Origin of the sequence: Pseudoalteromonas sp. SR44-5, assembly GCF_014163675.1 — a bacterium.
GTDB classification, from domain to species: Bacteria; Pseudomonadota; Gammaproteobacteria; order Enterobacterales; family Alteromonadaceae; genus Pseudoalteromonas; species Pseudoalteromonas rhizosphaerae.
This window is the reverse complement of record NZ_JACJDT010000037.1, coordinates 1-45,983: the sequence shown is the minus strand read 5'-3', so window position 1 is coordinate 45,983 and position 45,983 is coordinate 1. Positions and strand designations below refer to the sequence as shown.

Annotated in this window: 39 protein-coding genes and 2 pseudogenes; 21 read left to right on the top strand and 20 right to left on the bottom strand. The window is 37.3% G+C overall.

Annotation, left to right across the window (positions count from 1 at the left end; translation table 11 throughout):
- Window positions 1–250: 250 nt before the first annotated feature.
- A complete protein-coding gene (locus H5154_RS16935) occupies window positions 251–838 on the bottom strand; it encodes a hypothetical protein (protein ID WP_149982743.1) in 588 nt (195 codons plus the stop codon).
- Window positions 839–1,145: 307 nt separating this feature from the next.
- On the opposite strand from H5154_RS16935, the gene H5154_RS16930 reads away from it, so the two are divergent.
- Window positions 1,146–3,326, top strand: a complete 2,181-nt coding sequence (locus H5154_RS16930) for a response regulator (protein ID WP_182719047.1) — start codon at window positions 1,146–1,148, stop codon at window positions 3,324–3,326.
- A gap of 72 nt (window positions 3,327–3,398) precedes the next feature.
- Here H5154_RS16930 and H5154_RS16925 read toward each other — a convergent pair whose 3' ends face one another.
- From H5154_RS16925 to H5154_RS16915, 3 genes are read right to left on the bottom strand one after another with little or no spacing between them, the layout of a single operon-like run.
- Window positions 3,399–3,518, bottom strand: coding sequence for a DUF2474 domain-containing protein (locus H5154_RS16925; protein WP_149982745.1), 120 nt, complete (start codon window positions 3,516–3,518; stop codon window positions 3,399–3,401).
- A 47-nt stretch (window positions 3,519–3,565) separates the two neighbouring features.
- Window positions 3,566–4,573 (bottom strand): cytochrome d ubiquinol oxidase subunit II, encoded by a 1,008-nt coding sequence (gene cydB / locus H5154_RS16920; protein ID WP_182719049.1) that lies wholly within the window; start codon window positions 4,571–4,573, stop codon window positions 3,566–3,568.
- A gap of 11 nt (window positions 4,574–4,584) precedes the next feature.
- Window positions 4,585–5,985 carry a cytochrome ubiquinol oxidase subunit I gene (locus H5154_RS16915; RefSeq protein ID WP_182719046.1) on the bottom strand — a complete coding sequence of 467 codons (1,401 nt, stop codon included), beginning with the start codon at window positions 5,983–5,985 and terminating at the stop codon, window positions 4,585–4,587.
- A 132-nt stretch (window positions 5,986–6,117) separates the two neighbouring features.
- Between H5154_RS16915 and H5154_RS16910 the strand changes: the two genes are divergently transcribed.
- A complete protein-coding gene (locus H5154_RS16910) occupies window positions 6,118–7,557 on the top strand; it encodes a PLP-dependent aminotransferase family protein (RefSeq protein WP_182719045.1) in 1,440 nt (479 codons plus the stop codon).
- A 116-nt stretch (window positions 7,558–7,673) separates the two neighbouring features.
- A complete protein-coding gene (locus tag H5154_RS16905) occupies window positions 7,674–7,982 on the top strand; it encodes a hypothetical protein (protein WP_149982748.1) in 309 nt (102 codons plus the stop codon).
- 133 nt (window positions 7,983–8,115) lie between these two features.
- Here the strand turns inward: H5154_RS16905 and H5154_RS16900 are convergent, their stop codons facing one another.
- Both H5154_RS16900 and H5154_RS16895 read right to left on the bottom strand, forming a co-directional pair.
- Window positions 8,116–8,718, bottom strand: a complete 603-nt coding sequence (locus H5154_RS16900) for an ACP phosphodiesterase (RefSeq protein WP_182719044.1) — start codon at window positions 8,716–8,718, stop codon at window positions 8,116–8,118.
- Between the two features lie 39 nt (window positions 8,719–8,757).
- Window positions 8,758–8,850: pseudogene (locus H5154_RS16895) on the bottom strand (winged helix-turn-helix transcriptional regulator); the annotation flags it as partial.
- Window positions 8,851–9,211: 361 nt separating this feature from the next.
- On the opposite strand from H5154_RS16895, the gene H5154_RS16890 reads away from it, so the two are divergent.
- Window positions 9,212–10,822, top strand: coding sequence for a phosphoethanolamine transferase (locus H5154_RS16890; RefSeq protein WP_182719042.1), 1,611 nt, complete (start codon window positions 9,212–9,214; stop codon window positions 10,820–10,822).
- A gap of 123 nt (window positions 10,823–10,945) precedes the next feature.
- On the opposite strand, the gene H5154_RS16885 is transcribed toward H5154_RS16890, so the two are convergent.
- The gene (locus tag H5154_RS16885; protein ID WP_259398540.1) at window positions 10,946–12,085 is read right to left on the bottom strand and encodes an AraC family transcriptional regulator; all 1,140 of its coding nucleotides are present in this window, start codon (window positions 12,083–12,085) and stop codon (window positions 10,946–10,948) included.
- Window positions 12,086–12,310: 225 nt separating this feature from the next.
- Between H5154_RS16885 and H5154_RS16880 the strand changes: the two genes are divergently transcribed.
- Window positions 12,311–13,120, top strand: a complete 810-nt coding sequence (locus H5154_RS16880; protein ID WP_182719041.1) for a DUF2306 domain-containing protein — start codon at window positions 12,311–12,313, stop codon at window positions 13,118–13,120.
- Window positions 13,121–13,169: 49 nt separating this feature from the next.
- On the opposite strand, the gene H5154_RS16875 is transcribed toward H5154_RS16880, so the two are convergent.
- On the bottom strand, window positions 13,170–14,201 hold the full coding sequence (locus H5154_RS16875) for a metal-dependent hydrolase (RefSeq protein ID WP_182719040.1): 1,032 nt from the start codon (window positions 14,199–14,201) through the stop codon (window positions 13,170–13,172).
- Between the two features lie 307 nt (window positions 14,202–14,508).
- Complete coding sequence (locus H5154_RS16870) at window positions 14,509–15,873, bottom strand: cellulase family glycosylhydrolase (protein WP_182719039.1); 1,365 nt, start codon at window positions 15,871–15,873, stop codon at window positions 14,509–14,511.
- A gap of 470 nt (window positions 15,874–16,343) precedes the next feature.
- Between H5154_RS16870 and H5154_RS16865 the strand changes: the two genes are divergently transcribed.
- From H5154_RS16865 to H5154_RS16855, 3 genes are all read left to right on the top strand, one after another.
- Window positions 16,344–18,065: a DUF885 family protein gene (locus tag H5154_RS16865; RefSeq protein WP_182719038.1), complete on the top strand. Its 1,722-nt coding sequence runs from the start codon at window positions 16,344–16,346 to the stop codon at window positions 18,063–18,065.
- Between the two features lie 386 nt (window positions 18,066–18,451).
- The gene (locus H5154_RS16860) at window positions 18,452–18,832 is read left to right on the top strand and encodes a hypothetical protein (protein WP_182719037.1); all 381 of its coding nucleotides are present in this window, start codon (window positions 18,452–18,454) and stop codon (window positions 18,830–18,832) included.
- A 127-nt stretch (window positions 18,833–18,959) separates the two neighbouring features.
- Window positions 18,960–20,579, top strand: a complete 1,620-nt coding sequence (locus tag H5154_RS16855; protein ID WP_182719036.1) for a DUF6892 domain-containing protein — start codon at window positions 18,960–18,962, stop codon at window positions 20,577–20,579.
- Window positions 20,580–21,157: 578 nt separating this feature from the next.
- Here the strand turns inward: H5154_RS16855 and H5154_RS16850 are convergent.
- Together H5154_RS16850 and H5154_RS16845 are read right to left on the bottom strand one after the other, a co-directional pair.
- Window positions 21,158–22,243, bottom strand: a complete 1,086-nt coding sequence (locus tag H5154_RS16850) for a DUF4785 domain-containing protein (RefSeq protein WP_182719035.1) — start codon at window positions 22,241–22,243, stop codon at window positions 21,158–21,160.
- A gap of 10 nt (window positions 22,244–22,253) precedes the next feature.
- Window positions 22,254–23,120, bottom strand: coding sequence for a hypothetical protein (locus H5154_RS16845; RefSeq protein ID WP_182719034.1), 867 nt, complete (start codon window positions 23,118–23,120; stop codon window positions 22,254–22,256).
- A 496-nt stretch (window positions 23,121–23,616) separates the two neighbouring features.
- Here H5154_RS16845 and H5154_RS16840 point away from each other — a divergent pair, with 496 nt between their 5' ends.
- Window positions 23,617–25,818, top strand: coding sequence for an AAA family ATPase (locus tag H5154_RS16840; RefSeq protein WP_182719033.1), 2,202 nt, complete (start codon window positions 23,617–23,619; stop codon window positions 25,816–25,818).
- Window positions 25,819–26,574: 756 nt separating this feature from the next.
- On the opposite strand, the gene H5154_RS16835 is transcribed toward H5154_RS16840, so the two are convergent.
- Window positions 26,575–28,683 carry a TonB-dependent siderophore receptor gene (locus H5154_RS16835; RefSeq protein ID WP_182719032.1) on the bottom strand — a complete coding sequence of 703 codons (2,109 nt, stop codon included), beginning with the start codon at window positions 28,681–28,683 and terminating at the stop codon, window positions 26,575–26,577.
- Window positions 28,684–28,923: 240 nt separating this feature from the next.
- On the opposite strand from H5154_RS16835, the gene H5154_RS16830 reads away from it, so the two are divergent.
- From H5154_RS16830 to H5154_RS16795, 8 genes are all read left to right on the top strand, one after another.
- Complete coding sequence (locus H5154_RS16830) at window positions 28,924–29,280, top strand: ankyrin repeat domain-containing protein (RefSeq protein WP_182719031.1); 357 nt, start codon at window positions 28,924–28,926, stop codon at window positions 29,278–29,280.
- A gap of 454 nt (window positions 29,281–29,734) precedes the next feature.
- Complete coding sequence (locus H5154_RS16825; RefSeq protein WP_182719030.1) at window positions 29,735–29,992, top strand: ankyrin repeat domain-containing protein; 258 nt, start codon at window positions 29,735–29,737, stop codon at window positions 29,990–29,992.
- Entirely contained in the window at window positions 29,993–30,913 is a 921-nt protein-coding gene (locus tag H5154_RS16820; protein WP_182719029.1) for an ankyrin repeat domain-containing protein, read from the top strand. It begins immediately after the preceding gene.
- Complete coding sequence (locus H5154_RS16815; protein ID WP_182719028.1) at window positions 30,906–31,418, top strand: hypothetical protein; 513 nt, start codon at window positions 30,906–30,908, stop codon at window positions 31,416–31,418. The genes H5154_RS16820 and H5154_RS16815 overlap by 8 nt, the downstream gene beginning before the upstream one ends.
- Before the next feature lie 14 nt (window positions 31,419–31,432).
- Complete coding sequence (locus H5154_RS16810; RefSeq protein ID WP_182719027.1) at window positions 31,433–32,725, top strand: ankyrin repeat domain-containing protein; 1,293 nt, start codon at window positions 31,433–31,435, stop codon at window positions 32,723–32,725.
- Between the two features lie 66 nt (window positions 32,726–32,791).
- Window positions 32,792–33,142 carry a hypothetical protein gene (locus H5154_RS16805; protein ID WP_182719026.1) on the top strand — a complete coding sequence of 117 codons (351 nt, stop codon included), beginning with the start codon at window positions 32,792–32,794 and terminating at the stop codon, window positions 33,140–33,142.
- Between the two features lie 32 nt (window positions 33,143–33,174).
- The gene (locus H5154_RS16800) at window positions 33,175–33,738 is read left to right on the top strand and encodes a hypothetical protein (RefSeq protein WP_182719025.1); all 564 of its coding nucleotides are present in this window, start codon (window positions 33,175–33,177) and stop codon (window positions 33,736–33,738) included.
- A gap of 69 nt (window positions 33,739–33,807) precedes the next feature.
- Window positions 33,808–34,311, top strand: a complete 504-nt coding sequence (locus H5154_RS16795; protein ID WP_182719024.1) for an endonuclease V — start codon at window positions 33,808–33,810, stop codon at window positions 34,309–34,311.
- Window positions 34,312–34,429: 118 nt separating this feature from the next.
- Here H5154_RS16795 and H5154_RS16790 read toward each other — a convergent pair.
- Window positions 34,430–34,739 (bottom strand): annotated as a pseudogene (locus tag H5154_RS16790) (IS4 family transposase); the annotation flags it as partial.
- A 130-nt stretch (window positions 34,740–34,869) separates the two neighbouring features.
- Between H5154_RS16790 and H5154_RS16785 the strand changes: the two are divergent.
- Window positions 34,870–35,931, top strand: a complete 1,062-nt coding sequence (locus H5154_RS16785; RefSeq protein ID WP_182719023.1) for an SMI1/KNR4 family protein — start codon at window positions 34,870–34,872, stop codon at window positions 35,929–35,931.
- Between the two features lie 394 nt (window positions 35,932–36,325).
- Here the strand turns inward: H5154_RS16785 and H5154_RS16780 are convergent, their stop codons facing one another.
- Genes H5154_RS16780 through H5154_RS16770 form a run of 3 tightly spaced genes read right to left on the bottom strand, consistent with a single transcriptional unit; the run spans window position 36,326 to window position 40,869 of the window.
- On the bottom strand, window positions 36,326–37,072 hold the full coding sequence (locus H5154_RS16780) for a DUF1266 domain-containing protein (RefSeq protein ID WP_182719022.1): 747 nt from the start codon (window positions 37,070–37,072) through the stop codon (window positions 36,326–36,328).
- Complete coding sequence (locus H5154_RS16775) at window positions 37,062–39,164, bottom strand: tetratricopeptide repeat protein (protein WP_182719021.1); 2,103 nt, start codon at window positions 39,162–39,164, stop codon at window positions 37,062–37,064. The genes H5154_RS16780 and H5154_RS16775 overlap by 11 nt, the downstream gene beginning before the upstream one ends.
- 43 nt (window positions 39,165–39,207) lie before the next feature.
- Window positions 39,208–40,869 (bottom strand): Hsp70 family protein, encoded by a 1,662-nt coding sequence (locus H5154_RS16770; RefSeq protein WP_182719020.1) that lies wholly within the window; start codon window positions 40,867–40,869, stop codon window positions 39,208–39,210.
- 414 nt (window positions 40,870–41,283) lie between these two features.
- On the opposite strand from H5154_RS16770, the gene H5154_RS16765 reads away from it, so the two are divergent.
- Entirely contained in the window at window positions 41,284–42,294 is a 1,011-nt protein-coding gene (locus tag H5154_RS16765; protein ID WP_182719019.1) for an SMI1/KNR4 family protein, read from the top strand.
- Between the two features lie 73 nt (window positions 42,295–42,367).
- On the opposite strand, the gene H5154_RS16760 is transcribed toward H5154_RS16765, so the two are convergent.
- From H5154_RS16760 to H5154_RS16755, 3 genes are all read right to left on the bottom strand, one after another.
- Window positions 42,368–43,048, bottom strand: a complete 681-nt coding sequence (locus H5154_RS16760) for a DNA-processing protein DprA (protein ID WP_220491398.1) — start codon at window positions 43,046–43,048, stop codon at window positions 42,368–42,370.
- Between the two features lie 3 nt (window positions 43,049–43,051).
- The gene (locus tag H5154_RS23445) at window positions 43,052–43,357 is read right to left on the bottom strand and encodes a hypothetical protein (protein ID WP_220493417.1); all 306 of its coding nucleotides are present in this window, start codon (window positions 43,355–43,357) and stop codon (window positions 43,052–43,054) included.
- A 130-nt stretch (window positions 43,358–43,487) separates the two neighbouring features.
- On the bottom strand, window positions 43,488–43,886 hold the full coding sequence (locus H5154_RS16755; protein WP_182719018.1) for a hypothetical protein: 399 nt from the start codon (window positions 43,884–43,886) through the stop codon (window positions 43,488–43,490).
- 243 nt (window positions 43,887–44,129) lie between these two features.
- On the opposite strand from H5154_RS16755, the gene H5154_RS16750 reads away from it, so the two are divergent.
- Together H5154_RS16750 and H5154_RS16745 are read left to right on the top strand one after the other, a co-directional pair.
- Window positions 44,130–44,822 carry a hypothetical protein gene (locus tag H5154_RS16750; protein WP_182719017.1) on the top strand — a complete coding sequence of 231 codons (693 nt, stop codon included), beginning with the start codon at window positions 44,130–44,132 and terminating at the stop codon, window positions 44,820–44,822.
- A 106-nt stretch (window positions 44,823–44,928) separates the two neighbouring features.
- Window positions 44,929–45,207: a hypothetical protein gene (locus H5154_RS16745; protein WP_182785130.1), complete on the top strand. Its 279-nt coding sequence runs from the start codon at window positions 44,929–44,931 to the stop codon at window positions 45,205–45,207.
- Here H5154_RS16745 and H5154_RS16740 read toward each other — a convergent pair.
- Window positions 45,180–45,983: ISAs1 family transposase (locus H5154_RS16740; RefSeq protein WP_182719015.1), on the bottom strand; the 804-nt coding region annotated here is incomplete at its 5' end. The two genes, H5154_RS16745 and H5154_RS16740, sit on opposite strands and share 28 nt — an antisense overlap.

Sequence of the window (45,983 nt, the reverse complement as noted above, 5' to 3'; positions counted from 1 at the left end):
CGTGTTAAGTTACTGACCATTTATAGCGACAGATAAATACAGTGATAACAAGGCGTAAATTTTGACATGTAGTTGTTCTACTTGAAAAAATTATAACGCAGTTAGCGCTTTATTTAGCTCGCTAGAATGGTTAAATATTTAAGTCGATTGGTATTAATTAAGTTGCTAAGTTTAACCTAACAGCAACAAATACAAAAAAGGCTTAGAAGTGATTCTAAGCCTTATTATTAGGGACTAAGTTTTAATTATATTATTGATTATTGATTTCTATTTGCCCAATAGCAACAGAGCCGTGCTGCCATGTAGTGCGGCATTTCAAACTAAGAACAGCATCACTTTCAAAATTATTATCAAGAGCTGTTACATACGATACAAACTGCTTTGAGCTATTTGCAGTGTCAGCAATATCAATCCAGTCAAAGCCCTTTCCTGTAGCATACTTAAACCACTTCTCTTGCCCGCCATCACTTACTTTACGAACACGTGAAATTAAGCAGCCGCCGTTTGAGCTATTTAAACCTTCAGTAATGCCATGAACTTTAAGCTCAAAATTACCAATCGTGTCATTTAAAGGAATGCTACAGTTGAAATAACGCTCAGAGCGTGAAAATTGAGGATCAAAAGTAAAGTAGCCATTTTCTGTAGTACCAGTTTTTTCTAGAGTTACTTCTTTTAGTGCAGCTAGATCACCTATTGAAGCAGCTAGATTATTAACGGCTTGTGACTTATAAACTGTATCTTCAGAGCAATGAGAGGCACCATCAAATACAGCAGCTTGTGTAAGTGACGATATAGACGCTAAAGCAGTCGCTAAAGCAATATTCTTAATTTTTAACATATTCATATCCTTATATTTTTGTCCCTAATAAGATGGATAATATCACGCAATATAAAATAAACAACTCACATTGAATGTTTTATATTCGAGTTATTTATTCTAGTAAAACAACAAGGCTTTAATTGCACTCAATAGGTTTTATTTCGAGTCACTGAATAGATTAATTCTACAGCTAAAAGAGCTAGGCCTATAAAGCTCTATTGAAGAAATGCACAGATATTACCTTTTTCATGCGATTTTAATCTGAAAGTTGCTATTACCCTGAAATTAATCCTATATTTAGTGGACATAAATATTGAGCAATGCAATGAAAACAGCGCAAATCCCAGCAGACGAAGAGTCTAGACTAAAAGCCTTGTATGAGTATGAAATATTAGATACCAAAGCCGAACAAGTATTTGATGATTTAACTCAACTTGCTTCTGAAATTTGTGAAACGCCTATTTCACTCATTAGCTTAGTAGATCCGCAAAGACAGTGGTTTAAGTCAAAGTACGGTATTGATGTTGATGAAACTGAGAGAGAGATTGCATTTTGCTCCCATGCAATACTGCAAGACCACATTTTTGAAATACCGAACGCATTACTCGATGAGCGCTTTCATGATAACCCGCTAGTTGTTAATAATCCAAACATACGATTTTATGCAGGCGCCCCGTTAGTAACCCCAAAAGGAAATACTATAGGCACACTCTGTGTTATTAGCGATAAGCCCAAAAAGCTAAATCAAAACCAAATTAACGCTCTGACGATACTAGGTCGAGAAGTTATCACTCAACTTGAACTTAGATTAAACAACAGAAGATTAACATCAGCTCTAGAACAACAAAAAATACATAATGAAGAACTTGAAGTACTAAAAAAAGAAGCTGATAGTGCCAACACCTTAAAGGGCCAATTTCTAGCAAATATGACCCATGAACTTAGAACACCACTACACGGTATTTTAAATTTAGCTGAATTTGGCCTAGCTGAAGAAACGAGTTTAGAAAAAGATAACGCTTTGAAAAGTATTTTAAACTCAGCCAATATACTCTCAAGTATTGTGAATGACATTCTAGATTTTTCAAAAATTGAAGCTGGCAAACTAGATATCGAAAATATCAATTTTAATCTTAAAGAGGTTGTTAACGATCTCTTCAAGCCTCTCATTAAACAAGCATCAGCTAAAGGCATTAAACTTACTTTATATATTGATGAGAAGGTGGCAGCAACTTTAAAAGGTGATCCTGTAAGGATCTCACAAATTCTAAATAACTTGTGTTCAAACGCGATTAAATTTACAAACCAAGGGCAAGTAAATCTCAAAGTCAGCGTTCAAAGTAGTTCATTAATTGAACAGGATATTTTATTTGAAATTATTGATACAGGTATTGGTATCAGCGAAGCAGCACAACAAAACTTATTTCAAGATTTTCATCAAGCAGATGCATCTATATCAAGATGTTATGGGGGCACAGGGCTTGGCTTATCAATCTGTGCCAAGTTAAGTCAACTAATGAAAGGTAAAATCGGCTTTACAAGTAAAGAAGGCGAAGGCTCTATATTTACGTATCAACAGAGCTTTGAAACACATCATCTATTGTATGATTCATTAAAACAAAAGAAAGAAATAACTAATTTACAAGGGTGCACCATTCTAATCGCCGAAGATAATAAAATAAATCAACTCATCGTAAGTAAAATGCTACAAGCGCATAACGCCAATGTAGTAATCACAGAAAACGGTAAAGAGTGTGTTGATTACTTTAATACAAACCCTGTAGATTTGATTTTTATGGATATCCAAATGCCAGTAATGGATGGAGTACAAGCCACAAAAGCAATTCGGGCACAACAAGGAGATAAAACAACCCCAATTATAGCCTTGACAGCTAACACCTTGAAACAAAACATTGAACATTATTTAGACATTGGTATGGATGGTTATTTAGCTAAACCATTTGATAAAGATAAATTAAATAGCTTACTTAATATTTACAACCCTAATAACCTCAATCTAAAAAAGCTAGCGGTTAAAATTAGTGATCCTAATATTTCAAGCAAATATAAACTAAATCAGACATGCCAAGAGTTAAAAAAGCTAATTCCAAATGCAAATAGAGTTAGCCTTTGGTTACTAAACCACGAATATACTGCGATAAATTGTTTAATATGCCTTGATGAAAATGAGGTAGTAACAAATGACATGGTTTTAAAAGCTCAGGATTTTCCTGCATACTTTAATTATATTTTAGGTAACCAAGTACTTGATGCATCGGATGCAAGGAACAACGAAGTAACAAAGGACTTAAATAAATCCTATTTTGAACCATTCAATGTGTATTCCTTACTTGATTATATCTATTTTATAGATGACAAACCGTTAGGCGTAATTTGTTGTGAAAGTGTTGACTCAAAAGTGTCATGGGACTATGCAGACAAAGAAGCACTGATAAAGATAGCGGATGTAACAACTCTTTTTTTATCCAAGCAACTCAAGTCTTAATAAAAGTAATGAGAATATAAAAAAGGGGACTATTATTTGATAAAATAGTCCCCTGTAATTTAACTAACGTTATTACTTCATTCCTGCAAGAGTCATCAAAAAGCGGATCAAAAGAGACACTAAAAATAATGAAGCAACACTCAAGACCCAAATGATAATTAACCATTTAAATTGATGAAGATGCTTTTTCATATACCCTCCACAAAGCCTTCGCTAAATAGTGCAATAGCATTGAATAACTAATGATACCCCTCGGTATCAACAACTTTGCCACGAAATACATAATAAGACCAAAACGTATAAGCCAATATAAACGGCACGATGATAACAACACCAACCAAGGTGAATTTTAAACTTGATTCAGGCGCTGCAGCTTCATAAATAGACACACTTGGTGGAATAATGTTTGGCCAAAGGCTAATACATAAGCCTAAATATCCCATAAACAACATACACAGCGCATAAATAAATGGCCGATAGTGTTTACTTGAGTTTACTGAGCCCAGTAATAATAAAACAAAAATACCAGTAATAATTGGCAAAGGAGCAAGATATACAATATTTGACCAATTAAACCACATTGCTTTTACATCAGCGTTGATCAGTGGTGTATAAATGCTGATACCTAACATGCACAAGGCTAATAAAATAGTTAATGGCTTAATAAGTTTACGCATTTGTTTATACAAATTATGCTCTGTTTTAACCACTAACCAAGTGGCACCTAATAAGCCATAAGCAAACAGTAAACTACACCCTGTAAATAAGCTAAATGGTGTTAACCAGTCTAAAGATCCACCAGCAAACTCACCATTTTCAACAGGAAAACCAATAATAACAGCGCCCATTGCTACACCTTGAGCAAAGGTTGCCATAAACGAGCCTACAAAAAATAACTTATCCCATAATGGACGGTGAGACTCAGTCGCTTTAAAGCGAAATTCAAACGCAACACCTCGTAATATTAAGCCAAATAACATCACTAAAATAGGCCCATATAAGGCTGATAATATGACTGAGTAAGCCATAGGAAACGCAGCTAACAAGCCTGCCCCGCCAAGCACTAACCACGTTTCATTACCATCCCAAACTGGGGCAACGGAGTTAACCATGATATCTCTTTCATATTTATTTTTAACCAGCGGAAAAAGTAGGCCAATCCCTAAGTCAAAACCATCTAAAAACACATACATCATTAAACCAAAGCCAATAATGAGTGCCCAGATACTCGGTAAATCAAAATCCATCATGTAATCTCCTAAAGCTCAACACCATCGGCCGCTGATAGCGGACGAGCCGGACGTTTGTTTAAGTCATCTTTATTATCGTTGTCATACACTTGTTCAGGGCCCTTTTTGATAAGTGCTAACATATAACGCACACCGACCCCAAACACACAGACATATAAAACAACAAAAGTAAGTAATGAATAACTCATTGCCGTCATCGAATGAGCAGAGCTTGCATCAACCGTTCTTTGTAACCCATATACAACCCAAGGTTGTCGTCCCGCCTCTGTGACAAACCAGCCAGTTAGCATCGCAATCAATCCGGCGGGGCCCATTGCAACACAAAACCTTAAGAACCATTTTTTCTCGTATAATCGGCCTTTTTTACGTAACACTAACCCTGTTATGCCTAATAAAATCATCAATAACCCTAAGGCGACCATAATTCTAAAACTAAAAAATACAATAGGTACATAAGGGCGATCTTCAGGAGGTACAGATGTTAATGGTGCAATGGTGCCATCAAGACTATGCGTTAAAATTAAGCTAGCAAGATGAGGTATTTCTATAGCGTAATCATTGCGCTCTTCTTCCATATTTGGCCAACCGAATAAAACTAAGGGGACACCTTCGCCAGGTTCTGATTCATGCCAATGCCCTTCCATTGCTGCCACTTTCATTGGTTGATGCTCAAGTGTATTTAGGCCATGTTCGTCTCCTACAAAAGCTTGCAATGGTGCGATAATTAACAACATCCACATTGCCATCGACAACATTTTTTTTGCCGCTTGAGTGTGCGAGCCTTTTAATAAATGCCATGCACCAGATCCGCCTACCAACAAGGCTGTCGCTAAAAAAGCGGCTAAGCCCATATGGACTAAACGATAAGGAAATGAAGGATTAAATATTATCTCAAACCAGTCAACCGGAACCGCTCGGCCATCAATAATTTCATAGCCTTGAGGTGTTTGCATCCAGCTGTTAGAAGCCAAAATCCAAGTCATTGAAATCAACGTACCGATTGCCACTAAACAGGTGGATGTAAAGTGAAGCTTTTCGCCAACTTTATTCCAACCAAAAAGCATAACGCCAAGAAAGCCAGCTTCTAAGAAAAACGCAGTCATCACCTCATAACTGAGTAATGGCCCCGTAATAGCTCCAGCAAAATTAGAAAACTGACTCCAGTTAGTACCAAACTGATAAGCCATTACGATGCCGGATACCACTCCCATAGCAAAATTTACCGCAAACACTTTCATCCAAAAACGACAAAGCGTCATGTATATCGGCTTTCGCGTGTATAACCAAAGCCCTTCAAGTACCGCAAGGTAACTTGCCAAGCCAATTGTTATTGCTGGAAAAATAATATGAAAAGAGACTGTAAATGCAAACTGTATACGAGCTAAATCAATAGCAGTAAAATCTATCATAACGCCAACCTACTCCTAGTTAATTACAGAGCAAACATTAAACTTATCACCTATGGTATATATCTTTTTTTTACAGTACAGGCACAGAAAAATAATTTACAATGAGTACAGATTGTCACTACGAGCGAGAGCATGAAACAGTTCAAATATACAGAGCTTGAGGCTATCTTAAAAAAGAAAATTGACGCTAACAGCTTTACTCCAACAGGCAAGTTGCCCTCAGTGAGAGAGCTTTGCAAACTACAGGGCCTATCAAAAGCAACCGTATTACATTCGTTACATCGCTTGGAATCACAAGGACTTATTTATGCAAAACCTAAATCAGGTTACTTTGTAACGCAAATAAAGCCGCCTAAACGAGTGCTACCAAAACAAATCAAAACATCATCTACTCCACGCAATGTGTCAGTACCTGCGATTTTAAAAGACATTATGACGCGCAGTGCTGCCTTTGATATTTTACCAAGTGCTGGCGCGCAGGAAGATGCTACTCACTTAACCGTTCTTAATCGACATTTAAACAAAGCATTTCGTTCTTCTCAAAGTCAAAAAGCATTTTACTATAATAGTTCTGATGGTGATTTGCGTTTGAAGCACGCAATAATTAACCACTATGGTGGTTTAAACCAAAAACCTGATGAGCTTTGCATTACCAATGGCTGTCAGCACAGTTTATTTATTTCTCTTATGGCCACGTGTTCGCCAGGCGACACTGTCGCTGTTGAATCGCCAACTTTTTACGGGGTATTGCAAATATTAGAACAACTTAACCTAAAAATAATAGAAGTAGCATGCGATCCCGAGCACGGCATAAGCATTGACGATCTGACAAAAAAAATAGCCAAGTGGCCCATAAAAGCATGTGTCGTCTCACCTAATTACTCAACGCCAACAGGTGCATGTATGCCTCATAGAGCAAGAGAAGAGCTACTTAAATTGGCAGTGAAAAGTGATTTTTGTATTATCGAAGACGACATTTACGGCGATCTGGCTTTTCCTCCTTTTGTTAGTGAGTCTTTAAAAAGTCTCGACACCCAAGGACAAGTAATTTTGTGTAGTTCATTCTCAAAAAGCTTATCAAGAGATTTACGTATCGGATGGGTTTTTGGAGGAAAGTGGCATGATAAAATCACTCAACTTAAACTCGTTACGCAACTTTCTTCATGTGGGTCGATTCAACAAGGATTAGCCACTTTTATAGAAGATGGTCACTATCGTCGCTACCTAAATAAGCACGTATATGCAATTAAACAACAACAAGCAGAGCTGATTAATTTTTTACAAACCCATTGGCCTGAAGATATACGCTTTACACAAGCTAATGGCGGCATATCTATGTGGGTCGAGTTAGATGAGTCAATAGATACCCAAAAAAGTTACAATGAAATACTACAACAAGGTATCGTCATGACCCCGGGCTCACTTTTCTCAGCATCAGGGCAATATAAAAACTTTTTACGATTGAGTTATATTCACCCCCTCACTAAAGCAAGGGAAGTTGCGATAAAAAAACTATTCAGCACCCTCTTGGCAAAAAATAACACGCTTTATGCCTACGATAAGCTGCTTTAACATCAAATAATAAGGTGGTTTCGGCTAAAACGACTATCTAAGTTGTTGGCAGTCGACAAGCTCGGTTATAATCCGCTCATCTGGCTATATCTTTGGCCTCTAACAGGATTAAAACGATGAAAAAACTCTCTGCGGTGCAAATAAAACAACAAGCACTGGTACTTAAAGTTGCTGATGCAATTGAAGAGCAAGGCCGTAATGAACTCACTGGCATGCTGCAATGCTGGTTTGACGTGGAATATCACTTATTTCCAGGCTCTTTACTAATGTGTTTTCAGTTTGAGAATCAGCAGGCGTTAACAGCGGCAGAGCCTGACTTATTAAAGTGGCAAAAACGTTTAAGTGGTGCAATGCTTAAAAAAGGCGTTATTTTAAAAGACATGCGCAAGCATTTAGTTTTCACCCTAAAGGGGCCTGATGATTAAGTCAGATAGTAGCCATCAATCAAGCCGTTTTTAGTATGATGCGAGCTTTTTGTTGGTCAGAATTTATTCCATCAAAAGCTAATTATCAATATTGCATCATTTTAGGCTAGAACCTGACTTACATTTAAAAAGTTTACACACTAGCATCTTGAGCTCCTTCAAGACCTCGTTGCTTAACATGTTTAATCAATTCAGGGAAAAACGCTAAAAACATAGCATCTAATTCAGTGTAGTGTCTGGCTATATCAGCAGCAGCGCCAGAAAACGTATTAGTAAAGCGAATGCGCTTGGCAATATTATCAAGTGCAACCCCGACCCCTTCGACGGTTTCGTATTCTTTAAACCAATCATTCTGCGTCATATGTTTTACAACACTTTGCATTCTTGGCGGCATAACGGGTGTACGCTTACCCAAAAGCCTATAACTGATTTGCTTAAAGTCACTTAGCGGTTGATCGTTAAACCGTTGCCAATGCTGAATTAAAAAATGATCGAACACCACATCAATAGCGACACCCGCAAAGCGTTTACGCTGAGGCGAAAAATACTGTTTAGCTTCTTTCACTAAAGGGTGAGTATCTGTAAACTTGTCGACTAGATAGTGGTTATCTAGTGCATTTTTTACCGTGATTGGCAATTGCTTTACATGCCTATTGCCGCCAAAATCACCAAGCAAGTTGCCAAAGTGCGAGTCTGCTGTAGGCTGCGCTAAATAAAGATGAGCTAAGTAGTTCAAAGTAATATCTCTTTATATTTCATTATATTAAGAGCTTTCACTCACTTCTCCTAACAGGCGAGTTAAATCATTAAAGCGAACAAGCCCACCTTTTAGATGATAAATACTCGAGCCTTTCCACTTGCCGCCCATTAACTCTCCTAAAAATGTAACTAGGTTACTAAAAGTATACTAATTGATATTACCTTACAGGTAACTAATATATACCACATATTAACAAGCATTTTTAAGGAAAATACAATCAACACTGAACGCACAAATGCACGACAGCCGAATGCTAGTGTACTGATCTTGCAGGTGTAAAAAAATAAAGATCTTTTTCATAAATATCTTTATTTACTGAGAGTGAGCACATCATAAAGAAGCAATAAAAGGCATCAGACCAAAGAGGTATAAAACCTAATAGTTAAAATTCATACATTATTTCAAATACTCATGCCTTTGCATGTGATTTTTATTACAATGCCTGCAAACCTGAATAGTGGAACTGCACGTGCAACAATTTAAACATACCCTCTTAACGCTTTTGGCCCTATGGGCATTCGCACTGATGCCGGATGTCATTTATGGCTTGTTTAATCATAACTACTTGGCCGGTTATAACTTCAAAAGCATTATCATTACCTTACTGTTAATGGTCTTCATGCTGTTAAGCCGCACCCCTAAACTTAACAATATTGTTTTACTGATAATGGCTCTAATGCAGGCCTCTGAACTGATGTACTTCCAATACTTTGGCGGCTTTTACAGTGCTTTTGATATGGTGCTAATGATGGGTGAAATGCATGATGCACTAATTGGCTTTGCTGATGGTTTGAAATTTATGCTACCAGCGTTCTTTTTATCCATGGCATTTTATGGCTTAGCGTATTTCACCTATAACAAATACCATAAAACCAGTTTTACCGTACCTTATATCTCGGTGTTGTTTGTATTATTGCTCACGTTACCCTTTTTACAGTCTTTAGGTTCTAAGAGCTCTCAAAAATACCAGCCTAATATTGCGCACTCAGCTATGAAAAATGGCTTATACAGTGTGTCATTCTTTAGCGCTCGCCAGTTAAAAATGATTCTGGGATTACGTAAAGAAATGCCTAGCTATCAACCTTATCAATTGAGCAAAGGCGAACCTGCGGATGCAAATATTGTAATTTTAATGGGTGAAAGCCTGAGTTATTACAATATGGGTTTATATGGTTATCAAAGAGATACAACGCCAGATTTAATGCCGTATAAACAAGACCCTAATTTCTTTTATTTGCCTGCGATCTCAAGCGCTGTTTCAACACGAGTATCTCTTAGCTTATTTTTTAACACCGTATATGAGCCTAATAATGCAGTCCATATAAGTAAAATGGACACTGCTTTGTTTCGGTTAGCTAAGCGTCAAGGGTTTGAAACCCATTACATTACTACACAAAAAAATGCAGGAGGTTTAACCTATGCATTTTCACTTGGGGATATTGATACCTGGAAAGAAGATAAGCATCTAGATCAGTTCGATGGAGATTATGATGATCGTTTATTGCTCGAACTTAATTCCATGAATCTGGATTACAATAAGCCCCAATTTATTACGTTACATATGCGCAGCGCTCATGCACCTTATGTAGCTAATTACCCTAAAACTCAAGAAGTGTATCCTGTTGATGAGCAACCCTATAAAAAGTACATGCTGAATAGCTACGATAACTCAGTACTTTACACACAAAAGGTGATAGCTAACATTTATGAATTCTTTAAAGATTCAGGTAAACCAACATATATATTCTTCACGCCAGATCATGGTGAACTGACAGGGCAAGATGGTCGTTTTGGACATAACGCTGTCGATATGGATATCGCCCGGGTACCATTTATGTTTTACGGTGTTGATATTCCAAAAAATGAAATAACTCGAATTAAAAAAGAATTAGGTTGTATGCCTAACCATTATTTAATTAGTCTGCAAGTGGCTAAAGTATTGGGTTATGACATTAAAAACCCGAATGAAGAGCAAGGTAAGTATTACTTGAACGGCACCGATGTATTTGGCGAGGCAGGCTTTATGCAGTACGATTTAAAGCAAATACAAGATAAAACTTGTCCAGAATTTTCAAAGTAGCTCCTCAGTATTCAGCCGCTCTATGAGCGGCTTTTATGTTTATAGCACCTTATACTTTCAATTTAGTGTGGTTGATTCACATCTAATATTCTTGATTAACTATAAAAACAAACCTACAACTCACTAATCAACAAGTTCCCTACCCCTTATATTAGGATGATTGCTGCTTTGTTTTCGGTATTCATTAGGAATTTCACCCACAATACTTTTAAACACCCGGTTAAAAGTCGCTAAAGAAGAAAAGCCGCTTTCAAGCGCGATGCTTAAAATGCTCCAACCTTTAGCATCCTCACTTGCCAATAAAACTTGCGCATATTTAACACGATATTGATTAATAAACAGATTAAAGTTGGCTACTTTGTAGTGATAGCGAATAGCTCGGCTGATTTTATATTCAGGTACTTGTAATACTTGAGCAAAATCTGAAATTTTAAGATTTGTTTGCAAGAATAGCTGTTGCTTATTGATAAGTTGATCAATGCCATCGATTAATTCAGGGGCAACATCGATTTGTTCATGTTTATTGGTGTTTTCAGTTATCTCAATGTCATTAAAAATACTAACTGTATCGCCCTCATTTTTAATACCTTGGCTATTTTTATCTCTCGCTTGAAGAAACATTAATGTTTGCATCGCAAGCACAATTAGTAGTGCAGATGAGGTAATAATAATGGGATTATATAGCTCAATTTCAGTCTTACTAAACATTAGCTTAGGTAATACACTTGCATTAAACACAGCTAAAAACCAAGCGCTGGCAAAGAGCACTGATTGCATTTTTTGTGACACTGTTTTTTCACTGTAGCCTCTTATTGCCTCCCAAAAAGAGAGCACAAGTATGCTTGATGAAAGCAATATGGTTACTTCATTCACCCCTTGCTTTAAGCGCCACATTATATCACTGGTAGGTAACGGCTGAGGATCAAAACTCACTAAGTAATGCCATGTTTGGTTAAACATTATCAAGCCTGCAATAGTTGCAGCAAAAACGATATGCCTGCGAGAAATTGGCTTGTTTTCACGAAATAACGCTCTAGCAATCAACCATGAAACATTACATGTAGCGCAAGTAAATAGCCCTATTAGGTATTGATACCCTCCGACACTTGACGCACTGAGTTTTTGCGCCCCAACCATACAGAGCGAGCCACAAAATAGTGCAAACAAATAGTGAACTAGCTGCTTATCTTTTTTCAGTGCATTAAATAACATCAACCCCATGCACACAAAGACGAGAAGGTAATAAGGAGAATTATTTTGCATAACAGGTCGCTCTTAAAATGACGTTGTATAAACAACGTTGCTTTAACTTGGATAATACAAAGTAACTCTAGCGATGGCAAAAAGACTTTGTTAGTGAATGTGTCAGTAACTAATTAACTAACCGTAAAAATTATCCATATATCGTTGCTCAAGTTTCGAATTTGAGAAGTATTCGCCCTGAAAGTCTTTATATTTGGCTATTGAAACGATTTAATGGAAAAGTACATGTTAATGCAAAAAATGAAAACAACCCCAAATAGGCTGCTCGAAAACAGTAAAAAAATATGGTTTATTTGCTTACTAATGGCACAAGGTTGCTTTGTAATTTACCTTATTTTGGGGTATGCCCTGACTAGCGTTACTACAGGTTTATCTGGCTGGGTCCGCCTTAACAATACCGCCTATGTTGCGAGCGACCCCATCGGTAATTTAATCTATGCCACGCATGTGCTACTTGCCGTAGTAATGATAATCGGCGGGAGTTTGCAATTAATCCCCGCAATAAGAGCAAAATATACTAAGTTTCATCGCTATAACGGGCGCGTATTCGTACTGTTAGCTTGTACCATTTCAATCGCAGGAATGTACCTTATGATTGTTAGAGGCACAGTAGGCAACCTGCTAATGCATAGCCTGACAATGTTTAGTGGTGGTATGGTTATTTTATCGAGCATATTTGCAGTGCTGGCTGCTAGAGGGCGTAATATAAATTCACATCAAATATGGGCAATTCGTTTATACCTTGCAGCAAACGGCGTGCTATTTTTTAGGTTAATGATTTTTGCCTGGTTTTTAACGTTTGGCTCACTCGGGATTGATACTACAACGTTCACAGGCCCAACCGTGTTAGCTGTTAGCGTATGTTCTTATGTGATGCCATTGCTCATTGCTGAACTGGTTAGGTATGCGGGGAAAACATCTAATAAAATGATAACAATCGCCACCGCAGCTTTAATGATGTTGATATCCATTGTATTTTTAGTGGGCTTATTTGGTGTAGTGTTAGCAAATTGGTACCCAGCGATAGTTGGCTAATAGCCACATAATTATTAACAAAATAGAAGGCCTAACCCAGCAATCTATTTCAGGGAGATGTGGGCTCTTTTACGGTAGTTGCTAAATCGATATTTGGGTCAGTAATACGCGCAAAAATAAGCCCGAGCTTATCAAGTGGAAATCGGTTGCTGAGTTGTTGATAAGAACCTGGGATCAACTGCTGATCTTTTTGCTGTGCAACCACAAATGAGAATACATAATAACCTTCAAGGCCCATTCTTAAATCACTCATAATGACTTGCTCATCTTGTTGATACACCCCATAAAGGCCTTTAGTAAATGCTTGCAGTAGCTTGATCTGCCTTGCATCATCAAGCTTTGCTAGTAGCGTATTTTCGCTAGGGTAAAATTGCATATCAACGTTGTCTGCGTCATCAAACACAGAGGCATAAATCTCATAATGCCCTAACTCGGTAACGGCCACAGCCCGCCACAACAAGGTATTAAATGGCGTTGGTGTACTTTCAAAGTGCTTAAATATGATATTTTGGGTATTTAGTGCCTGATGAATTTTATCTTCGATATGCCATTTAGCCGCCAACCCCCAAGCTAAATAAAGCGAACTGACGATTAACGCAGCAGTATTTATACGCTGTGCGTAAGGCCACATCCGCGCCAAGCAAAGCGCTATACAAGAGAGTAACAATGGCAAAGTATACGCAGGATCAATAATAAATATGCTCGATATACCAAAGGGGTAAGTCGTCAGTGGCCACAGCAATTGTGTGCCATAAACGGTAAAACTATCAAGCAATGAGTGAGTACTTAAAATTAAAAATAGAGCGACAGACCAGCGCCTCAGCGATACACCTTTGGCCCAGTTCATTTTAAGTAAAAGCCATGCAAACAAGGGGCTTACTAACAGCTGTATAAGCAAAGAATGACTAAAACTGCGGTGATAGACAAAGTTTTCGACATTACCACCAAAATTAATGAGCACATCTAAATCAGGTAACGTGCCAAACGCCGCCCCAACTAATAACGACTTACGGCCCAGCTTATTACCTAATACTGTATAAGCAACTGCACTACCAAGCACAACCTGTGTGAGTGAATCCAATGAAAGCCTCTTTTCAAAATCAATTAAAGCATAGACTTATATTGTACTGTTGTAGGTCTTGTGTCGATCTCAATGAGTGATTAGTTTTCTGGAGAAGCTATAAGTTATGTGGATCCGCAAAAGAAAAATCCACCCCAGCTTATCAGCTAGATTTTTAAAACCGCCAATCCAATTACGATTGTATTTTAGTAAAGAGTCAACCCTGACGTCATGAATTCGAAGATTGTCTATAATCCTATTTCTATAAAAATCAATAAAATAGGTAAAGCGACTGCGCTCTACCTATTTATTTAAAAACAAGTATGACTTAGCTGCAACTTTTAACAAATGTCCATGAACTATCACTACCAGGCAGGCTATTTGTATACCAGTTCGCCTTATAAACATTGCCCTGATACTGAATTTGGTCGCCAGCTTCGTTATGTGTGTAAGGGCCTGCAGGATAATGCTTTCTAACCCAATTTGGATACGTTTTTACCTCAGTACAACTTGTTCCTGTTGTAACAGCACAACCCGAGGAATCGACATCAGTACCTTCTGGTGTATTGGGGCATTGATCTTGTACGTCAATTACGCCATCGCCATCTGAGTCTGTAGCCGCACACCCAATAGAATCTACGGGTGTATTCGGCAGTGTGTTAGGGCATTGATCTTGTGAATCAATTACACCATCTTCATCTGAGTCAAGCGGTGCATTATTCATATCCCAATTTAGTAGAATATCTTTTATCTTCTGCCCCGATGCACTTAGTGAATCCCAGCTACCACCAGGAAGAAAGGTTGATGCACCTTCATCTTTGTCATTTAAGGCCCAATTAGCGTGGCTAATAGTATTTGATTTAAGAAAAGCCATCCACGCGTCAGTTTCGTTGCTATTTACACCACCATTACCATCAGCATTGACTGCGCCCCATTCAGTTGCAAATAAAGCAATCCCATTATTTAAAGCCGTCTGCGCCTTATTTCTAAGTGACTCACCATGCGTACCTGCATAAAAATGTAAGGTATAAGCAATATTGTAGCGATCTATCGGGTCTTGTGAGGCAATATCAACATCTTGTGACCAAGTAGGCGTACCAACAATAATTAAATTATCAGGATCTATAGCTCTGATCTTATCAATAACGGTGTTGGCGTAAGGTTTTATATCGTTAGCCCACGATATCTGTAGTGGCTCGTTATAAATTTCATAAATAACGTTGTCGTAGTCGCCATATTTAGTGGCTGCTCGTTCAAAAAACCGGATCGCCATATCAGTGTCGGTATGCGCTTCGTGACTATGAAAATCAATAATGACATACATATCTTCTGCGATTGCTGCATCAACAACTGTATCAAGACGAGTAATATTACCGTCCCAATCGTCATTCAAACTGCCTGAGGTATTTTGTCCGTGACCGATCGCAGCACGAATGATATTAGCGCCAAATTCCTGTTTCGCATTGGCAACCGTTTGCGCGGTATAAAACTTTTCGCCGCCCCAACCTGTATTACTCCAAAATAAGCTTGAACCAGCAAAGCTCTTTGCCTCATCACCAGCTAATATTTGATTACCACTGACGGTTAACTTTTCAACCGCTGCATAACTTGTAGTGGAACAAGCGAGCAATAATGCCAGTGAAAGGCGCTTGGCTTTATATAGTGTTTTTTTAGGTGTACTTCCAATCGTCATAAAATCGTCCTTAAATTAGGTTACCCATCAGATGTAAACTGATATATCAATAATGTCATTAGCAAAAAACTAACAACACAAAGGTAGTACACTGAAATTATAATACAATAATAAAGAATGATTTACTTTATAAAATAATACTAGCGTAAAAGTAACTAAAAATGACCACTCATAGGCTGTCATCTGCAGGGGGGATACATTCAATAAAAAGCGTGAACGATATACACTTTAGTTGTCGCTAAATACCTTAACCGAAAGCGCTCCATTAATGTTTTAAATATCAATGAGTTGCTCCGTTTGCAACATACTTGCCAATTTTCTCTGTATTGCTGTTCAAGGTCAGCGCATTCATATCGTTAATTTGATACGCTTAACCTATAAAACAATAAATTTTATATAGCTTGGTACGCACTCAAAAAATCACTGCCTACCCTTTATAAAAAACTAACTCGCTAATTATGAGAAACAACATGTATAAAACAAATCTCTTGGCTCTTTCTTTAACTATGGTGTCATTGCCAAGTCTGGCTGATGACAATACCGATTTAAAAAATATTATTGACCAACACTGGCAACATGCAAAAAGCGAAAAAGTATTTTTTCGCACCGACCCCGATGGATGGAAACCCAATGGAAAGCTGGCTCGCTGGAGTGAGCAAGCCATAAGTAAGCGCCAAACTTATAACGACCAAGTGCTGCACAAATTAGCTGCCATTAACCCAAAATCACTCAGTAAAGAACAACTGATGAATTATCGGCTTTTTAAATACGAGCGCGAAACAGAGCAACAAAGTTACCAGTCACTTGATAAGTACTTTCCTATTAACTTTTTAAGCGGCTGGCATACATATTTTGCCGAGGCCCCTGCTAATATGGCGTTTTTAACTACCACCGATTACGACAATTTTTTGGTTAGTTTGAGCGACTACCCACGCTTTAACCAAGAAAACATCAACCTCATGAAAGAAGGCATACAACAAGGCTACACACACTATTGCGAGAGCTTTAAAAATTATCATAAAAGCATCAGTAAACATATCGAAAAAGAGCCACAAAACATTGCCTTGTATGAACCGTTTACACGTATGCCCAACACCTTTAGCCAACAACAAAAAGCAGCCTATCAAGAAAAAGCGAAAGCCCTAATTAGCAATAAAGTGGTTCCTGCTTATCAGCATTTTTATGATTTTTTTGTTGATGATTACATGCCAAATTGCAGAACAGATCCCGGTATTTCAAGCGTTAAAGGCGGGCTTGAATATTATAAGTATGCAGTAAGTTATTACACCACCACACAAGCTACGCCAGAAGAAATTCATGAGCTTGGTCTACAAGAAGTGGCGCGTATTAAAGCTGAAATGCAGGCTATTATTGATTCACTAAACTTTAAGGGTTCGTATGCTGATTTTCTGCAGTTTCTAGCAACTGCTCCACAGTTTTATGCAAAAGACAAACAAGATTTATTAGAAAAAGCCGCTTTCATTACACAAAAAATGTATGGCAAGTTGCCGACCTATTTTGGTCATTTACCACGTAATACGTTTGCTATTAAAGACTCTGCCAGTCGCGGCGCTTTTTATATGCCACCAGCAGATAACCGCTCTGCTGGCACTTACTTTTTAGCTTCAACCCCTTCGTTGCAACCTTTATATAATTTAGAAGCCTTGAGCCTACACGAAGCTATTCCAGGGCATCACTTACAAAATGCAATTGCAATGGAACTGGATGTGCCACCATTTCGGCGTACCTTAAGCCATTCAGCATTTGGAGAAGGTTGGGGCCTTTACGCAGAGCGTTTAGGAAAAGAGGCCGGTTTTTATCAAGATCCATACAGTGATTTTGGCCGATTAGGATATGAAATGTGGCGCGCAGTTAGGCTGGTTGTTGATACCGGCATTCATGCATTCGGCTGGAGTCGAGAGCGCGCAATTAACTACCTGAGCGAACATACTGCATTGCCACAAAGTGCCGTAGAAGATCAAATAGATCGTTATATCTCTTGGCCTGCACAAGCGCTTTCTTACAAAATGGGCGAGCTAAAAATACGTGAACTACGTGCAAAAGCTGAAAAAGAACTTGGCGCTGATTTTGACATTCGCAGCTTTCACGACACAGTTATAGGCCAGGGCTCGCTGCCAATTGCAGTACTTGAAGAAGTAATAAATGACTGGATAACGCAACAGCAAAAATAACACCCATTACATTAAATTAATAAGCTATTGCTGAGCTGATATTAGTTAAACAATAGCTTATTATAATCTGCAAGTGTGCTTGCTAGCTCCCCCATGCACAGTTCTAATTTATGCATCCATATAGTTGTATATGGGTTTAGTAAGTTATTGCTTTTATAAAGTTAATCAAAAACATAACACGGCCTGTATGTATGGTGTCTATTTATGGCATTACGGTTTAAAATCATCCACCCGATTACAATTGTATTTGCTTAATTCAGTAAAGAGTCAGCCCAATTTTGCTATCACTGTTGCTGCATTTTAGGTGCTGCATGAGTCATGAAACGCCTTGCTTAACCTTCCTATTAAATGCCATCTTTAATTGCAACCAAGGCCTCCGACGCATTATGACAACGATTTTTTTAAGTAAATCACAACAAGTCGCTCTGCAACAAGCACTTATCAGTAGTAAGCTGCTAAATAGTGATACTGCAAATAGTGATAACCCACCATCTCTTGAGCAACAAGCGTATAGTCATATCGCCGTCACGCTTTACCGCTTTAATTTACAAAAAATAAAATGGCCCTCTTTTTTAAAAACAGCAATAACCACGGCAACCGACAAATGCCCATGGTTAGCCAACGAACTTGTCAGATGCCAACAAGACTTCCAAGCCAAACCTAATGACGCTGTAATAAGTGAACAAAGTGCATTTATTAATGGTATTTTTAGCGAAGAACTCGCTTATATTGACGCCTTATTTGGAACAGAAGAGCAAGCTGAATAAAGTTTCAATATCAATACAGAAAAATACATATTTTAATTTCTATATTGCCACTTATTTCTAAAATAACTAACAATTACTTTTACTACCGAGATAAGTTATGATTATTTAATATCTAAACTATTTTTCTGTGAAATTAAAAACAGCCTTTTTATTTTTATTAATGAGTATCTATATGCCATTTTTTAAAACGTTTATTCCTGACTTGGATGAACTGGATTTAAATACACAAAAATTAAACAAGTCATTAAAAGATAAGATAAACCGTCAATGGAAAGACGTCTTTGATCAAACAACGCTTTTACAACTTTATTCATCACTAATTAAAGAATTAAGATTATTTCGTGAAGGTCAAAGCCAACCTGCGAAATTATATTATTTTTTACAGCTATTTAGTTCATCAGATTATAAAGTTATTTTTGACAAAAAATCTCATCATGCTTTACTTACGCACACAGAGTTATTAGAGAGTGAAATAGAGCAGCTGTTACTTGAGACCAACACTCAACTGATCCAAAACCCAACACCTGCAGAGGACGGTGATTTAAGGGAGATGGTGAGTGATTTAATTTCTTTATATTTTTGTCATCCTTCTTATCACAGTGAAGGATATGACGACTTAAAGCGTATTGGTGGCAACTTAGCATTTAAGTTTTTACGCACTTATCCTTACCAAGATACCAGTAACCTTCTAATCAGTTTATTACCATCAGCTTCAGACCCATTAGAGCAATATACACAATTAATTAATGACATTGTATGTAGCGAACAAAACGATGAAAATCGTGATTTACTACTCTATATTTTAGTTAGCGAAATGATTGGTTTTTATACCGAAAAAAGCGACTTGTTATACAAAAAATCAAAAGAGGTCTTAAAGATACTTTCAACTCATATTCCACATTGGAGTGAGGAGCAGCTTGATTACTTTATAACTCAAGGCATATTAAATGGCTATGGTATTTATCCAACTCCAAAAACTAAGATTGCCGAAATAAAGGGTTATATAAAAAAATTAAATGAAGGTAACTACAATGCTCAGGTTATCAAAAAACGAGTTAAAGAATATAACCAAGAAATAGCAAATATTGAAAATGACCCTATTGCCTTTATAAATGCGGGCTATAACAAGGCTGCTAAAATTTTAATGGTGAAAAATAATACCATTACATTTTTAGAGAATCTTTCAAAACTTACTCCAGACAGTAAAACAAAAGTACATCTTGATCAACTTATCGCACAGACTTTAGCCCTTAAAAACACACCCAAAGTATTTCCTATTAATAAAACGCCTAAGATCAAATTTAGCGACCTGCATTTTAAGTTACTTGTTATCGAAGAGCTGATGTATAAAAAAAATTTATTAACCCCTAAGTTTGACCTTACCCAGTTTATAGCCCAATACCACCTGCGAGAAATTGATAAAGAGCAAGAAGGGTATGAAGTTATACCTGAGGCACTGGCTTATTTTAAAGGGCTTGATATCTCTGAGGAATTGTTAGCGAAAGTCACTTCGTTGACACAAGATTGCGGTGTCGATGGCGGCGCAGATGTTTATGCTCAGATATGGCCTTTTTGGGATCCAGGCTGTGGAGATGAGGTGTTAAAGGTAAGCAATAAAGCATCAAAAGACTTGCCACTGCTGCCTAACTTACAACAAGTCATCGGTTTAGAGCACAGTAATCCATCAAAAAAATTAATTAGCAGCTTTAAAGAACGCCAGATCCAATTAACTGAACAGGATGTTTAACTATTAATAATGCTATTGATCACAGTAAATCGATAATTATATTTTTAGACATCAAATACAAAAGGCTTAGAAGTCATTCTAAGCCTTTTAATTATAGATTTATTTTACCTAACCCCAGATTTACCACCGGAACATCCTGATGACTACAAAACCCTGGACGGTAATGATAACGGTATTCGTGATGATTATGAGCGCTATGTATATGAAAAATTTGATTCACCTCAGCTCATCACCTTTAGTTTAGGCGCAGCTTCAACATTACAACTCGTTATTGATATTGAACAAGGGCGTATACCAAGCTTAGATATTGAGACCGGTAAGCAAATTATTTTAGATATGATTAACATCAGTTACTGTGTTCGATATTTACAAAATTCACACCTAATTTTAGAGAACCTTAAATTTTATACAATAGAAAAAGCTTACGCAAACCGAAAAAGCCAAAATAAAATTAGTGACTATATTGCTTGGGATGACGGTTTTCATCGCAGTGCTGATAGAGACTGTAACATCTTTAAGGAGTAAGAAATTCATAGGGTCAGGCTAAAGCTGACCCTATGAATTATCACTATAAAATCTTATTGGGTTGAGGCAAACTTTAACATTCTTGTTTGATCTGTTAATTCAATATTGATGAGCTCAAATGGGGCTTTGGCTGTTTTAGCGACAGAAAACGGCATCATGAAGTTACTATAGTTATCTATCTGCTTAGCAACTTCTACCGTAGCCAATTTTAACCTCTCCCCATTGCTGCCCTTTCCTGTCAACGTTGCACGAATAGCGAAGCGTCCAGCGTCGGTCACTTGCACCGGAACCTGTGCTTGATACTGGCTGTTCCCTAAATATGCAATTTTGGCAGTATCCATAGTAATGGTTTGCGAACTGTGTACAAAAGGCATTTTTATAGAGCGCTTTACCATTTGCCCATTTATTTTTGTTTCGACATTTGCCTCGAGTTCATAATACCCTTTCGCTGCACCAATGGTTTCAAGCGGATAAGCAAATACCGCCTCGCCGTTTTCATAACCTACAGCAAGTTGCTCGCCATCAGGAGCAAATAACGTTAGTCGCACATCGTTATCTTTAAAGCGCTTTTGCCCCATACTAAGCTGCATGGCCAAACGTTGTTGGTGCTGTTTTAATTTAAACTGGCTTTTGGCATGTAGCGCATTGCGCGAGCCTTTTTCAATGACGTGCACTAAATAGGTGTCATTGTCATTAAGAGCCTGGCTTGTTTTTAACATCGCCCTACCGTTAATTTGGCCTAACTTAAGCCCAACACTACCATCACTAAATCCCGCATTTTGCATTTGCTCACGCGCCGCTATGGCCTGCATTGGCAGCTGTTTAAAATTCGTATCGCGCACCGATAACTTATCTAATTGTAAACCATGAGGCTTAAACACTTCACCGCTATCAAAGCGCGCTTTCGGCGCGATACGAATAAAGTTATCAGCTTGATTAACAAATACTGGCACGCCGCGTTTTAACTCTTTTCCTGAAACATGCTGCCAATATTCGACACTATCTTTTTCAAGTGTTTGTAGTTGCGAAACAGGCGCAGACTGCACCTCGGGAAATTGATACACCGTTTGCTCATTCGCATTCACCGCAGTGCTTACAAACATCATCGCAGCACATAGTTTGGTTAATTTTTTAATCATTGTTTGGCTCCTAAATTCGATTTTTAAGCATGTCTGGCAGACCAAAGCAGTTACGGCGACTTTGCTGGTGGCTTAAAGGTTCACTACCTTCAGTTCGTGATTTATCTGTAAACCACACCACACCCGCTAACGATTGAGAGCTGCAATTTAAAAAGCCATCTGAACAGCTGTCTAACCAATTTTGCGTGACTTCAAGTGCCACTTGATTTTGATATCCGCCGCAGTAGCTATCGTTGTCCCAAACGGCTGATTCAACGTCACTACCTACAACGGTTTCAAAGCGAGAGGGTAAACTTGGCCGATTCGGTGTGCCGTTGAGCCACTCGGCATTATACGATGCCATCCAAGACACTTGCTGTTGTTTCACCGCATCACTACCATAGCCGAGTAACCAGCCCAAGCTTTGCTCAAAGGAATTCCCAGCAACCACCGCATCAGCAAGCGGCGTACCACCACTTGAAGGAGCCAGTGCAATTGTGCGCGTCACTTTATTAATAATATTAGGAAAACGGCCATCCCATGTCGGGTTAGACAAAATCCAACGCACAACATTGCCGCCGTTAGAATGAGTAATGAGTGTTAACTCAGTAATATTTTTATTGCTAATAAATGTGGTGAGTTGCTCGGCTAAGCAACCAACAGCGCCGTCAGCCCACATGTATTGCTCAAAATCACAATTAATAACCGTGTAGTTATTGGTATTAGGTAAACCTTGGCGTACCGTATCGACAAAGCTGCCCGTCCAATAATCATTATATGCATCAATTTGCTCGCCAGTGCCATGTACAAATGCGACTCCTTGCGCAGCAAAAGCGCCTTGACTCAAGCCCGCCGCCAGCGCTAAAGCCGGCATCAATAAGCGTGTTTTTATTTTCATGCGTGTTCCTGTTCTTTGTGTTTATATCTATCAGATTAGAGGTGTGACCTCCGATCAGAAAATAGACCAAAAAGGAACGAACGCAAGAAAACACATACATAAAATTAACTTTTGTGTGCTTTTTCACTACAAATTATTAGTTTTGTGGTCAAATTAAATGAAAGAGTCGCGATGGTGACCTTCTCAACAAAGCCACACACAGAAAGATAAAACAATAATGAAGATATAAGCTGGCTACCTTTTAGGAGAAGATCACAACAAAGAGGCAGAAAGAAAATTACAGCACGTTCATTTTTTATTCATAAATATAATTGAGTTTGTAGAAAGCATGTGTGATATTGAGGCTTAAAAATAAAAATTCTACAGAGATTTGAATATTTCACCATAGGATGAAGGTCACTCAAATAAAAAGTGAAGCTAATGCTTTCTTTGCGTTGCCTATAACTTAAAGCGATTTAACAAATCATTTAGCATCAAAATTTAAAGGATTTATAAAGTGATAACTTCAATAAAGCTTATGGATGTGGCTAGTTATTCCCCTACATCACCTGTGACTATTAATACAGATAATAAAAAAGTAAATTTATTTTATGGATTAAATGGCTCAGGTAAGTCTACGCTTGGCAATTTCTTACAATCGAGTGCCGATCCTATATATCAAAAGTGTGAGGTTCTACCAGCTAACGAAGATCATGAGATTCTTGTTTATAACCAGAAGTTTGTTCAACAAAATTTTTATGAAATCCCCCAACAAAAAGGCATTTTTACTTTAAGTGAAGTAAATAAAGAAGCTGAAGAAGCAATTGAAAATGCAGATCAAGCAATAAGAAAAATTATAGAGTTTCAAAATCAAATTCAGATAAAAGTAGATGGAAAGAAAAAAGAAATAACGAATGAAACAACTGCTTTAAAAGATACAGTTTGGAAAGCCAAATCAAAACACGATAGAACAGAACTCGAATTTTGTTTAGATAAGTTTAAAACAAAGGATAAATTTCTTCAAAAGATTGAGGGAAGTAGCTCACCTTGCGATTCAACTTTCAAAGAGCTTAAAAAAGAGGCTAAAGAATTAAATGAACAAAATGGTACGCCAAGGGAAAGTATTCAGACAATTTCTTTTATCGGTAATTATGTTGAAAAAGAACAGATTTTTGTAGCAAGAATTGTGGGGTCAAAAGATTCCTATTTAGCTGAATTAGTTGAAAAGTTAGGCAATTCAGATTGGGTACAATTTGGCATGCAATTCATTAAAGATAATGGACCATGCCCATTTTGCCAACAAGAGTTACAAACTGATTTTTCTACTTCGATTAGTCAACTATTCGATACAACCTATCAATCAAAACAAGAGGAAATTCTCAATTTAAAAAATGTGTATGAAAGCTCTATTTCGTCACTTGAGTTGAACTTAAATAGTGGTGCATTTGTAGCTGAGTATATTGCTGATAATTCAGAGTTAAGTACTGCAAAAGCGCTTCTTTTAACTTGTCTGAAAGACAACCTTAATTTGATCAGTGATAAATATAATAAACCTAGTGAAATTATAACGCTGTTAGATACTACTGAGCATATTGAACATTTGAATAACATTATTTTAAAAGTTCAATCTGAAGTGGTTGCTTTTAATGATAAAATTAAGAATAAAAAAATTCACTTAACTAACATAACGCAAAAATTTTGGTCACTGCTAAATTCAGAATACGCAGCATTAATTCAAGCTACCACAGAAAAAATAATAAATTTAAATCAGGATGTTGAAAATTTAAATGTCGATTATAAAAATAAAAATGCAGAAAAAAGAGAGCAAGAAAATATTATAATTGAGAACAGTAAAAAAATAACAAATATAGATCTTTCGATAAAAAATATTAATGAACAACTTAAAGAACTTGGTTTGCAAGGATTTCAGCTTGATAAAGTTACGGATGATTCACAACATTATAAGATAATACGTCAGGGAAAAGCTGAGGAAGATGTTTATAACTCTTTGAGTGAAGGTGAGAAAACCCTAATTAGCTTTTTGTATTTTCTGGAAAGCTGCACTGGTGCAACTGACCAAGAATCCACTGTAATTCTTAAGAGGCGCATAATTGTTATAGACGATCCCATTTCAAGTCTTTCACATAACTATGTTTATGATATTGCAACCTTAATTCATCACAAAGTATTGTTAGCAGATTTTAAACAAGTATTTATTCTCACTCATAATCTATTCTTCTTCCATGAATTACTGATGCTTAATGCTCCAAGTAATCGCCCAACCCCATATAAGTTACATCGAGTTACTAAATCAGATTATAGTCTGGTTAAAGATCTACAAAGAAATGAAATACAGAACGACTACCAAACATATTGGCAAATCATAAAAGACTGTATGGAAAATCATAATTACATAAATATGCTACCAAATGCCATGAGAAATATACTTGAACACTACTTCACCTTCATTCATAAAAAGGAAGCATTAAAGAAAGCCTTAGAAGAGTTAGGAAAATCTTCATCTGAGTTTAAGCCGTTATTTAGATATATAAATCGAGAGTCTCATTCAGACTCAATAAATATTAATGATTTTGAAGGCATTGATGTAGATAAATACATTGAAAAATTTAAACAGGTGTTTGAAAAAACAGGATATGATGAACATTATTATCAAATGATGGGGTTAGATAAGCCTGTAGCACCAATAGAGGTAGCATGATAGTGGGCTACCGTTGACGCTCATTAGTTTGGTAGTGAGCGAAGATGTTGACATACATCTTCCCACTTACCTAAACGAAAACGCTGATATTTTCTAACTAGAACAGTTTTCACTTTCATGCTAGTAACCTCGTATATCTACGACAGTGCTAACCACTGACAACTCCTGCAAAACTTTTTACAAGCGGTAAATAGATTGCATCATTGTGGTTAAGAATACGGTAGCCCATTAAAACTATATGACACTTTACAAGTAGTTACTAGCAGTATTTTAATATAGATAAAATAATACGCGAAATAAGTTCTGCATTTTACCAAGACCAAACACCCTTCACCCGTCATCAAGCCCTGACAATAAGCAATTGATGAGTAATATCGCGCATGGAGGCGCGATAAGGCGAAACTAGGCCATGGATGGTCGAACTGGGGAGCGTACAAGGATGTGAAAGTTGGCCTATCTTCGTCGTTTACGTTCACATCAATTAATTATTTAAAGGACTGAGCGTGATGCTCGGGTGGAAAACATTCGCGGCTAAAGCCAGCTCCTACGAGAGTCCAGAGAGGGGTCGGTGGCAGCCGTCCCTTGGTTGCCGCCAGCAAGCTAAACCTTGAATAAGGTTTTTAATGTAGGTCGCTGATTTATCCCGACAAAAGTTAAAAACAGAGTTAACGAGTTTAATAAAACACGATTAACCATACCTATACAACTTTTCAGGCTAAAGCCCGACCTACGGCTAAATAAGCTTTTTAAGATAAATTAAAAGCTATATTTTAAGCTCAGCTTATAATTTACCGGCTCACCGGGTTGAGTCCAAATTGCAGAGTAAGAGTTTGAGTAATATTCTTTATCCAGAACGTTATTCACGTTCAACTGGATACTCACATCATCATTAACGTTATAAGTTGCAAACAGGTTCACTAGCGTATACGAAGGTAAATAATATGTAGGATCAATCGTTTCACCTAAACGTTCACCTTCATACTGAACAGCTATACCAATAGTCGCATTTAAATCGATTAAGTCATTTAAATCTCTTTTAAGGCGCACATTTGCACTATGTTTAGGGATATTTAGTAATGGGCTACCTTTTGGCAGTTTTACCCACCAATCTGTATTAACCGTATCGTTTGCTGTTTTTGCATCGGTGTAAGTATAGGCAAAATCAAATGAGGTGCGCTCTGTAATATAACCGTGCAAATCAAACTCAACCCCTTCGTTAGTTACCTCTCCTAATGCTGTCGACACACCCGCTTGCAGATCTGTAGTTAGCATATTGCTTTTTTCGGCGCTAAATACGGTAAAGCTACCATTTAGGGTATCGGTGCTAAATTTAATACCCGCCTCAATAGAGGTTGTTGATTCCGGCTTAAATGCATCACCATTTATGTCGTAACCGCTGTTTGGCCTAAAACCTTCAGAGTAGCTGGTGTAATATTGTATATCGTCTGAGTAGGCGTACACTAAACCAACCCGTGGACTAAATGTACTTTGGTCACTCTTAGACTGACTTTGATTGATATGATTATCTATTTGCTGATCAAACCAATCATAACGGCCACCCACTTGCACTTTCCATTGCTCAGTGATGTCGATTTGATCTTGAATATAAACCCCGTAACTGTGCTGTACTTCAGTGCTGTTATATAAAAGTGAGCCTTCGGGTGCTGTTTGCCCATACACAGGGTTATACATATTGATTGCATAGCGCGTATCTTCAAGCGTAGGGCGATATCTGTACCAGAGTTTGTCAAAATCAAACTTGCTGGCGTCGGCACCTATTAATAAATGGTGGGTAAACCCAGCCGCTGTTACACTGCCACTAAGCTCGGTACGCGCAGAAATATTTTTAGTTTGAAAATCACGCTGGTTATGTTGTCTACTTAAGGTTTCGCCATCAGTAAAATAAACCTGCCGCCCTGGTGCCAGTTCTGCATCGCTCGATTCGCTTATAAATTTTGAATCGCTATAGCTAAACCCATTTAAAAGTGACCACTGTCCAATTTGATGCTCAAACGTTAGTTGGTGAGAAATAGCATCAACCTCAGTCGGTTTATCACTTGGCTCACCTAAAAAAGTCTCAATGGGTAATGCGTCTATCTTCCCGCCTACAGCGACAATCCCACGGTCAAACGTAACGCTTTGATCAACATACTCAAGTTCATAATTTAACTTTGTTGTGTCGGAGATTAACCAAAGTATTGAAGGCGTTATCACCGTTTTTTTATTTTCGTGGTAGTCTCTAAAGCTTTCACTTTCTTCAATCGCGCCGTTTACTCTAAAGGCGAGTTGTTCGGTAATTGCATTAGTGTAGTCGCCTTCACCGCGATAACTTTGCCAACTACCAGCGCTTATTTTTACAGAGCCTTGTTCTTCAAATTGTGGCTTTTTAGTAATAATGTTAATAGTACCACCAGGCTCAGAGCGGCCATAAAGTGCAGAGCCTGGGCCTTTCATCACTTCTACATAATCAATATTACTGGTATCACGGGTGCCGCTAAAACTTCGACCAGATGAAAAGCCATTAATTAAAAAGCCTGAAGGAATATTCTCATCACCTACTAAACCACGTATTGCAAAGCTTTCCCACAATCCACCAAAATCATTTTGTTCAGAAATACTCGGCGTTAAATCAAATATATCTGTGAGTGTGGTCACCCCTGCATCATCAAGGTTTTCTGCAGATATAAATTCAATACTTTGTGGTTGTTCACTTAAAGGCACATCGCCGCGAAAAGCTTGCCTAACACCCGAAACAGCTATTTTCTCAATGCTTGATGACGCCGTAGTTGCGTATACTGAAGGTGATAAAATTGCACTTATCGCAATTGAAAGCGCTGATATTTGGATTCGTTTAATTGTATTCATTCTATCTCTTAGATATAACACAGCTTAATCAATTAAGTTTGCACTCAAAAAAATTTTAAATGTAACCTACTAGGCAATTAGCTGAAGATGTAGGCAATAATAGTTATCATTTAGAATTCTATACAAACAAGGCAAAAAACGCTACCCTACTTGCAATAAATATTACAAAGTTATTAAAATACAATTTAAAGAAAAACGAAAATACTAACTTCAGCCAAATTATGGAATAAAATAAATTATATGAATATTTCAGGCAAAACAGAATTAATGTTAAGTATTGAGAATTTAAACCTAGACAAAATTAAGCAGTTCATATACTCCGAATATAAAAGTCTTGCTATAGATGATGAAATGTTTAAAAAAGACAGTACCGGGCGCTCCGCTATATATTATGCTGCTCTGCGAGGAGATGAAGATATCATTTGGTTTTTATTATCACTTCTACCCGGAACCGGTATTTTTTGTAAACGTGGGCAACTATTAGAATCAAAAGATAACCAAGGATTGACCCCAGAGGAGTTTGCTCAAGTAAATGGAAACGATAAAATATATAAGTTACTTTGTTCTGAAAGAATGAGGATCGAGTTTTTCGAATAAATTTCAGACACGCGTTATCAAAATGCCTTGGGCGACTAACTCTTTGTTACTTAAATGAGTATAGGTAAGGGGTTGTAAAAAACGCAGTAGTTTTACTTAATTTTCACTTCACCACCACATCTTAAACCAAGACGTTTTTATAATCCCAATAAAAATAAACCGCGAAATAAAATACCAAAGCAGGCTGAACAGCACACCAAAATAATTGACAACACCACGAACCGTTCATTCTTAACTCATAATAAGATTAAGTTCATAAACTGCTTGTGTAGTATTGAATTGCACACAAAAATGTAGTGTAACCAATTGAAAATATTTGTAATATATAAATTCATGGAGATGGCAACTTCAGCTCCTGCGCGGCTTTAGTCGCTTTCTCATCATGCTATTTCTTGCTAGTATAAAAATATTAATAACACGTTATACGCTACACTCATAATCGACAAGGAAAGATATGTCAGAATCATTTATTAAAGCATGCGCTGACGGTAATCGCCGTATTGCTCAGTTGCTCTTATCACAAGAAAAAGACCTTGATCCTAATTATACTAATTCGCACGGCTGTACAGCATTGCACTATGCATCGGCTAACGGATACGTTGATATAATGTCCGAGCTATTGGAAAGTGGAGCAAAAATTGACTATGAAGATCATCAAGGTAGGACGGCTTTATTTATGGCTATAAAGGCTCGACAAAAGCCGGCAGCATAGTTGCTACTTGAACTCGGAGCCCGTCCTGATATTAGTGATTACCAAGGTAATAGTCTACTTCACCTAATCGCCATAACAGGCCAAAATGCGTTATTAAGCCCTTTAATTGATGCCGGATTAGATATCAATTTAACCAATACAAATTCAGACAGTCCATTATTACTGGCGGTTAGTAATCGAAAACGTGATGTTGTAAGCAATTTATTAGATCAAGGCGCCGATATTGACCACAGTGACAAAAATGGTAATAACGCGTTATTGATAGCAACAGCATTAATCAATAAACACTTAGTCACTTTGCTACTAGAACACGGTAGCGATATAAATATCGCTAATGACGATGGCTATACACCGTTATTCATTGCCTGCACTAAACACAACAATATGCTTGTTAAATACCTGCTAGAGCAAGGTGCTGATCCGCTTATCGAATCTAATGAAGGCGTATCGTCTATTTGGCTTGCGTGTGCTAATAACCAAAAAGATATCGTCTCGGCATTTTTAAATGCAGGCGTCGATGTAAATTACAGTAAAAATACCAATAAAGAGTTTGTACTCAATTCATATTTAGACTTAGTTATCGAACAACTAAATTATAGTAATGATAACTATCATGCAATTAGCTGTGAAGGCGAAAGCCTAATACATGTTGCAGCTAAACAAGGTCACTTAAGTATGATTAAGCTATTACTTGAGAAAGAGGCTGATATTGATGCACTGGATGCCGCAGGTAGTAGCGCATTACATTATGCTGCTGTGGGCGGTAAAAAAGATATAGTGAAAGAATTAATAAAACACGGTTGCGATACATTGATTTATAACAAAGCTGAACAACAAGCTATTGATTATAGTAATCAAAAAGGGTTTAACGAAATAACTGAAATGTTATTAATAGCAAAACAGGCGCAACAAAATGGATAGAAAAGAACGCCCATTACTTGAAATAATCGCACGCGATATGAAAAAAGGTTATTGGAAAGCCGCCGATGCTGCACGCTACGCACCCATGCTATTTCCTCAAGTAGAACCCAGTGACCATGTTCGTAAAGCGGTTGCTGCGATTGCTCTGCAACAATCTCGCGCAGAGCAACTTAAAGCTCTGCAAGCACTCGTGATAAAAGAGCGTAGCAGTAAGGATTTTCTTAAAGAATTTGAAACGCTGCTTGGCAACAAGCGCGACCCACTCATGCCTGCAACTGACCAAGATAAAGACAGTGGCCACTTTCGCGATATCATTATGATGCTACTAGCGACAAACTTTGCATCACAAAAAAGCAGCGTTACTATAACCGCAGATTTAAGTGATTTGTATCAACGTATTTATCCTCAACAAACCGATGAATTTAGCACCGATTCCAGTGCTGAAGCCGTAGTGACTGAATATATAATGGGTGCCCTATTAAAACTCGCGCCTGATATAATTTAAAGCAAGGATGAGCAATGACATTGCACCAAGCACTTGAGTCGAAGGATTTTAATCTCGCGACACAAATAGCAAAAATCCTCAGCGATAGCGAAATTATACAAGTATTGAATGAGACGTTTGTTTTACAAAATCTACATGCCTATTGGCTTGCCTTGGATTTTTGGCTGCTATTAGATGAAAAAAATATCGTGTCGCTCGATTTGCTAAAAAATATGGGGGACGAGGAGGAAGTCGATTTTAATAACATTGATATTGAAAGTCTCATCAATTCAACAACCGAAAAACCAAAACTGAAAGTCGATCAAAAAAAATCATTTCCACTGCTAATATTAGAAAATGAATTAAGGTACTTTGAACATAAAAGCGAAGAAGAATGTGCCATATTAGTTAAATTTATAAACGCTTGTAGAAATTTAAATGCCAAAGGGGGAAAATTATTAACACAAGCGCTTTCACCTAACACACCACTGTCGATTCTCGATGCCTTAATTGAAAAGGGGTGTGACCCTATGTACGAGAATAACGCTCAACAAAACTTTCTTTTTAATATAGTGAAATGGCGTAAACAAGTAGACATAGATACGTTTAAAAAATATCTAACCTATTTTATAGACCAAGGATTAGATATTAATCACCGTGATGTAATAGACGAAACCCCTATCATTGCTTTAATTAAATCAGGTGAAGCAACACAGCGTATAGACGTTATGATCGAGTTAGGCGCTGATATACATATTCAAAAAACGGATATTGATGGCTTTGATTTATTAGAAATAGCAGTTACAAGTTACAATCCCGATTTTGTGAGTGCTTTACTTAAGCATGGACTCGCTTTTGATTATGAAAAACAAGATAGAGAAGGCCATAGTGTATTATTTCGCTTTACAGACCATGGGGTTAGAAAAGATCAATTAACGCTATTTTCTTTATTACTACAGGGACAGCCTGATCTTTATCAGATTAATCACGACAGTAGATGTGAAAAGCATTACTCTACCCCAATGGAAAATTTAGTAACAGAAGCACACCCAGACGCATTAAAACTGGCGTTAGCTATGCTTCGACCAGACATCAACCAAACCGATGAGGAAGGTAACACACCTTTACACCTTGCTGCATCTAATTATGTACATGAAGCAGCCCGAGCGGTTGTTAATTTAGAACGAATAAAAATACTTATAGCGTATGGGGCTGATGTCAACACACTAAACAACAAGGAACAAACACCTGCAGCTTGTGCCAGTGATGATGATAAAAAGGCCGATATACTGGCATTTTTATTAGCAAAAGAACACCAAGCAAAGTGAAATACGAGATCTATAACTAAATAATAGTAATATTCGTATCCGAAGCTGATCATTAAGGATAAAAAGATGATAAAGCGTTTTCTAAGCTTACTTGTTTTATGCCCCTTACCTTTAATTGCTTGTCAATGGCAACCTGATGACTTAATCGGAAGCTACCGAAGTTTGGGGCACTCCTATTTTGATACCTTTGCACTAGAGAGAGAAGATATATTTCATTCATGGTTACACCAAAGGCCTGAAATGACGGCAAAGTGGCAGCTTGATAAAAATTGTATATTGGTAATACGCAGTGAACACTTAACACACCCAATCAAGCTCACCTTAATTGCATTAACAGTCAATAAAGCAGTGTTTAGTGATGGTCAAACTAAACAGCACTATCAACGCTTAAGTGCACAACAAAAAACAGCCAAGTAAATTAACCCTAGACACTAATTTAGAGATAACGAATGAGATTGACTAATTTAAAACACCTGAGTCTATACTTAATTTTGCTATTTAATATATTTGCTTTTCAAAGCTACGCCTCTGAGCCTGCTATTTTTTCAAAATACAGCAAAGCGTTAACTTTAGTTGAGCAAAATCCTGAGCTATATCGCTATCGTTTCAACGGGCCAATTACAATACGTGGACTACTCGTAATTCAGCTTGATATGGCAAGCCCAACTCAAGCAAGCGGCGATATTATCAACATCCGTATTATTCCAACTCGATTAGCGCGCAGTAAGTTGCCCGCTATCATTCATGGACGTTATACATCGTCGATTGAGGCTATTTTTATACGTTTATCAGCTCCCCAATTAGACGAACTATTTGCAGGTAAAGAAAACTGGCAACGTTTAAGTCATGGTACAGAAAGACTTATAAAGCAACCCGTAGAAGTCACATTTAATGATTTTAGCGCATCGGTAGAATGCGACAGCCGCACCTACACCGCAACCATTAACACCATAGCAGCTATAACAGATAAGCGAGTCGCTGCATTATCTAAGCTTGATATAAGCGGCTGTTAAGCCACCTTAAATTAAAGCCGTGATTATTAATAAAGCACTACGACACATATAATTTAACAGGAGTACACATTGATTTTTGCCATTGATTGCCAATATTACGACGACACAGCTATTGCTGCCGGTATCTTATTTGAAAACTGGCACGACGAAGAAATAACAGCAAAGCAAGTCAACACCATTGAAAATATTGCTCCCTATGAACCGGGGCAGTTTTATAAACGCGAGTTACCGTGTATTTTGTCCGTACTAAAATCTTTAGATACTCAACCAGATATCATCATTGTTGATGGCTATGTCACTTTAAGTAGTGCACAAAAGCCAGGTCTGGGCATGCACCTTTATGAAGCACTTGAACAACAGATTCCCGTTATTGGCGTAGCCAAAAGATCATTTGTCGATACACCAAAAGAAGCTGGAATTTTGCGAGGAAAAAGTGAAAATCCTCTTTATATAAGCAGTGTGGGAATTGATCTTGAACAAGCAAAAGAACACATACTGCACATGCATGGTAAAAATCGCCACCCAACCTTATTAAAATACGTTGACCAGCTAGCTAGAGGCATTGTTACCTAAAACGAATAGCAAAGGTATGGATGTAAAAACTGTGTAAATACCCGTTAGATATAGGGAACTAATTGCTCCTTAAATTCTATTATAGTAAGACTCAGATCCCGAGAGAGCCATACAGTTTTTATCTAAGCGACAAGCACTCACGGCAAGCCTTATTTAATTGCTGAAGTGCTTTTGAAAAGATTCTCAGTTTTATATTATAGCCAAATTTTTCAAAGTATTGCGCCCCAAAACTAAAGCCAGACAGCACTTTTCTATTTTTTAACGCGATCAATAACGTGACATTCAAGTGGCCTTTTTCATAGCAACGACAATGAGGTAAATAATAGCCATGACTGCGAAGCACCTTTAGTATATTTCAAGCTTACGCTGCTGCGAATAGCTTTTCCTCGAAGGTTATTCTTCTTTCTTTGTTTACGTTTTGATTTAAAAAAACTGCACACAACAATTGATTCTAAGCGACCTAACTTCTTTGATGCATATTTAGACTTGATACAAAGCTATATACGAATCATTTTTTTAGATAGACTATCAAGCATCTTTACAAGGAGGAAAATATAGATGCAATTTATAGACCCTTTTCCAGTCAAATGCGAGTTTTGTCAACACTTAGCTTATTATCCGTTAACCCCGCTTAAGGCTGAAAAAGCAGCCTGTACAGCTTGCAAAAAAGTTTTACGGCAGACACCTCGTGATCTTCGTAGATCCAGCCGTAAACATGGAATTGAAATTTGGCCTACAGCTCTTATATTTGAAGTTATGCTGCAGTTCGATATTGACTATGATTTGGTTAGCGACGATGAACTTAATGAGGAAACAACCCTATCAACATTTATTGAACTAATGCAAAGAGCTGATCCAAGTATTTCCGCGCGTGACCTACTTAACTTTGATATGTTAGACACTGCTCGCTCTACCTGTGATGAAGAACAATTACTAACGCTAAAGCTGGAGGAGCTGTCTTTACTGTCTCATCCTAAAGAGCCGTTACCAGACAATAATTCTCTTGCAGATCCAAATGTCAAAGGCATTGAGAAAAGTGAACTGCAAACGATGTATAAACAGCGTCGAAAAGCACGACAAACCCAAGATAAACTTACCCCGCGTCCTTCAGCTGAAGAATCCACCGTTGAAGTTAAGGCCCCTAATGCTAATAAATACTCTAACTTTTGGCAAAAACAAAGCGAAGAAAACCACGCGGATATAGATAAGCCATTAACCGATGAGGAAATTCAAAATACTGTGAATAATTTGGGATATACGCTACCCATACTCTATATACAGTTAATGAAAATACAAAATGGTGGCTATCCACAAAACACGCTCATTCAACTCAATGAAGAAAAACCATCTAACTATAGTATCAGCGAGTTTATTAGGCTAGATTCTATCGCTGCAGAAAGTGAATATATGAGAAACGAATGGGGTTATCCTGATATCGGGCTATATATTTGTAATTGCCCTTCGGCAGGGCACCACTTGGTTGCTTTAGATTACACTGAGTGCGGGCCTACAGGTGAGCCTACAGTGGTACATGTCGATCAAGAAAATGACTTTAAAAAAACCATTCTTGCTACAAATTTTGAGCTGTTTATTAGTAAACTACAATATGATGAAGATTAACCTCATGAAATGTGTCATTGCTTTAGAATACTCTGTAACACTTTTTATATAACTAGCTTTTTAAATACAGCATGATCATTTTTTAAATATATTCTTAACTGCTCAAGCTTTTTAGGCTGAGACACTATCAGCTCGCGGTGTGTGGTTTGGTACAGTTTATATTATGGAATTTACCTTTTGAGTTAATCTAGAACAAGCAAATTTAATGCAATTCGCGCTACTTTAGCGCTCTCTACATTGCTCAGCATTAATTAACTCAATAAGTAATTGACTATAAGATCTAGGGCTTTAACGTATAAAGTCAAGATTTTATCACTTTGGTTTTGTTACTAGTACGGGTTGACATGTTGTAATAAAAGCCACACGTTAAGTGGCTTTTATTACTATGCTAGCGCTACAAGTCTATTTGCCAGTTGAGTTGACACCAAGGGTGGTTATCGTCAGCTAAAATTGATGTCAATTCTTCGATATCTAGCTTAATCTCTTGTTTTACTTCGAAAGCATCAGGGTAGCGTTCTGGTGGACCATCCATAGGTTTATCGAGTTTTACACCCACCCAAGTTAAGCGCCCTACTATGTGACTCATGGCTAACTCTTGCCAATCAGTAAATAATTGTTGCGCAATTTTACCTAGCACTAGCAAATAATACCAAGTTTCTTGTTCTGTAATTAAACCCGTAGTATACGCACACCGGCATAGAAATGCAGAACGACCCACATCAAAACCTTTAATCCCACAGTCAGATAATGAAACATTATGCTTTTGAGCCCATCCACTAACCATATATTCATTACTGTTTTTATCGTTGTTTCGATTCAAGTAAAAGTGTTCAATAAATAAATCATAACGCACACTTTCAATCAAACGGCTCATAAACTCGCTGCTACGAGCTGTATCTAAAAAAATATTTAATGTTTCAACTAAATCAGCTTTAGTATGTATACCATAACTATTTTTTAATACTTTTACATTGCCATTAATAATCGCTTGTAGTGGGTACGTTTCACTCTTATGTAATAAGCAATCCAGTGAGTAGCCATTTTGCATCGATAAGTAGCCTGATAAGCTGATTAACCATTGCTTTTGTTCATCGGTTAACGATTGACTTTGCAACATTAAGTCTTCTTGATTATTGTCCATCAACTCTCTCCTTTGTATCTTGCAATTGCTGGCATAAAGCTTTGCACTGCTGTGCATAAGGTAACCCTTGTTCGATAAGCGCTTCACAGCATTTAATAGCTGAATTTAAAGAATGAACGGCATATGGATGAGTATTATATTCGTGGGCAGCTTGTTGAAATGCAGCTAAAGCCGTGTCATATTGGTTTAACTCTAAAAGTGCGCACCCTTTAAAATAATATGCTTGTGGTGCTGCACGTAAACCTTTAATCGCTATATCAGCTAACATGATGCAGGTGTCAAAGTCTTGCTGGTCAAACGCGGCCTCCAAAAACTTTAAACAATCACGCGGGTTGTAAAGCATAAGTTGTTTAATTTCTTTTATATAATTAAGTACGTTACGTTGAAAATCATCAACAACACTTGTATCCGCATAAGCAACTAATTCGGTGTCACGAATATATAATATAGCCAGTGCAAAAATTTGCAGTGATTCAGTATGCCCAAGAGATTCTACTGGGCGCCTCACTGAATCGTCTTCTCGGGTTAGCTCAAGTATGTCCATTTCTTGCTCTGAGTAACAACGTGGTTTTGTTGAACCAGGGAAAAAATCCGTTTTATAGAAATCCTGAAAACTAGCAATATGCTCTTGTAATGTATCAACTAAAACTTCATATGTGATTAAATCGTAGCAATATCTTAATAAATCAACAACTAATGGCCATCCCCACAGCTGGCGTTGATTGTATAAATCAATAAACACTAAAAACTCAGAGTAGGCTTCTTCAAAACGGTGTAATTTACATAAGCAAAGCGCTTGTAAATAATTCGCTTGTTCTACAAATATCGGTTTGTATTGCTCGGTGATTGACAACGCATCCTGATATCGTCCATTTTCATACAGTAAGGTCGCAATTTTTATCGCGTTTTTAGCTTCATCAGCTCTCAACTCTCGAATATATCCGCGTCTTGCTGTAATTAATGCAACTTCAAGCTCCATATCACCAATAGCAGCTAGTTTTGCATCTAAATAAAGATATGCCTTTTCATAATTATTAAGCTTTAAATAACATAAACCAATATATTTGAACATTACCTTAGTACACAGTACGCGGTAATTATGTTCTTGCTTTAAATAAAGTGCGAGTGCAGCCTCATAATTTTTTAATTTATACTCAGCATGTGCTTGGTAATTTAACAGATCTTCCTCTGTTTGTGGAATTGTCAGAGGTTCAAGTATACGTTTAATGGCGCTATAGCTATTAAGCGTCCATAAATACTTAACTATATAATTATAAAGGGGAAAGTCATTTTTAAACTCAGGTCCAATTTGTTCAGCAACATTTTCTAAATCTTCTGTAGTCAATGTGTCGTATAAACATTTATCTTCAATATAGTTACGTATTTCAAGATGGCGTTGAAGATTTTTAAAATCAACATGTTCTGAAATACCGACCACTAAACCGTCATGTATTCTCTTTGGTAACGTTTTTATATAACCCGACAATGCAACCGCAATTTGACGCGTAGTATCATCGCCACTGATAGATAAGCTACCAGAAATACTTAAACTGGTATCTAAAAATGTCCAGATATTTTCAGGTAAAAAATAGTGTTTAGACAAAAAGTCGAGTAAGTTGACAGTCAACGCATTACTTTGATTAACATCCCAAAATATCGGCGCCGCGAACAACATTTTCCATTGTTCTAAATTGTGCCTAACTGAAATATCACTATAAAGCTGTGTTAAGGCAAGGTTGAGTTGGGATATTGTTTTAATAGTTGAAAATTCAACGAGTTCGTCGTCATCAGTCTCGTGATTGGAGCTAGGTGGTGGCTCCGAAAAAACTTCATCCTGTGTGTCTTCAATATCAGTATCTAGTTGCGGCTGAAATGCTTTAAGTGATGCATCGTGCCAACTAGCTGAATTATCATTTGCATCATCATCACTTTTTGAGATTTCTTCTAGTGCTTGATCATACGCTTTACGTAACGCTTTAAACTCTTCAGGGAATTCTGTTGGCGGAGTTTGTTTTAGTAACTGCGTATAAGCTAATTTTATAGCCCGCTTATCTTTAGTTGGTTCAATACCTAATAGTATCCAATGGTACATTTAGTTTACTCTTATGTTGTGGGCACAAATAATAGAATGCATGTTAATAAGAAATATTCAAAAACATTTTTATACGCTCTTTGGCAGCGTCAATTTTATGATTATCATGGGTTTCTAACGCGCGATCAAAAAGCCCAATGCTTTCACCAACCTTTCTACGTTTATCACCTAAGCTCTCTTGAAACATGCGATCGAGCTTTGCTTTAAAAGCGGTATTGGCAAGTTTATTTTTTGGGAGTATTTTTAAAGCTTGCAGTCTTGAAAATTGCTCTTGCAATTGATTTTGGTCAAGCTCTTTCACGTTCTCACCAACATAAGTACGATAGGTTTTTTCAGAATCCTTGTTTTTAACTTCCACTTCAATCACACCATTGAGATCATAAGTGTAAGTTATATAAAAAGACTGAATTTTGTTCAAAGGTTCAAGTGTAATGTCTAATGTACCCATTAATACATTATCTTTAGGTAGGTAATTTTCACCTTGATAAATGTTAATCAAAACACTTTCTTGACTTGGATGTCTAGAAAATAAAGAGCGCGTTTCACTGACCGGGATCGTAGAGTTACGCTCAATAATGGGTAAAAACTCAGGTTGGTTATGCTCGTTAGATATCTCAACGCCCAGTGTAAATGGGCAAACATCAGTCATGATTACATCTTTGAGCTGAATATTACGCTCGTTCATACTTGCTTGAATGGCAGCCCCAATAGCAATAGCATGATCTGGGTTGTATTGGATTTGTGTAATACGCGAAAATACATGATTAATTTGTTGACGAAAAATAGGCATGCGGGTCGCACCGCCGACAAAGATAAGACCTGCAATATCATCCATCGATAATTTTGCATCAGACATCGCTCTATGAATAGGAAACTTAATACGCTCAATTAAATCATGACAAATATGGCCGAAATCGTCTTCACTTAGGGTATAAGTTAAAACATCGCCTTTGTATTCAAAATCAAAACTGGCAGAGTCATCTATGGTTAGCTGACATTTTAATTGATCACATAAAGACCATATATTTCTTCGCTCACTTTTGGCTAGACGGTACGGTTGGATATCATTTTTGCCAAATACATCGTCGACAATAGCTTGGGTAAAGTCATTACCACCGAGGTAATTATCGCCTCCAGAGGCGTGAATCTCAAAAATGTCATTAAACACTTCAATAACTGATACATCAAATGTTCCACCACCGAGATCAAGCACTAAATAAGTGTTATCTGAATCTTTATTATCTAATCCATATGCAAGGGCTGCCGCGGTTGGCTCGTTAATTAAGCGCTCAACCGTTAAACCAGCAAGTGAAGCCGCCTGCTGTGTTGCTTGTCGTTGTTTATTATTAAAGTAGGCCGGTACTGAAATAACAGCTTCAGTAATGGGTTGTTGTAAATATACTTCAGCTTGCTCTTTAAGGTGCTTAAGTAAAATAGCCGACAGCTCTATTGGGGTATAAGATTGTTCTTCTAATTGATAAACTTTATCTGTGCCCATAAAACGTTTAAATTCAGACACCGTCAACTCAGGATGAGTCGCTAAACGATCCCGCGCAGCTTGACCTACCAATACATAGTCATCTGAAAAACTCACAATAGAAGGCACTAGAACATTGCCCTCAGAGTCAGCGATAAGTTTAACACCACTATCTTGCCATACAGCAACAACACTGTGTGTCGTTCCCAGATCAATCCCTATCTTCATATTACTCCCCCGTTCATCGGAACATTCTTAAATCGTTTTATATATATTAAAACCACTATTTAAAAAATCACTTATTATACTAACATTGATTGTTATATGTAAAACCCATCAAAATAAGAAAGTGCAATAAAAAAGCCTATTTTTTCACTGCGTGTAATTCAGGCCAAAAAGATGTTCACCATGACAAATTAACCCACTATTAATCAAGGAGATAAGAACGAAAATATAACAGATAAAATGATTAATCTAAGAAATTAAAGATAACAAGAGCTCCATTAACTAATTAAAACGAGCTTAAACATATTCAAATATTAACATTAATCAATTGTAAGTTTTAAGCTATTTTAAATTAATACTGAGTTAATCTTACCGTGATATACTAAGTTTATTTTTTACTTTATTAATAAGATTCTCATGCAAAATATCTGTGCGTATAACGATACTTTAAAAACCAAAAAATGGCATGACCTTCATTTTCCAGCAATAGAAATCACCAATTTGCCGTCTTTTTCACAAGATGAAAGCTACATCTTTAGTGACTTACTTCATCAAGCAGTAAAAGATCGAACAGACCAAGATGTTCTCAAGCTTTTCTTAATAACACCTGATACTCAATTGAGTAATCATTTTTATATGGTTGCCTACTTACAAGATAAGACTATTTTTACCGCCGAAGTGCTCAACACCCCACTATTTTCACAATGGTTAACAACAATTGATAGAGAAAGAAGAAAAGGCGTAGAACCTAAATCTAAGCTGTATGATCTTGCCAGTAATAGTCTATCTAGTCGCCCAATATCAAGAGCGTTTGCTGAGCAAATATTCACACATACCGGTGAGTTTATTGATGAAAATATTCCTAATGCATTTAAAGCAGAAGAATTAGCGCAACAAAAAATAGATTACATCACCCCATTTATTAACTTTGATTCCCATGAAGACTTTTCTTTAGTAAAACAAAATTTAACTCAATTAGTTGAGTCTGAGGGATTAAAAATAATAGAGCCCATTGATAATAAAGCGATTTATCAACAATTTAAAACGCAAGCTGGTTTTGAGTTTCCCACTATTTTAAAAGACTTTTTAACACTGCATAATGGCATTGAAAAAACAGGTTTTATGAATGCACAGACCATACTAAAAGAATGGAGTGACTGGCAAACACCATATCAAAAATGGACGCAAGAGGACTTGCTCGATACTTACAGCAGTAACGATGGCACAGTACTGCCTTTATATTGCACCCCCTATTGGATCCCCTTTTTCGACCAAGGTTGTGGTAATTTTTATGCCATAGATCTTGCACCAAACAGTAAAGGAAAACCTGGGCAGGTAATTAGTTTTGGCGCAGACCAAGAAAGCGGCTATCTACAAGCGCATAGCTTAGCAGAACTCATTGCTGGTTTTATCCATAACGAAGATTAACAGCAACTTTTAACGACGTATCTTGGCCCATCGTTTAGTTGTAATGATGGGCTTTTTTATAAACTAAAACCTTTTACGTTGAAATAAAATCGTCTTGAAAGCTTAAGCTTTGTTGAACGACTTTACCGTTTGCTTGCATGTCGTCTTGAATATACTTTAACAGTCCATTCACGCAGATTGGCATTTCCCACGCGCTGGCACCGCGCTCCATTTCAGAGAACTTTAATTCAGGCCTTAAATTGGCTGTTCCAGGTAAGAACACATTAGCAATTTTTTTATTGTACTTATGTGCAAATGCGACAGTGTGAGCACTGCCACTTTTAATTTCCCACTCGATAGGTAGCAGCGTATTACAAAGCGCAGCCTGTATTCGATTTCGTCTAACAAAGTTTTCGGCACTGTATAATTGTTCAGGCAGGTATTCTGTTACTACTGTGCCACCACGATTTAATATTTGCGCTTTAAGTGTGTTAGAGCCTTTAGGAAACTCAACGTATATACCATTACCAAGAACCGCAACGGTGGGAATGTTATATTTTATCGATTCTGTATGTGCTATTTGATCGATACCCAAAGCTAAGCCACTGACTGTAACAAGCCCTTTATTTGCCAATGCTGCGATGACTATTTTCGCTAAAATTACACCATCTGTTGATGGCTTACGAGTACCTATCACTGATACGGATTTTTTATGTAAGTTTTCAATTGGACCCTGAACAAAAATCCAATGAGGTGCATCATCAATTTTCTTCAACTCTTAAGGAAAAAGCTCCTGCTCTCGGAACAAAAGTCTTACATTATCAGCATGAAGAGAACGTGCGCGCGCTAAGCCAATTGACCAAAGTTGTTGTTGATATGCTTGCCATTCAATATCATCAGGTAATGACACATTCAGGTGTTTAGAAATTTCATCAGCATTACTCGCTTTAAGTAAATTTTTAAAGCCTAAGCCTGACTCTGCTATTTTGTGTAATACCCAATACCCAACGCCGCTTAATGAAGTCAACGCGAGAAAAGCCACAGTTTCATTGCGCCAATAGCCTTTTTGCTGTTCTTTACTCAACGCCAAATTCCATACAACTGTTTAATTTAAAACGCGCTGATTTTTACAGTATTATCAATCAAAGGCAAGGTAAACCAACTGCCTCGGTTGGCACACCTAAAATGCCAAAGCGCTTGTTAAAAACGCAAACTTACTCGTTTAATAACTCATTAAGCGTTGTTATGTTTTTATCTTGCGATTCATAAATAGTATCAAATGGCTCACTTGACCAATCGCCGTGTTTACTTTGCCATGCAAACCAAGCAGATGAAATAAACTCAAACTCTTGCATTTCCTCCACCTCTTCACCGGCTAAAAAGTTAATTAACTGCGCTAACGTACAGTGCCCACTATCAACCAACGTTAACACCTCTGTTCCCATTAGCTCTGTGTCGTCATCAAGTAAAATGATAACAACCGATTCTACAATCAGTTCATACTCCTTATATTCCATTATTGGCGTAACGTATGACTCATCTTGATGGCCTAATAAAATACTGGCGTAATTATCACTAACTTGACCATTTTTAAAAACTAATTGTTGATTCATTTATTTATTTACCTTAACTGCCATGATCGACTTATCTTATTCTTTAAATTATCAAATTTTTGGGTTTAATTCACGACTTACACAATCAAAAATAAGCTCAACCTTAGAACATGGTATTAAATGATAAATAGAACCAAGCAAAAAGCAGCCTGTTTGCTAGAGGTTTTCGAATAGCTGCCCATTGTGGTTTATTAAAAAATATCATGCTAAATTAGAAAACTCTAAATCAAGGATGATGTATTTTTGCAACACTCAAATCTACCTAAGAATGTAAAGTTTCACATTAAAAATACCTATTTGCCAAATAAGGTAAAATTAAGGACTCAAGGCCACCTCAATATTATTGCAGTTAGGGCCATACTAACTTTCATCGTTCCATTTTGTGGTGTGGTTGGCTATTTTACTGAGTCAATATTTTATGGTATTTGCTTTGCTCCTTTATTTTTATCACTCGTTTTTGCTTACTCAAGAAGCCATTATTTAGTCCTTGATGTTGAAACTGGTAAAGCGTACAAAGAAAAATTATTTCTAGCTAAAGCCACATCAAAAAAGATTTTAAAAAATTTAAACGATGTTGAAGTTTTAGTGCAACAAATTCCAGGCCTTGCAGATAAGTATCAAATAGCGCTGTGCCATGAACGCTACACAATTGGCACCTACCAAGATACTCAAGCAGCAGCCGCGTTTTTAGCTAATCATTTTGGCTGTATACACACAGAAAAGGTAAATGAGTTTACAGAAAAAACAAACGTCAGCAGTAACACACCCGATTTAGACCAAAATGCACTCGATAATAGACCTGCAAGTACAGCAGATGATCCAGCTCTAAAAAGCGGCAAAGATATAACTTTCTGGGATACCAAATCATTAATTAAAATGATTCTCCTCCCCTTCATCTGTTTTATCATCATCGGACTAATAGCGATTACTTTATAAAATGAAATTTACAAAACTGACAAATCAACAAGCGCAAATCAAGCCATTTGCCACAAGTGCTGTTAACTTTATGGGCGCATTTATTTTATTTATAAGTTGTTTATGTATGTTTAGTGTAATAGATGGCGAATTTCCCTTGGTACCTTGGGCTGCTATTTCCACACTTGGCTTTTGTTGTACATTTGCTAATTACAAAATTAAAATTGATAAAGAAACAAAAAACATAATTATACGCGCCAAAAGCATTTACGTTATTAAAGCAGATTCAATTGCATTTGCGGATATACGCGGCATAGTGGTTGACGAAAAATTATTTGGTAAAAGGGATTACCGCCAGGGCAAGAGCATGAAAAAAGCCTATGATTTCAATACCTTTTCAAGGTAATCTGTACTGCGCATAGCTTTTTTCTGTTTTGCGGGCATGCCTTTATTAAAGCTTGTTTCTGCTTTTAGCTGATTAAATGCGATGTGTCTCAGCCCCGCAAATACAGGTGCTGCACCTTCACGCCTAATTCGGCAATCATCTTCTTTAAATCCGACATCTAAACGCCTATGTAATCCATTCTCTATTTGCCAATGTTGCCGTGCAGATCTTGCGAGTTCTTCCGCCGATAAATATGCTGAACTGATGTAGTATCTATAGCATAACTCATTGCTTACTTTGTTTTTTTCTTTCCTATAAGAAACAATAACTCCCACTGTTTTGGCATCTTTCCAATTGCTCGTTTCTGATAAATCACTTACGTTATGACTAACAGCACAACACCTGAATTCTTCTCTGTTTTTATGATAATCGGCTTCATTAAACAAAACTCCTTCGGACGCTTGTCGTGTGACCTCAGGTAATAAAGCATTCTCTATTTGTGACAGCAGTCCTTTATGGTTCGCTTTTACTGCAAGTAGGTAATCGGCTTGTTTATCCACTATTGTCTCTGCAATTGATTTTTGACACCCCATCGCGTCAATCGTGACTAAGCAGCCTTTTATCTCCAGTAATTCAAGAAGCTCTGGTAACGCTGTTATTTCATTCGACTTTTTATCAACAGGGCATTGCGCCAAAACAACACCATTTTCGCACGCAAATGCACTGACCATATAAAGTGCATCGCGCCTATCTGACTGATTAAATGAACCTTTCAATCGCTTACCATCAATCGCAAC

Coding starts and splice junctions, on each gene's coding strand:
- H5154_RS16935 (WP_149982743.1), bottom strand. CDS start 838: ATGTTAAAAATTAAGAATATTGCTTTAGCGACTGCTTTAGCGTCTATA.
- H5154_RS16930 (WP_182719047.1), top strand. CDS start 1,146: ATGAAAACAGCGCAAATCCCAGCAGACGAAGAGTCTAGACTAAAAGCC.
- H5154_RS16925 (WP_149982745.1), bottom strand. CDS start 3,518: ATGAAAAAGCATCTTCATCAATTTAAATGGTTAATTATCATTTGGGTC.
- cydB (WP_182719049.1), bottom strand. CDS start 4,573: ATGGATTTTGATTTACCGAGTATCTGGGCACTCATTATTGGCTTTGGT.
- H5154_RS16915 (WP_182719046.1), bottom strand. CDS start 5,985: ATGATAGATTTTACTGCTATTGATTTAGCTCGTATACAGTTTGCATTT.
- H5154_RS16910 (WP_182719045.1), top strand. CDS start 6,118: ATGAAACAGTTCAAATATACAGAGCTTGAGGCTATCTTAAAAAAGAAA.
- H5154_RS16905 (WP_149982748.1), top strand. CDS start 7,674: ATGAAAAAACTCTCTGCGGTGCAAATAAAACAACAAGCACTGGTACTT.
- H5154_RS16885 (WP_259398540.1), bottom strand. CDS start 12,085: ATGCAAAATAATTCTCCTTATTACCTTCTCGTCTTTGTGTGCATGGGG.
- H5154_RS16880 (WP_182719041.1), top strand. CDS start 12,311: ATGTTAATGCAAAAAATGAAAACAACCCCAAATAGGCTGCTCGAAAAC.
- H5154_RS16870 (WP_182719039.1), bottom strand. CDS start 15,873: ATGACGATTGGAAGTACACCTAAAAAAACACTATATAAAGCCAAGCGC.
- H5154_RS16865 (WP_182719038.1), top strand. CDS start 16,344: ATGTATAAAACAAATCTCTTGGCTCTTTCTTTAACTATGGTGTCATTG.
- H5154_RS16860 (WP_182719037.1), top strand. CDS start 18,452: ATGACAACGATTTTTTTAAGTAAATCACAACAAGTCGCTCTGCAACAA.
- H5154_RS16850 (WP_182719035.1), bottom strand. CDS start 22,243: ATGATTAAAAAATTAACCAAACTATGTGCTGCGATGATGTTTGTAAGC.
- H5154_RS16845 (WP_182719034.1), bottom strand. CDS start 23,120: ATGAAAATAAAAACACGCTTATTGATGCCGGCTTTAGCGCTGGCGGCG.
- H5154_RS16835 (WP_182719032.1), bottom strand. CDS start 28,683: ATGAATACAATTAAACGAATCCAAATATCAGCGCTTTCAATTGCGATA.
- H5154_RS16830 (WP_182719031.1), top strand. CDS start 28,924: ATGAATATTTCAGGCAAAACAGAATTAATGTTAAGTATTGAGAATTTA.
- H5154_RS16825 (WP_182719030.1), top strand. CDS start 29,735: ATGTCAGAATCATTTATTAAAGCATGCGCTGACGGTAATCGCCGTATT.
- H5154_RS16815 (WP_182719028.1), top strand. CDS start 30,906: ATGGATAGAAAAGAACGCCCATTACTTGAAATAATCGCACGCGATATG.
- H5154_RS16810 (WP_182719027.1), top strand. CDS start 31,433: ATGACATTGCACCAAGCACTTGAGTCGAAGGATTTTAATCTCGCGACA.
- H5154_RS16805 (WP_182719026.1), top strand. CDS start 32,792: ATGATAAAGCGTTTTCTAAGCTTACTTGTTTTATGCCCCTTACCTTTA.
- H5154_RS16800 (WP_182719025.1), top strand. CDS start 33,175: ATGAGATTGACTAATTTAAAACACCTGAGTCTATACTTAATTTTGCTA.
- H5154_RS16785 (WP_182719023.1), top strand. CDS start 34,870: ATGCAATTTATAGACCCTTTTCCAGTCAAATGCGAGTTTTGTCAACAC.
- H5154_RS16780 (WP_182719022.1), bottom strand. CDS start 37,072: ATGGACAATAATCAAGAAGACTTAATGTTGCAAAGTCAATCGTTAACC.
- H5154_RS16775 (WP_182719021.1), bottom strand. CDS start 39,164: ATGTACCATTGGATACTATTAGGTATTGAACCAACTAAAGATAAGCGG.
- H5154_RS16770 (WP_182719020.1), bottom strand. CDS start 40,869: ATGAAGATAGGGATTGATCTGGGAACGACACACAGTGTTGTTGCTGTA.
- H5154_RS16765 (WP_182719019.1), top strand. CDS start 41,284: ATGCAAAATATCTGTGCGTATAACGATACTTTAAAAACCAAAAAATGG.
- H5154_RS16755 (WP_182719018.1), bottom strand. CDS start 43,886: ATGAATCAACAATTAGTTTTTAAAAATGGTCAAGTTAGTGATAATTAC.
- H5154_RS16745 (WP_182785130.1), top strand. CDS start 44,929: ATGTTTAGTGTAATAGATGGCGAATTTCCCTTGGTACCTTGGGCTGCT.